We start from the raw sequence: 56729 nt of genomic DNA on the forward strand, positions 1-56729 counted from the left end.
TCCGGGTCGAGCAGGTTCCAGCGTTCGCGCGACGCGGCGCGGGTGCCGCTCTTCGGGCGCGCTTCCACCAGCCCCTTGGCCGTCAGGACCTTGACCGCCTCGCGGTAGGCGGTGCGCGAAACCGAGATGTCCGAGCGCAGATCGTCCTCGTTGGGCAGGACCTCGCCCGCCTTCACGCGGCCGGTGATGATCGCCACCGCGAGCTTCTGTGCGACCTGGCCGAAGAGGCGGTCCGGATTGAGAGTTGTCGGCCGCGAGAAGTCGCGCACGCGCATCGGTAGCCCCTCCCTCGATCGCCTCGCCGCGGCCCCGTATCGGGCGCGAGGTGCAGGCCATGGCGGCGCTTGACACGCCCGCTTCTATCGTATGACTTTATCGCAGACTGGAACGGACACAATCGCCAGAAGCAGGCGAGGTCCGCTTTCATCATTCGGTCACAAGAAACCGATTGTGGTCGCTAACTGCCTGCTCGACGGGCGGTGCGACAGGGAACGGAAAGCAGGGAAGACGGCATGGCTTCAGTCCAGATCGCCGATGTACGCAAGGCGTACGGGTCTACGCAGGTCATCCACGGCGTCGACATCGACATCAACGACGGCGAATTCGTCATCCTCGTCGGCCCCTCGGGCTGCGGAAAGTCGACGCTGCTGCGGATGATCGCCGGGCTCGAGAACATCTCGGGCGGCGAGATCCGGATCGGGCCGCGCGTGGTGAACGACGTGCCTCCGAAGGAGCGCGACATCGCCATGGTGTTCCAGAACTATGCGCTCTATCCGCATATGACGGTCGCCGACAACATGGCCTTCTCGATGAAGCTCCGGAAGGCGCCGAAGGCCGAGATCGACGAGCGCGTCAACAAGGCGGCGCAGATCCTCGGGCTGAACAATCTGCTCGAGCGCTTTCCGCGCCAGCTCTCGGGCGGCCAGCGGCAGCGCGTCGCCATGGGTCGCGCCATCGTCCGCGATCCGCAGGTCTTCCTGTTCGACGAGCCGCTCTCGAACCTCGATGCCAAGCTGCGCGTTCAGATGCGCACCGAGATCAAGGAATTGCACCAGCGGCTGAAGACCACGACGGTCTACGTCACGCACGACCAGATCGAGGCCATGACCATGGCCGACAAGATCGTCGTCATGCATGACGGCATCGTCGAGCAGATGGGCGCGCCGCTCGATCTCTACGACAATCCGGCGAACCTGTTCGTCGCGGCCTTCATCGGCTCGCCGTCGATGAACTTGCTCAAGGGCAAGATCACGGCCAACGGCTTCGAGACCGAAGGCGGCGTCGTCTGGCCGATCGGCCAGCATCCGGCGGATTCCGAAGGGCGCGCGGCCGTGCTCGGCATCCGCCCCGAGCACTTCCAGCTCGATCCGAATGGCCTGAAGGCCCAGGTCGCGGTCGTCGAGCCGATGGGCTCGGAGACGCAGGTCGTCGTCCGCTGCGGTGGGCAGGACCTGACCTGCATCTTCCGCGAGCGCATCACCGCCAAGCCGGGCGAGACCATCGGCATCACGCCCGACACCAGCGTGACGCATCTCTTCGACGCTGCGACCGGCAAGCGGCTCTAACGAATTCGCCGCCCGCGAGCCGGGCGGCGGATGACGGCTGTCCAACGCCCATAATCCATGCAGGACGGAGGTCCCATGCAGGCCTCCGCCGCGCCAACGGAGGAGACGGTTTCATGAGCATTTCCAGAAGAGACGTGCTGATCGGCGGCGCGGGGCTTGCAGCAGGGGCCACGTTGCCGCTGGCGCCTGCGATCGCACAGGCCAATATCGAGAAGGGCGCGACGCTGCGCGTCCTGCGCCCGACCAAATTCGTCGATCCCGACCAGGCGATCTTCAACGAGAACACCGAGGCCTTCACCAAGGCGACGGGCGTGCCGGTCCGGGTCGACTATGCCGGCTGGGAAGACCTGCGGCCGCAGACGGCGGTCACCGCCAATACCGGTGCCGGGCCCGATATCGTCGTCGGCTGGGCGGATGATCCGCACATCTTCTCCGACAAGTTGATCGACCTCACGCCGATCGCCGAGGATCTCGGCAAGAAATATGGCGGCTGGTACCCGATCGCCGAGAAATACGGCAAGAAGGACAAGACCAACCAGTGGATATCGATCCCGATGGGCGCTTCCGGAGCGCCGGCGGTCTATCGCGAATCCTGGGTCAAGGAAGCGGGCTTCGATACCTTCCCGAAGGATCTCGACGGCTTTCTCAACCTCTGCCGCAAGCTCAAGGCCAACGGCCATCCGGCCGGCTTCGCGCTGGGCAACGCGGTCGGCGACGGCAACGCCTTCTGCAACTGGCTCGTCTGGACCCATGGCGGCTACATGGTCGACGAGAACAACAAGGTCGCGATCAATTCGAAGGAGACGGTCGCGGCACTGAAATACGCCAAGGCGCTCTACGAGACCTTCATCCCGGGCACGCTCTCCTGGCTCGACATCAGCAACAACAAGGCGCTGACGGCGGGCGAAATCGGCGTCACCCAGAACGGCGTCTCGCTCTACTTCTCGATCAAGAACTCGAAGGACGAGAAGACCGCGGCGATCGCCAAGGACCTGAACCACGCGACCATGCCTGTCGGCCCGTTCGGACGCCCGTCCGAGCCGGCCCTGGTGATCAACGCCATGGCGTTCAAGCACACCAAGTTCCCGAACGCGGCGAAGGAATATCTCCGCTTCATGATGGAGAAGGAGCAGTACGACAAGTGGCTGACCGGCTGCTTCGGCTACTGGACCCAGCCGCTGAAGGGCTTCGCCGAGAGCAAGGTCTGGTCGGGCGACCCGAAGATCCTGGTCTATCGCGACACCTGGGAGCGCGCGCTCTGGAGCGGCTACAAGGGCTCGATCAACGAGGCGGCCGGCACGGTCAACGCCGAATACGTCGTCGTCCAGATGGTCGCCTCGGTCTGCGCCGGCCAGGCGACGCCGGAGGAAGCGGCCGCTGAAGCCGAGCGCCGCGCCAAGCGCTACTATCGGACCTGACCCGCTTTTCCCGGCCGCCGTCCATGGTCGGCGGCCGGGAATGCCGGTCCAAAATGCGAGCGCGCCATGGCGATAGCTGCCGTCGAATCGCGAACCGTTTACAGCCTGCAGCAAAACTGGCTGGTGCGTCTGTTCGACTATAAACCGTTCCTGATCTTCCTCTGCCTGCTGCCCGCGGCGGGCTTCCTGCTGGTCTTTCTCAGCTACCCGCTGGGCCTGGGCATCTGGCTCGCCTTCACCGATACGCGCATCGGCCGCGCCGGTAATTTCATCGGGTTCGAGAATTTCCAATCGCTCTGGTACGACCGGGTCTTCATCACCGCAGTCTGGAACACGCTGCTCTATACGGGGGTGGCGACGATCGGGAAATTCGCCCTCGGCCTGTGGCTGGCGTTGCTGCTCAACAACCATCTGCCGATGAAGTCGCTGCTGCGGGCGATCATCCTGATTCCCTGGATCGTGCCGACGGTGCTCTCGGCCATCGCCTTCTGGTGGATCTACGATCCGCAGTTCTCGATCATCTCCTACGTGCTGGTCGACGTGCTCGGCTGGCGCGACACCTATATCGACTTCCTCGGACAGCCCTGGCCGGCGCGCTTCTCGCTGATCGCGGCGAATATCTGGCGCGGCATCCCCTTCGTCGCGATCTCGCTTCTCGCCGGCCTGCAGACCATCTCGCCGGCGCTGTACGAAGCAGCGATGCTCGATGGCGCCAATGCCTGGCAGCGCTTTCGGCATGTGACCTTCCCGATGCTGATGCCGATCCTGGCGATCGTGCTGACCTTCTCGGTGCTGTTCACCTTCACCGATTTCCAGCTCGTCTATGCCATCACCCGCGGCGGACCGGTGAACGCGACGCATCTGATGGCGACGCTCGCCTTCCAGCGCGGCATTCCAGGCGGTCAGCTCGGCGAGGGCGCGGCGATCGCGGTGGCGATGATCCCGTTCCTCGTGATGGCGACGCTGTTCAGCTATTTCGGCCTTGCCCGGCGCAAGTGGCAGCAGGGGGAAGACAATGACTGATCAGGCCCTCAGCGCGCGTCCGCATCTCAAGGACAAGGAGCGTGAAGGCGTCATCGACTGGTCGTCCGGCCCGCGGCGCTTCATCATGCTTTACCTGCCGCTGTCGCTCTTCCTGCTCGTGCTGCTGTTCCCGTTCTACTGGATGGCGATCACCGCGATCAAACCGAACGCGGAACTGCTCGACTACAAGAACAACAACCCGTTCTGGGTGAAGTCGCCGACGCTCGAGAACATCAACAAGCTGCTGTTCCAGACCGATTATCCGCAATGGCTCTGGACCACGATGATGGTCGCGGCGGTGGCGACTGCGCTCTCGCTGTTTTCCAGCGTGCTCGCCGCCTATGCGATTCAGCGGCTGCGGTTCAAGGGCTCGCAATATGTCGGACTCGCGATCTATCTCGCTTATCTCGTGCCGCCCTCGATTCTGTTCATCCCGCTGGCGACGCTGATCTTCCAGTTCGGCCTGTTCGACTCGCCGCTGGCGTTGATCCTGACCTATCCGACCTTCCTCATCCCCTTCTGCACCTGGCTCCTGATCGGCTATTTCAAGTCGATCCCCTATGAGCTCGAGGAATGCGCGATGATCGACGGGGCGACGCGGCTGCAAACCCTGTGGCGCATCACCTTGCCGCTCGCCATGCCCGGCCTGATCTCGGCCGGCATCTTCGCCTTCACCCTGTCCTGGAACGAGTTCATTTATGCGCTCGCCTTCATCCAGTCGGCGGAGAAGAAGACTGTGCCGGTCGCGGTGCTGACCCAGCTCGTGGAGGGCGACGTCTATCACTGGGGCTCGCTGATGGCCGGCGCGCTCTTGGGCTCGATCCCGGTCGCGATCCTCTATTCCTTCTTCGTCGACTATTACGTTGCCTCGATGACGGGTGCGGTGAAGGAGTAACCGGCTTCGGCGCCGGCCTGGCGCGGGCCGGCTTCCCCCATCGCGGGCATGGCGTGAGCCGTGCCCGCTTTCGTTCAAAGAGTGTCCGTTCGCATGACCGATAAACCGATCTCCACCATCGCCTTCGTCGGGCTTGGCGCCATGGGCGCGCCGATGGCCGAGAACCTCGTCAGGAAGCAGTTCCGCGTCACCGGCTTCGACATGCGCGAGGCGGCGCGAGAGGCGCTGGTCGCCGCCGGCGGGCACGCCGCTATCAGCGCCAGGGACGCTGCGGACGGTGCCGAAGCGCTGGTGCTGATGGTGGTCAACGCCGCCCAGGCGCGCGCGGTGCTGTTCGAGGCTGGCGCGCTGGAAGCGCTTGCTCCTGGCGCGACCGTGATCCTGATGGCGACCTGCCCGCCGGGTGAGGCGGAGGCGATCGCGGCGGAGGTCGTGAAGACAGGCCGGCATTTCATCGATGCCCCGGTCTCGGGCGGCGTCAACGGCGCGCGCAACGCGACGCTGACGATCATGGTCGGGGCGCCGAGCGAGAGCTTCGCGCGGGCCAAGCCTGTGCTCGACGCGCTCGGCGACAAGGTCTTCCATGTCGGCGAGAAGGCGGGGCAGGGCGCGACGGTGAAGACCGTCAACCAGCTCCTCTGCGGCGTCCATATCGCCGTCGCCGCCGAGGCGCTGTCTCTGGCCGAGAAGGCCGGCATCGACGGCCGCCTGCTGTTCGAGATCATGGGCGGCTCGGCTGCCTCGTCCTGGATGCTCAGGGATCGCGGGCCGCGCATGCATGAGCCCGATCCGGCCGTGGCGAGCGCGGTCGACATCTTCGTCAAGGATCTCGGCATCGTGCTCGATGCCGGGCGCGCGGCGAAGACGGCGCTGCCGCTGGCGGCGGCGGCCCATCAGATGTTCCTCGCTTCGTCCGGCCTCGGCCATGGCGGGCGCGACGATTCGCAGGTGGTCAGGGCCTACCGGGCGCTCAACGCGAAGCCCGCCAACGATGCCTGAGCCCGGCTCAGCGCGGCGGGCAGGTCGTCCCACGGATGATCAGCGCGGGCGTCAGCAACAGGCGCTGCGTCGGTGCGGCCGGGTTGGCGATCCGGTTCAGCAGGAACTCGGCCGACTTCGCGCCCATCTCGTTCTGGAAGTTGTGGACGGTGGTGAGGGCGGGAAACCACTGGGCGGCCTCCTTCACGTCGTCGCAGCCGACGATCGAGAAATCGCGGCCGGCCTCGAGCCCGCGATGGCGCAGGCCGAGCACGGCGCCGAAGGCGGCGAGATCGTTCATGCAGACGGCCGCGGTCGGCGGGTTGGCAGCATCGAGCACCTTCTGGATGCCTTTCAGGCCGGTTTCGCGGGTGCCATAGTCGAAATGCACGAGAGCCGGGTCGAACGGCAGGCCGGAGCGGGCAAGCACCTCGCGATAGCCGGCGTAGCGGTTGCGCCCGGTCGAGATGCTCTCATTGGCGCAGAGGAAGGCGATCCGGCGATGGCCGATCCCGATCAGGTGTTCCATGGCCTGGGTCGTGCCGTGGCGATCGTCGGAGCCGACGAAATCGAGGTCGGCCCCGGCGATCTCGCGCGAGAGCTGGACGATCGGCACGCCGGCATCGATCAGCGGAGCCAGGCTCTCCACGGTGCTGCCGCCAGCCGAGCACAGGATCATGCCGTCCGGGCGATACTCGGAGAGGATGCCGAGCACGCGGGCCTGCTTGTCGCGATTCTCGGCATAGGTGCCGAGCAGGATCGAACGGCCATGACGGCCGGCGGTTTCCTCGATCGCGGCTAGCAGCTCGGCGAAATAGGGATTGGTGATGTCGTGAAAGCCGACACCGATGATGTTGGTCCGGTCGGTCCGCAGCGAGGCGGCGCTGCGGTTGTAGCTGTAGCCCATCGAGCGGGCGATCTCCCGCACGCGCTCGCGCGTCGCCTCGGCGACGAGCGGCGAGCCGCGCAAAGCGAGCGACACCGTCGCGGTCGAGACGGAAAGATGGTCGGCGATGATCTGCAGGGTCACACGGCTGCGGCCGGAAGGACCCACCGCGGTCGGGCTTCTGGTCCGGCTGGTCTCGGGCGGGCCGTCGGCAGTCATGTCTCGTCCACTGTGAGCGCTGACCTCGCGATAGCCGGCGAGTCGGGTCGTTTTCTCCACGTCACGTTTCATCTCAACCATATCAGCGGGAGAATTTGAAGATGACTGCAACCAAAGAGTCCGTGGGCTTCATCGGCGTCGGCCTGATGGGACAGGGCATGGCCCGCAATCTCGTCGACAAGGGCTTTCCGCTCACCGTGATGGGGCATCGCAATCGCAAGCCGGTCGAGGAGCTGGTCGCGGCCGGCGCGGTCGAGGCGAAGACGCCGAAGGAACTCGCCGCCCGCTCCAGCATCATCTTCCTGTGCGTCACCGGCTCGGCCCAGGTCGAGGCCGTGATGACGGGCGAGAACGGCATTATCGCCGGTGCAAAGCCGGGCACGGTAATCGTCGACTGCTCGACCTCCGATCCGACGGTGACGGTCAGGCTCGCCGCGGAGCTCGAGGCGAAGGGCCTGCATCTTGCCGATGCGCCGCTCGGCGGCACGCCGGCCCAGGCGGCGCAGGGGCAGCTCTCCGCGATGATCGGCGCCTCGCCCGAAATCTTCGCGCGCATCAAGCCGGCCTGCGAGGCCTGGGCGCAGAAGATCGTGCATCTCGGCCCGGTCGGCGACGGCCACAAGATGAAGCTGATCAACAACTTCCTGTCGCTGGGCTATGCCGCGATCTATGCGGAGGCGCTGACGCTCGGCCAGAAGATCGGGATCTCGCCCCAGACCTTCGACAGCGTGCTGCGCGGCAGCCGCATGGATTGCGGCTTCTACCAGACCTTCATGAAATACGTGCTGGAGCGCGACAGGGACGCCCACAAGTTCACGCTCAGCAACGCGCTGAAGGATGTGCGCTATCTGGAGAGCGTGGCCAACGAGGCCGGTGTCGCCAATCCGATCGGCAACGCGGTGAAGAACAGCTACGCCGCGGCGGTGGCGAGCGGCCATGGCGACGACTACGTGCCGATGTTGTCCGACTGGATCGCCGGGCTCAACGGCACATCGCTCGCCGGCAAATAGGCTGGCGCCGTCATGCTCGGGCTCGACGCGAGCATTTCCTGATCGGGATTCTCAGGTCTGCGTTTCGTGCCGCCCGAGAATGACGCCGGCTCTTTCAGGGCTGCGCCAGCAGGCGGGCCAGCCCCTCGGACAGCCCCGTGCTGGTGACGGGGGGCGGCAGGGCGAGATCGCCGCTCAGGGGCTTGCGCAAGGGCTGGTCGAGCGCGCCGAGCAGCATCCGGATGCCGGCTTCGGCCGAGCAGATCACGGGAATGTCGACATGGGGCTGGACCCGTGCGGCAAGCCCGGCCAGGCCGGCGCCACCGAGAATGACCGCGCCGGCGCCATCGCGCCGCGCCACACGGCGGCAGGCCTCGGCCAGCATCGCGATGGAGCCATCGGGATCGCGGGCGATGTCGGCGCCGGTGGGGGCGACCGTTTCGACGGCGGCGAGGCGGTCGCCGAGGCCGATCGAGCCGACGAATTCGTGCAGCATCGGCCCCCAGCGCTCGCCACCGGTGACGATGGCGAAGCGCTCCGCCTGTTCAGCGGCAAGACGGCTGCTCGCTTCCGCCATGCCGACGACCGGGATGCGCGCCATTTCCTTGAGCGCGAGCAGGCCGGGATCGCCGAAGCAGGCGAGATAGACGCCATCGCAGCCCTGCCCATGCTCGGCGAAGGCCTCCAGCGCGGCGTGGGCGGCCACGACGCTGGCGCTACGGCTGGCGATGTAATGCGCACCGAAACGCCCTGTCACCGGCACGAGCGTCGCCTGTGGCGGCAGATAGGGCTCGATCACGCGCCCGACCAGGGCCGTCATTTCCGGCATGGTGTTGGGATTGATGACGAGGATGCGCAAGGTTTGGTCCAGCCGCTACGATCGATCCGATCCTGAGCGCCGGCCCGATCCCGCAGGGCGCAAACGCTGCCGACCAGGCAGTATTTCAGCGCCGAGCCGACGGGACGCCGACGACGAGCCCTTTTCGCATTCCGGCTTTCACACAGCAAGGTCACTGCCCTTGGCCGGCTCGATGATGTGACCGGCCGAGCCGCCTCGTCCGGCCTTGAAAACGGCGCAGAACTTCCTCTTTCACACCCGCCGCGGAGGCGCTGTCACTGAGGGTGAGCACGTTGCGATCGGAACCCTGCGCTGCATCGACGCACACATTATCGAGGCCATGTTAACGCCTCGGTAAGGCTCTTCTTTCCACCCTGATCGGGCAAAGGAGATGAGACGATGATCAAAAATGCACTCTCGGCGATATTCCTCGTCGTTCTGGGAGCCTCGGCAGCTGAGGCTGCCACCCCAAAACTGCTTGGGCAGTTCAACGCCTGGAATGCGGCTGCCTATGAAAACGGTGATACGCAACGTTGCTTCATCATGAGCAAGCCACAGATAGAAGAACCATCGGAGCTGCGCCATGGCGAGGTTCTCTTCTTTGTGCAGACGGGTGCGCGCGGCAGCGACACGGAATCGAGTTTCCAGGCGGGCTACGATTTCGCCAAGGATTCCATCGTTACCGTCACCATCGGCGACAACAGCTTCCGCATGTTGACCGAAGGTAGCAATGCCTGGATCGAACGCCTCGAACGCGAGCCGGCGCTGCTCGCCGCGATGCGGGCCGGCAACGACATGGTGCTGGAAGCACGCTCCGCTCGCGGCAACGCGACGACCTATACGTTCTCGCTGACGGGTGTCACGGCTGCCTCGCGCATGCTGCAACGATGCAATTCGGACGCGACGCAGAGCTAGGCGCCTGAGGCCCAAGCACCTGCGGTGTCGGCAGGTGCCGGTGTGCTGCTGGTCGGCGCTGCACGAGGAGAGATGGCTGGATACGGTTCCGGAACGGCGCAATTCGTTAGAACGAGCGCCGAGCCTCAGAGCCTTTCGCCCAATACAGGCTGATTGGGCCGTCTTCGCCGCGAACCGGATCGGTCGGAGGGAACGAGAGACGTGCGATCGCAGCCCGGATCGCCGCAGGGCGCATCGCGCAGGATATCGGCGCTCTGGCCGGGCGGATAGGCCCCGATCACGAGGAAATCGTGCGATGCTTCGACGCGACAATGACCGGTGCCGGCCGGAAGCAGCAATATATCGCCGGCCCGGATCGTCAGGTCTCGGCCGCGCGGGCCTCCCAGTCTGACGTCGGCCGATCCTGCGGCGATGCCGAGCACTTCATGCCCCTGCGAGTGGTAGTGGTGGAAATCGTAGATGCCGTTTCGCCATTGCGGCGGCCAGCCGTTCTCGGCAAAGCACCTTTCCATGGCCGTAGCCAGGTCCGGCGTCTCGGGCGAAAAGGCTGTCTCATAGATCAGCACCGGGAGCCGGGGATTGTTCGGTACCCCATCCCGTTCTTCGAGATGAAGCGCGGTGACGGTTGCCTGGTTCACGGTGCACTCTCCTTCAGCCGTTCGACCTGGACGGTCTGATTGATCAACTGGCAGGGCTTGTCGGTGGTCAGGAAAGCGATGTCTGCCGCGTCTCGGCCATGAGCGATGCGCACGAGACCTTCGACGGGCGCCAGCCGGGTCGTGTCGATCAACCACCAGTCGTTTTCCAGATACACCTCCATGACGGCATGAAAGTCGGGTGGATCAAGCTCGAACGCATAGGCGCTCACAGCCCGTGCCGGGATGGAAAGTGCCCGGCAGAGCGTGATGCCGAGATGGGTGAAGTCTCGGCAGACCCCCGCGCGGACCGTGAATGTATGAGCTGCCGTCGACTCGGCCGTGCTGACGCCATGGACATAGTCGACGTGGCGATTGATCCAGTCGAGGATCGCCATGACGCGCGCGACGCCATCGCCGGCCGCTCCGAATTCCCGCTGCGAAAACCGCTGGAACTGATCGCTGGGACAGAATCTGCTCGGCAGCAGATAGGGGAGAACCTCGACGGGCAACTCGCCCCAGACATGTTGGCGTCCCGCGACGGGCAACAGCTGCCGGGCGTTGTTCTCGACTTCGGCCTGATAGGCAACCGAGACTTCGCCCGAAAAGCAGGCGCGGAAACGGCGATCTCCCGAAAGGCCTTCGTCCACGGAAACCGGTGTGTCCGGGCTGACTTCGAGCACCTCCGACAAAAGCAGTTGGTCGGGCGATTTCGCCGCGTGCAACAGCCCGATGATCTGGGTCGGCTCGGCAAAGGAATATGTCAGTTCAGCCTTGGCCCGCAGCCGCATCGATCACCCCTCTTTCAGCCTGCGGACAACGGGAACGGCTGGACGATGTTCCCAGCCGGCGGCAGGGAACCGAGCGACCGGAGCAGCAAGCATGCGCCGTCAGGCGGCCATCAGCTTGTCGACAGTGATCGGCAGGCTCCTGACCCGTTTTCCGGTCGCATGGAAGATCGCGTTGGCGATAGCGGCAGCGGTCCCGACGACGCCGATCTCGCCGAGCCCCTTCACGCCGATAGGGCTGACTTTCTCGTCGTGCTCCTCGACGAAGATCACCTCGATCCCGTCGATGTCGGCATTAACAGGCACATGATATTCGCCGAGGTTGCGGTTCATGAACCGGCCGAAGCGATGATCGGTCATGGTCTCCTCGTGGAGGGCCATGCCGATGCCCCAGACCACGCCGCCCATGATCTGGCTGCGTGCGGTCTTCGGATTGAGAATGCGCCCGGCGGCGACCGCGCTGACCACGCGGGTCACGCGCACGATGTCGAGTTCCTCATCGACATGAACCTCGGCGAAGACGGCGGAATGCGTATAGGAGGCGTGCCGCAGCGGGCCGAGCAGGCCGGGGCTTGCAGTCTCTTCCGCCTCGACATGGTCGACGCCGGCGGCCGTCAGCGCGTCCGCGATGGACACGGTTCGGTCGGGCGCTGTCCGCAAGCGGATGTAGCCGCCGCCGAAGGCGACGTCCTCTATCGCAGCGCCCGCAAGCGGCGATCCTTCAACGGCCCCAGCGTATTTGAACAGGGTTTCGCAGAGCTTCCTGCAGGTCAGCATGACCGCGCTGCCGGAGGAGGCGGCGGTCCAGGAACCGCCCTGGATGGGAGCCATCGCGAGCGACGAATCACCGAGTTTCACGCTCACCGCATCCAGATCCAGCCCGAGCGCGTCGGCCCCGATCTGCGCCAGGATGGTGTAGGTGCCCGTTCCGATATCCGACGTCGCACAGCCGATTTCGAGGCGGCCGTCGCGGCTCAATCTGGCCCGGGCCGATGATTTCATCATCATCGCTTCCCAGACGCCGCTGGCCATGCCCCAGCCGACGAGTTCCTTGCCGGCGCGCGTCGCACGTGGCGTCGGATTGCGCTTGCTCCAGCCGAAGCGGGCGGCCCCTTCCGCATAGCAGGCGCGCAGCTCCTTCGAGGTCAGCGGCTTGTCGTCGTTCTCGTCGCGATCGGTATAGTTCCGCAAGCGCAACTGGATCGGATCGATGCCGGTCGCGTAGGCCAGCTCGTCCATTGCGCTCTCGAGAGCGAAAAGCCCTGTCGGCGCACCTGGAGCGCGCATGTCGCCGGGAGTGGGGATGTCGAGCTTGGCGAGTTCGTAGCCCAGCTGCGTCGCGTCGCTGTGATAGAGCATGCCCGACCAGTTGACGACGTTCTCCTGGTAGTCCTCGTAGCGCGATGTCGCCGCGACTGCATTGTGCTGCAGCGAGCGGATATGTCCGTCGGCGTCCGCACCGATCGCCACCGTGTTGATCGCCTGCGGGCGATGGACATGGCTGAACATCTGGGCTCGCGTCATCTCGACGCGAACTGAGCGTTCGAGCGCCAGCGAAGCCATCACGGCGAGAAAGAGCTGATGGTGCGGCCTGAGCGCTGAGCCGAAGGCGCCGCCGACGAACGGCGAGACAACCCTGACATCGTCGCTCGCAAGGCCGAAGACCGAGGAGATATAGCCATGCGTGTTCAGGGCGCCCTGGGTCTTGTCATGGACGGTTATCTTGCCGTCACCCTCCCAGACCACCGTCGTGCCATGGAGCTCCATCGGATTGTGATGCTCGGTCGCGAGTGCGTATTCGGCGCTGACCTTGATCGGAGATTCTGAGAAGGCGCCGGCCGCATCGCCCTTTGGATCGGGCGGCGGGGCGATGCCGGAACGCTTCTTGGGCGGCACATAGCTGTCATGGCGGGCGCGTTCAAGATCGGTCTCGTGAGGCGCGCGCTCATAGGTTACGCCGATCAGCGAGGCCGCTTCGCGCGCCGCCTCCAGGGTCTCCGCGACCACCAGCGCGATCGGCTGATCGCTGTGGTGGATCCGATCATCATAGAGAGGCCGCAACGGCTTGCCGGGCGGTGCGACCTGGTCGCGGTAGCTCCTGTCGAACCATGCGGTCTTGGGACGGTCTTCATGGGTGAAGATCTTGATGACGCCAGGAATCGCAAGAGCCGCATTCAGATCGAGCGCCACGATGCGGCCGCGTGGAATGGCACTGTCGACGATATAGCCATGCACCAGGCCGGGCGCGTCGAATTCGGCGGCGTAGGTGGCATGGCCGGTGACCTTGGCGACGCCGTCGATGCGGCTGCGCGGCGAGCCGACATGGGGATCGTTCCTGAGCATGATGGCGGCTCCTTCAGGCGATGCGCTTGTCGGACTGGGATTGCGGCGTTCCGGCCGCAGCCTGGCCGAGAGCGCGAATGATGGCGCGACGGGCCAGCTCGATCTTGAAGGCGTTGTGCTTGCGGCCCTGGGCGCCTTCCAGCAGCACGTCGGCGGCCGCGGCAAAGCTGGTCTCGTCGGCAGCGCGCCCGATCAACACCTCCTCGGCTTGCGGGCGGCGCCAGGGCTTGTGAGCGACTCCGCCAAGCGCGATGCGCGCGTCGGCGATGGTATCTCCTTCCATCTGCAGGCCCGCGGCGACCGAGACCAGAGCGAAGGCATAGGACAGCCGGTCGCGAAGTTTCAGATAGGTATGGTTGCCCATGAAGCGTCGCGTCTCGGCGGGGATTTCGATGCCGATCACCAGCTCATCGGCGCCGAGCGTCGTGTCGCGTTCCGGCGAGCCGTCGGGCAGCCGATGATATTGCGCTATCGGAATCGTCCGCTGCCCTTGCGGGCCGGCGATATGAATGAGGGCATCGAGCGCGGCGAGCGCGACGCACATGTCGGATGGGTGCGTGGCGATGCAGTCGCCGCTCGCGCCGAGAATGGCGTGGTTGCGGTTGACGCCCTCCAAAGCCGGGCAGCCACTGCCTGGTTCGCGCTTGTTGCAGGGCAGCGCGGCGTCGTAAAAGTAATAGCAGCGGGTCCGCTGGTTGATGTTGCCGCCCGCTGTCGCGGCGTTTCGCAACTGCGGCGTGGCGCCCGCCAGGATGGCGCTCGACAGCAGCGGGAAATTCTCTGCAACCGCCGGATGATAGGCGATCGTCGTGTTGGAGACGAGCGCGCCGATCATGATGCCGCGCTCGTTCTCCGTGATCTCGTCGAGGCCTTCGATGCGGGTTATGTCGATCAGGCGGCTCGGCTGCTCGACATCGTATTTCATCAGGTCGAGGAGGTTTGTCCCGCCAGCCACGATCTTCGCGGCGGGATCGGCGGCGAGGGCGGCCAGGGCGCCTTCGACGCTTTCGGCCCTGAGGTAAGAGAAGCGGTTCATTCTGCCGCCTCCCGGATATAGCCTTGCCGTTGCCCCATCACATCCTCGATCGCATCGACGATGTTCGGATAGGCGCCGCAACGGCAGATGTTCCCGCTCATCAGTTCGCGAATCTCGTCGCGGTCGTGCGCGTGCCCCTCGGCCAGGAGCGCGACGGCGGAGCAGATCTGGCCCGGTGTGCAGTACCCGCACTGGAAGGCATCCCGGTCGATGAAGGCGCGCTGCAGGGGATGAAGGTTGTCGCCCTGCGCGAGCCCTTCGACCGTGGTGATCTCCCGCCCGTCCATCATCACCGCGAGCTTCAGGCAGGCGTTGATGCGCTGGCCCTCGATCAAAACCGTGCAGGCGCCGCACTGGCCGTGGTCGCAGCCCTTCTTCGTGCCGGTCACCCCGAGCTGGTTGCGCAGCAGGTCGAGCAGCGTCGTCGAAGGCCCAACCTCGGTTCGAACCGGACGGCCGTTCAGGTTGAGCGTGATCTCGATCTTGTCATCGGGAGCCAGCGTTCGGAGCGTCACGGTCGATCTCCTATGCGATAGGCGAGGGGCGGTGAAAGGCTGGAGGCTGCGGCCAGGCTTAGGAGCCGGCGGCCTGATAGCGATGACAACGGCGCCCGCAGGCGAACTGTTCCCTCAAATCGGAATAGTTCGAGACGGCAGGTGATGCGGCGTATTCGTGGGCCGGTTCCGATGCCGCTGCCGGCCGGGAGCCCGGTGGAACTCCCGGTGCCGGCCCAAGCTCGATGGAGGTTCCCCATAGACGCGCTGCGCTTGCCGGCGGGATCGCCCGCCTCGCGGTTCTTGCGAGAACCGGGCGCAATTCAGAGCTTAACGATCGAGGATTGAACCTGGCAGGCGAGATTATGGAATCCGGCGCACAGCTGGGACTGCGCCCGTGGATGCAGCGCTCAACTGCCCGATTATCGAGATGCCCGTCGCCATCGCTGCCCGGTGAAGGGTTGTTGCTAGCAGCCGATCACCTTGAACTCGACCCGGCGGTCGAGCGCGTCGCTGGCGTCGTCCTTGCCCGTTCCGACGAGGTTCTCCTTGAAGCCGCGGCCGGTCGCGATCATGCGGCCGCGATTGTCGGGCGCGCCGGTCAGCAGCAGGTCCATGACGAACTGCGCCCGCAAGACGGAAAGCCGCTCGTTCACCTGCGGCAGGCCGGTATGCGAGGTATGGCCGACGATCTCGAGACAGGCGCCCTTCTGGCGCGCCCGCGTCGCGATCTGGCTCAGCCACATCGGATAGGGCTCCGTGACCTGCGAGTTGTCGATGAACTGCGTGGTGCCCGGTTTGAACAGCAGCTTCACCATGAGCTGGTCAGCCCCCAGCCCGTAGTCGACGAGATCGCCGAAGGCATCGACCATGTCGTCCCGTCGCGCGAGCTTGGTGGCCGCGAGATAGGTGCCGATCCTGACGCGATGCTGCTCGCCGCCCGGCAGCTTGCGCGCCGTCCTGTAGAAGGCGAGCGCCTCGCGGAAATGCTGCGTCTCATAGGCGAGGATGCCGTCGTTGATCAGCGCATTCGCCGTGAGCTTCTCGACATAGGACGGGTCGATCGGGTCCCCGAGCTTCGTGCCCTGGCAGGTCTTGATGTAGGCCTCCGTGGCCTGATCCTTGGACCAGAGCGGCGCGTCGCGGTAATACGGCGTCGGGGTGGCGTCGACGCCGTCCACGCGCGCGCGCGACACCCCCTTGGAAACGACGCTGTTCGATTTCAGGTCGGCAAGCGTCAGGCAGATCCGATAGGCATCGCGCGGCCCGTCCGGTACGCCCTGGTTGTTGACGGCCGTGAAGGTGCCGACCAGCACCACCGGCTTGCGCGCCAGGGCCTCGCTGTCGAAAGGCAGGACGGTGAAGCGCGGATAGGCCGAGCGAACGATCTCCATCAAGCTCTGCTGCATCGAACGCGTCGCCGTCGACTGCGCGCCCGAGGCTGCGTCGATGAGCGGGTCGATGACCAGTTCGACCTGCTGGCCGGAAACCGCTGCCTTGCCGAACAGATCGTCGGCCGCTTTCCGGAGCGCATCCGGGAACGGAACGGGCGTGGGCGGGGTCGTCTGGGCCAAGGCCGACGTGCCACCGGCCAGCAGGGCCAAGCCGATCAGGAGACCCTTGAAGCGGAACAAGCCTGTCATGCCTAACCTTTCCGGTTCAGGACGGTGGCCGAGCCCCGCCCCGTTGTCTCAGCGGCAGTGCTGCAATTGCTCGCGCCCGGCCGGTGTCAGATCGCCGAGCTGGGCCCGCAGCAGGAGTTCGGCGCAGCCCGCCGACGCCCGTCCCCTCGGCATCGCTCCGGGTGCGGTCTCCGGGAGGCGCGAGGCGCTGCCGGGCAGCGCGACCGGCTGGGTCGATCGATCCTGCGACAGCGGTGCAGCGCCGAGCCGCGCCGCCATCGCCTGCTCGACGGCCTGACGCTCCTCCGACAGCCGCCGCTTCTCCACTTCGATCGCCGCGAGCTCGGTTTCGCGACGGGCAAGTTCGTCGGCGAGGCGTGCTCTCTCCGCCTTATCCTGGGCGCGGGGCGCGGGGGCGGCGGGAGCAGCAATAGCGGGTGGCGCGGAGTCCGTGGGTTTCGCAGGCGGCGCGGCGACGACCGCTTCACCGAGATCCTTGCGGGCGAGATCGTCGGCCGCTTGGCGCCGGCCCTGTTCCGCCCGTTCGAGACGTTGAAGCAGAGCGCGTTCGCGTTCGGCGAACTCGCGCGCAAGCTTGTCGCGCTCGCTCGACGCGGAGGACCGGCGCTCGATCAGGTCCAGCCGCGTGCGGGCGTCGATGGCGAAAAAGCTCGTGGGATAGCGCTGGATGAACGCCTGCAGCGCGGCGGGCTCGTCACTGGCGCGGATGCGGCGCCAGACATCGGCATCCGTCTCCTCGCGGTTGAGATAGAAATCACCGAGCAGGGAAAGCGACAGTTCCGGCGTCTGCTTGCCGGCCGTCGCGTCGTAGACGCTTTTCTGGACGCGGCGAAACAGCGTCGCCACCTCCAGCCCGGGGTGATCGATCTCGCGCACCAGAGCCGCCGTGAAGGGGCTGTTGCGGCCGATGCCGTCGGCGGCGACGTCGTTGGCCTGTGTCGCATAGGCGATGACCATTCCCTGCGCCCGCTGGACCGGGGCGAGGCCCGAGCCGACGGAGAAGCCGCGCGTTGCCTGCCGCTTGGCGAGGAGGCCAACGAAAGGATTGTTGCGGCAGGCATCGAGCACCATGATCTTGACGCCCTTGGCGTAGTTCAAGGCGGTGACGACGTCGTTGAGCCGGGTCGTCTCGTACTGGACGCCGACCTCGTCCTCGATCTTTGCCTCCACAGGCACCAGATAATTTTCGCCGTTGAACTGGAAGCCATGGCCGGCGAAGTAGAACATCGCGGTGTCGGCATCCTGCACGAGCCTTGCGAAACGCGTGAGCGCCGCATCCATGCCGCGCTTGTCCAGATCGATGCCGTCGACCACCTCGAAGCCGACCTTGCGCAACGCCACCACCATGTCGCGCGCGTCGTTCACCGTATTGGGCAGCACGGGCGCGTTTCGATAGCTGGAGTTGCCGATCACGAGCGCGACGCGGCGCTCCGGTAGCGGCTGGGCGATGGCCAAGCCGGACAAGATGAGCAGGATGAGCCCGCAGAGTCTGGCAACGAAGATCATGGGTGCCTTCCTTGCGTCATGCTAATGCATGATCTTGGCCGCCTCCAGAACAAAGCATAGTCCTCGGCGAAACGTGACGGCGTTTTGCTTGAAGGCTCCAGTCGCCGCTGATAGCCTTCGACACATCGTCCCGGGGAAGGAAGACGCTCATGCTTCGCCTTGCGCCGGCGGTTCTCTGGTTCAGTCTGGCAGCGGCGCTGGCGATCCCGATCGTCGCCGCGCCGGCCCAGGAGCGCGCCCGGCAGCGCAGCCCGGCCCCGGCTGCTGCCCGGCTCTCCTTCGTCGGCCTCGCCGACAAGGCGCAGGTGCCAGGCAAATTCACCGTGAGGTTCGCCATCTCCGGCATGGACGTCGCTCCGGCCGGCGAAGCGAAACGCAATGCCGGGCATCATCATTTGCTGATCGACACCGAGCTGCCGCCGCTCGATCAGCCGATCCCGAGCGATTTCAACCACATCCATTTCGGCGGCGGCCAGACCGAGGCCGAGATCGCCCTGACGCCGGGCAGGCACACGCTCCAGCTTCTCTTCGCCGACCACAACCATGTGCCGCACGATCCTCCGGTTGTGTCGGAGCGCATTACGGTGGAAGTCTCGGCAGCGGCGGAGAAGTCGCGCTCGGCGGCCGAGCCTGGCGCCCGCGTCTTCTTCATCGATCTCCAGGACGGAGCGACGATCTCCAGCCGGGCCAAAATACGCTTCGGAGCGGCGGGCATCACGGTGACGCCGGCCGGCACGACCAGCCACAATGGCGGCCATCACCATCTGCTGGTCGATACCGAGCTGCCGGCGCTCGACCGCGAGATCCCGAGCGACTTCAACCATCTGCATTTCGGGCGTGGCCAGACCGAGGTCGAGCTCTCCCTGCCGCCCGGCGAACACACGCTGCAACTGCTGATGGGCGATCACGAGCATGTGCCGCACGATCCTCCTGTGATGTCCGAGCGCATCCGCGTCCGCGTGGTCGCCGATCCGCAGGCGGCTGCCGCGCCCAATCCTGCGGGCGCAGCCGGCCGCGCGCGGACAGCATCGCCCAACGATGCCGCGGTCTACTTCATCTATCCGAAGGACGGCGACACGATCTTTCCGACCTCGACGATCCGCTTCGGCCTGCGCAACATGGGGGTTGCGCCCGCCGGCGTCGCCAAGCCGAATACCGGCCATCATCACCTGCTGGTCGATACGCAGCCGCCGTCGTTCGGCGATCCGATCCCGGCCGACCTCAACCATATCCATCTCGGCGGCGGCCAGACCGAATACCGCCTGACGCTGCCAACCGGCCGGCACACGTTCCAGCTTCTGCTCGCCGATGAAAACCATGTGCCGCATGATCCGCCGGTCATGTCGGAGCGCATCACGGTGACCGTGGCGCCGGGCGGCCCCAGAGCGACGAGGCGTCGATGATCCGCTCAGCCGCCACAGCCGCCCTTCTCATCGCGCTGGCCGCCTGGCAAGGATGGCCGTCCGGCGCTGCCGCACAGACGCCCGCACGCCAGCAGGCTCCGGCCGGCGCCCAGGTCTATTTCCACTATCCGCTCGACGGATTGAGCGTCCCCGAACGGTTCACAGTGCGGATCGGCCTGCGCGGCATGGGCGTTGCCCCGGCCGGTGTCGCCCATGCCAGGACCGGGCATCATCACCTGCTGATCGATACCGAGCCCGGCCCGCCGGACCAGCCCATCCCGTCCGACTACAACAACATCCACCTCGGCAACGGGCAGACCGAGGTCGTCGTCACGCTGCCCAAGGGGCGGCATACGCTGCAATTGCTGCTGGGCGACCATACGCATACGCCGCATGATCCGCCCGTGATGTCGCAGAAGATCACGGTTTATGTGCGCTAGCCGGAAAGGATACGATCTGCAGATGGGCTGGTTGCGCTTCCTCGCCATGGCTGTCGTGCTGCAGGCGCTGTCGTCCGTGCCCGGCCACGCCCAGCAGACGGGCGAGGCCGCGCGCGTGGCGCTCGTCGTCGCCAACGGCTCCTATCCGCAGGCGGCAATCGGCAACGCGGTCCCGCAAGGCCGCGCCGTCGCCGACACCCTTCGCGCGGGTGGCTTCGATGTCGTCGCCGTCGACAATGCCGGCCGCACCGAGCTGCGGCAGGCCATAGCCGCCTTTACGGGCAAGCTCACGCGAGGGGCGCAGGTCGTGGTCTTCTACAGCGGCCATGCGATCCAGCAGCGGAACCGCAATTTTCTGCTGCCACCGCAGAACGGTGCCCAGGACGCGGTCGATCTCGACGAGATCATCGACCCGCTGATCGTCGCCAGGCCGGCGAGCGCCCTGCTTTTCATCGATGCCAGCCGGGACAATCCCTGGCAGGGAAATGGGAGGGGCCTGTTGCCGCTGGAGCCGATGGAAAGCATCGCCGTGCTGTTCCCGGCGGCGCCGGGCAGGACCGTTGCCGATGCCGGCAATCGCGCTGTGGAAGCCTGGCTGAAGGCGATCCGAACCCCCGGGCTCGACATGACCGCGGCGCTGAAGCAAACGCGGGACGCCATCGCGCGCGAAAGCCGGCGCAGCCAGCAGGCCTGGCTGTCCTCCGAGCCGCCAAAAGGCCTCGTGGTCACGCCCATCGCCCGCCCGGTTGCGGTGGCGCAGACCAACCGCGCGGTGATTCCACCTCCTGAAACAGCGGGCGCACCCCAGGACGCCTATGAACTCGCCTTCTGGGAATCGATCCGCAACAGCGAGAACGCGACGGAGTACCGCGCTTATCTCGACGCCTATCCGAACGGGCGCTTCACCGCACTGGCCCGCACCCGCGAGCAGCTCTACCGCGGCAAGGCGGCTGCAGCTGCGCCGACCGCGGCCTCGAGTCCCTCGTCGTCGTCCCAGCCTGCGGGTGCACCGCTACGCGACTGTACGGGCTGCCCGGAACTGGTCGAGATCCCGGCCGGCACCTTCCAGATGGGCTCCAACGACCTCTACGAGTTCGAGAAGCCGGTCCATCCCGTGACCGTCCGGGGCTTCTATCTCGGGACACGGGAAGTGACGTTCGAGGATTGGGATCTCTGCGTCGATCAGGGCGGCTGCAGCTATCGGCCGGATGACCGCGGCCTCGGACGCGGCAGACGCCCGGTCACCGACATTCACTGGAACGATGCGGGCGCCTATGTCGCCTGGCTTTCGACGCGGACGGGCAAGCGATATCGCCTCCCGACCGAGAGCGAATGGGAATTTGCCGCGCGCGCGGGCACGACGACGGTCTATCCCTGGGGCCAGGCCATGACGAAAGACCGGGCGAACTGCCTCGGCTGCAACGATCAGACGCGCCGCAGCGCCGTGCCGGTCGGCCAGTTTCCGCCGAATGCCTTCGGCCTCTACGACATGGCCGGCAACGCCGCCGAATGGGTTGCCGACTGCTGGAGCGAAACCTATCGCAGCGCGCCTCGCGACGGCAGCGCCTATACCGCTCCGGGATGCCGCGAACGGGTGCTGCGCGGCGGCTCCTTCAACAATGATCCGCGCTACCTGCGCTCGGCGGCGCGCTTCAAATACGAAGCCGATGTGCGCTTCTATACGAACGGCTTCCGCGTCGCGCGCGACAGATAGCCGAGATCCCGCCGTGGAATTGACGCCCGGCATCCGGCTGGATGCGGACGAACGTGTCGCCACAGCATGAGGTGTCGCGCTATCGGCTATCCCTGACCGGGAAGTTCCGGTCGCCATTCGATGGACAGGTGCTCGCGAAACGCGAAGCGGACGAGGTGGCGCTCGACGACCTCTTGCAGTTGCTGGAGAGCATCGGAATCTGGCGCATCCAGGTGCAGCCGAAGCCAGCCATCCTGTGCCAGGAGCTCACAATGCCCGATCGAAAAGCGGACACTTCCCACCTGCTTGTCGAATTCGACGTCGAGTTTGTGGGCGAAGTGTTTGCAGAGCTGCTGGAGATAAAGGGAGGCATTGCCGGTCGCGATATCTGCCCGGCTCTGTCGCGGATTGGCGCCGTTGTTCATTTCGTCCATTTCAGCGAAGGCTCGTCCAATAGGTGCCGTCGAGCGATACGGGCTGGAAGCGCTGCTGCATCGTTGCCAGCAACGCTTTCGGGTCGAGATCGGCGAAGAGCTGCGGATGGAGCCACTGCGCGAAGGCCTGCACGGCGACGACGTTGAAAGGCGAGTTGTAGAAGTGGTGCCAAACGGCATGGGCACGGCCGTCGCGTACCGCATCGAGCCCGGCGATGCCTGTGCGCGCCATCGAGCGTGCGAGACGCTCGCGTGCCGCGCCCGCCTCCACACCGGGCCCCAGGGCCAGCCACGGAGCCTCGTCGCGCTGCAGGCCGCTGCCGATCGCCGTGCCGATATAGACCTCGGGCGGGTTGGAGATGAGCCATTCCAGGCTGACGACGCCGGCCTCGCCCGGCACGATGTCCTCCGCGATATTGACGCCGCCGGCCGCGGTGACGAAGCGCCCCATCATGCCCCGGGTCATGGTTTCGCAGCACCCCATCCCGAGCCCGACGCGGCTCTCGACGAAGACGCGCGTCGGTTTCGGCCGCGTCGACGCCAGCCTCTCCGTCACGGCCGCCAATGCCGCCCGCCATACCGAGATGAACTCCGCCGCTTCCTCTTCGCGGCCCAGGAGCGCTCCGAGAAGTTCGAGTGACCGCGGCGTGTTGACCAGCGGATCGTTGCGGAAATCGATGAAGACGATGGCGACACCCGCCGCTTCGAGCGCGCGGATGACCTCGCCGGAGCGCGTGTCCGGGCCGTGGCCGTAAAGGCTGAAGATCGCGACCTGGGGGGAGGCCGTGATGGCCTGCTCGATGCTGAAGCTGTCGCGCGTGTTGCGGCCGATCCGCTTGACCTTGTCGAGGGCCGGGAAGCGCTCGCGATATCGCGCATAGCTGACGGGATCGACGGCCTCGTAATCCCCCATCATTCCCACAAGCCGGGCCACGGGATCGGCCCGGTCGAGGATCGCGAGGGCAGGCAGGTAGCGGCCTTCGCCGATGATGATGCGCTCGACCTTGTCCGGCACGCTGACCTTGCGCCCTGCGAGATCGACGACCTCCCGGCTTGTCCCCGCGGACGGAAGGAGCAGGATCAGGAAGGTCAGGAGACCGAGCAGGCGCATCAGAAGCGCGCCGATGCGCTGAGGACGAACGCCCTGCCGGGCTGGTAGAGCGGTGTAACCGTGCCGAACTCCTGGCCGTAGGTAGCGCGATCGGCATAGGTCTGGTCGAGCAGGTTCTTGACCTCGGCACGCAATGTCAGGTTCTGCAGCTGCGGCGGCTTGTACTCGGCGAAGAGATTGACGACCTCGTAGCCCTTGAGCGGCAGGTTGCCGGGAGCGACCTTCTTGTAGTCGCGCACGATCTCTATATCGCCGCCGACGGTGACGCCCCATTGCCGGAAGGTATGGGCGGCCGTCAGCGTGAAGACGTCTCCGATCGGCGTGGCGAGATAGGTCCCGGTGTCTGAATCCGCGCGTTGCCCGTCGATCTTGACGTTCACGCTCGCATATTTGCCGCGGATGAAACCGTCCTCCCAGGCATAGCCGAGGCCGATCTCGTAGCCATGGGATTCGATGTCACGCAGCAAGGTGGCGCTGGCGACGGCGAAGCGCGCCGCGCGGGCATTCTCCACTTCGGTGCGGAAGACCGAACCCTCCAGGGTGAAGCCGTGCCAGCGCGCGACGAGGCCGGCCATCACATTGTCCGAGGTCGCTGGTCGCATGCCGTTGCCGTAGCGCCAGGCCGGATTCATGATGAAGTTCTCGGCGAGCTGGATGCCGCCCCAGACATGGGAATAGCCGGCCCTGACCGTCAGGTGCTCGGGGATGAGGTCGAACTCGCCCGAGATGTTGCGCGACAGGCCGGCATTGTCGAACTCTTGCCCGGTTGTTCCGGTGAACCACTGCTGGTCGCCGCGCAGGCCGAAGGAGAGGCGCGCGCGCTCGAACGGCTTCAGCCGCGCTTGCGCGTAGACGCCGAGATTGCTGGCCTTTTCGTTCACCCGCATGTTGCGGTCCTTGTAGAGTGCCTTGTCCTTGTAGAAGTCGACGCCGGCGGTGACGCTGCCGAAATCGCCAAAGCCGAAGCGGTTTTCGAACTTGCCGTTGAAGCTGTCGGTGACGCCGGTGCCCGGGTAGGTCACGGGGAGGGGGCTGGCGCCGACCGGCCGCTCGAAGATCGGCGTGTCGACATCCGTTCGGCTGTAGGCGAGGACCGCCTTGGGGTCCCACCAGCCGAGCGCGGAGGTGCGGCTATAGGTGAAGACCGTGTTCTGCCGGTCGATCTCGTAGCGGCGAACCCGCGGCTCCCAGACGGGGCGGCCCGTGATGAAGCCGATATTGCCGCGGAAAGGCCTGAGGGCATCGTCGCGGACGCGCTCATGGCTGATCTGGAAGCGGTCGCCTGAAGGAGCTTCCCAGCCCATCTTGAACAGGCCGCTCAACAGATCGGTCTTGGTGCCGAGGACTTCCTGGCCGTTGCCGGCCTTGTAGTTGTCGCCTTTGCCGAGCGTTCCGTAGGCGAGGATGTCGAAACCTTCATACCGGGCATAGCCTGCCAGGTTGTTGGTGAAGACGGGGCCGTTGCTGCTGAACTGCGTCTTCGCGAAAGCGCCGACGCCGTTGCCCGTCAGGAAGTCGCGGGCGTCCTTCGTCTCGTAGGCGATCGCGCCGGCGAGCGCTCCGGGGCCGGCATCGGCCGGCGCCACGCCGGCATCGACACGTGCCGCCCTCAGGAACGACGGATCGATCAGCGTCGTGCCGTTGTGGTGGAAGACCTTGTTGTTCTGCCGGCTGCCGTCGATGGTGACGGCCAGATTGGTCTCCTCGACGCCGTTGACATAGACCTTCTGCGACATCGGGGTGGAGCCGCCGACCTTCACGCGCGGTTCGCTGGCAAAGACATCGCGGATATCCGAGGGATTCTTGCGCTCCAGCTCGCGTGGTCCGATGAGGATCTCGCTGACGCCTCCGCGTGCGAGCGGGTTGCCGGCCACGTCGATCGTATCGAGCGCGATCACGCCTTCGGGAATGGCTGCGCCGGCAGCTGCAACAGGCACCGCTGCGCTGATGGTCACGCTTGTCGCGCCGGTGAAGCGGAAGTTGAGCCCGGTGCCGGCCAGAAGACGAGCAAGGGCCGCCTCGGACGATAGGGGGCCCGAGACCGCAGCGGACCGCTTTCCTGCGGTCGCCGAGGCCGGGGCGACCACGGCGACACCTGTCTGCCGGGAAAAGGCGATCAGCGCGGAGGAAACGGATTGAGCGGGGATATGGACCGTTCGGACGCTTTGCGCCATCGCCGGGACGGCGACAATTCCCGCCGCGAGAGCGGTCCCGCACAGCGCCGCAGCCAGTCCTGCCCGGCGGACAAGCCGCGCCCCAACCCGAATACCCATCGTCGATCCCCATCGATATGAGGGCCGTGACTATCGGGGCCCTCGCAGGGGTAAGACGCCGGCGGCGGGCGGAGTCATTATTGCGTTGCGAAAAATATCTTCAGAAGGGCAGCAGCAAGGTCAACCACTCGAAGGGGCGTACGACCCGCAATCCGAGGCCGCTGGCGAGCATGTCTATGCCGGCTGCAGGGCTGCGCGCGTCGAGCACGGCCGTCACGCGCCGCTGCGCCGCTTCGCCAGACAGGATCTGGATATGGCCGCCGCTATAGCGTTCAAGGTCGGCAATCGCTTCGGCCAACCGAACATCATGGAAAACCAGCCTGCCCCGGCGCCAGTCGCCGATCTCGCCCGGGTCGAGCGGGCCCGGCCGCGAGATCGCGGTGCCTTCGTAGCCGACGCCCTGACCAGTGCCGACGACGACGCCGGGAGCTCCCGGCACCCGGACCTCGACGCGGCTCTCATCGACTGCAACCGAAACCGCTGCCCCAAGACCCAGCTTGACATCGAAGGCCGTGCCGAGAGCGGTCAGGGTTCCCCCGCGCGCGGTCACGGAGAACGGCCGGTTCGGATCGCTCGCGACCGTGAAGAAAGCTTGGCCCGATAGCAGCCTGACCGTGCGCCGGGTCGTTGTCAGATCGACATCGATAGCGGAGGCAGGGGCCAGTTCGACCTGCGAGCCATCTGTGAGGGTGACGATCCGGCGCTCTCCAGCTGCGGTTCTGTAATCGGCAAGCCAATCGGATTGCGCGAGCAGGCTCGCCAGGCCCGCGGCCAGGACAAGCGATGCCGCAACCGCGAGAATGCCCTGCCGCCACCGCCGCGGTCTGGCCACGGGCGCGACCGGCGGCGCGGCGATGGCTGGCCGTTCAGCGGGTGCGACTTGATCGAGGTCCTGCCAGATGGTCTCGAGCTCTGCCCAGGCGCGCGCATGATCAGAGTTCGTCGCCAACCACGTGTCGAACGCCTTTTGCTCGGCGGGGCGCACCTGGCCGTCGCGCAGCCGGACGAACCATTGCAGCGCCTGCTCGTCGGGCGTTTCTTCAGCGTGATCTTCCATAGCAATGTCCTGGGCCGGACTTACCATTGCGGCCGACGGCCTGACCTTTGGCACCCGGAATAGCCCCTTCTCAATAGACGATCCGCAGGCGCGAAAGCATTAGTCAGAGGCGCGCATCGCAGCGCGCAAGCTGCGCATCGCATTGGCGAGATGCACCATGACGGTGTTGCGCGCGATGCCGAGCCGGAGAGCGATCTCGGCGTAGCTCAAGCCCTCGTATTTGTGGAGGAGCAGGACCTCGCGGCTACGCGGGGGGAGCTCCGCGACTGCGCGTCGCAAACGCTGGTCGCGTTCGCGTGCCACGAATTGTCCTTCGATGGATGCCGCCTCGTCGGAAACCGCGAGTTCCTCGGCCGGGAGGGGTTCGAACAAAGCGAAATGGCGGTGCTGGCGCCGCCAGTGGTCGATGGCCATGGTATCGGCCGAGCGACGCAGGTAGGCACCGGGGTCACGAAGATCGGTGGGAGGAGACCGTAGCAGGCGCAGGAAGATATCCTGCACGGCGTCGGAGGCCTGCTGCGCATCGAGCCCGCGTCGAATCAGCCGCAGCCGCAGGTTCTGCCGCTCGGCTGCATAAATCGCAGCAATCCCGGTCGTCTTGTCGTTCATGCCCACGCGGCTCTCGGCAATTGCCGCGCTTATGCTGGACGAACCGGCTCGGTAACAAGGGAAAACACTGCAAAATCAATACTTTATATTGATTTCAATTCCAGGCTGGAGCTTCTCCAACGAGTTTTATGCCGATCCCGAAACGTCTCTCGGGGCTTTGGCATTCCCGATGGCCATGCTCGGCGGCATGTTTTGGCCTGCCGCTGCGGGAGGCCAACGATTTTTGCGGCTCACACGACGGTCAACATACGCAAATAGAGCAAAACACCCCGGAAATTCGCGGTTTCGGGGGGCGGGCATCGGGTCGGTCAGTGAAGAAGGTAGTGGTGCCCCTGGCCGGGATCGAACCAGCACTCCTTGCGGAACTCGATTTTGAGTCGAGCGCGTCTACCAATTCCGCCACAGGGGCCCCTACGGGCGGGCGGACTATAGCGATCGGTCGATGCCGGTCAATCGGTGGAACGGTGTCGGTGACAGGTTTCGGCGACGGTGTGTTCTCGTTGCTGCGAAGCCGCTCCCGTCCGAGCGGATGCAATGAGAGCACAGGGCGCCGTCGACGGCGTTCCATATGCTCGCGGCCGTTGCGTCACCCATCGCCGCATGCTTAGAGCGCGCCATGCTCAAGCGCCTCTACGAATGGACCATGTCGCTCGCGGCTCGCCCGCGCGCCGAACTCTGGCTGGCGGTCGTCGCCTTCGTCGAGAGTTCGTTCTTCTTGATCCCGGCCGACGTGTTGTTCGTGCCGATGGCGCTGGCGCGGCCGCAGCGGGCCTATCGGCTGGCCTTCGTCGCGACGCTCTTCTCCGTGTTGGGCGGGATCGCCGGCTACGCGCTGGGCTATTACGCCTTCGAGGCGTTGGCGAAGCCGGTGCTGGCCTTCTACGGCAAGCTCGATGCCTTCGAGACGTTGCGTGCCTGTACCGGCCCGGACACGACGCTGATCCTGCTGACGACCTCGGGGCTGGCGCATCTGCCGCCGATCAAGGTGGTGACGATCCTCGCCGGCGCGGTGCATATCGGCCTGACCTTCTTCATCGTCTCCTGCGTGCTGGCGCGTGGGGCGCGCTTCTTCGCGCTCGCCTTCCTGCTGCGGCGTTATGGCGTCACCATCCGCCACTTCATCGAACGTCGCCTGAAAGTGATCGCCGTCGTGGGCGCGGCCGCGCTGATCCTGCTTTATTTCGGCCTCAAGCTCGTCGCAGGGTCCGGCCAGCTTCTCTCCTGCTGAGCCATGCCATGACCGCGTTTCCCGCCGATGCTCCGAGCAGCCCGACCCGCCTGTTGAAGACGCGGCGTCTGATCGGATTGATCGGCCTGGCGAGCTTCGCGCTGATCGCCGGTGCCTGGTATTTCGAGCTGGTCGTGCATCTGCAGCCCTGCAAGCTCTGCCTCGAGCAGCGCGTGCCGCATTATACCGCGATCGGGCTGGCGCTGGCCGGGCTGGTGCTGGCGCGCTCGCCGCTGCTGCAATGGCTCGTCCTGCTCGGGCTTGCGGGACTAATGGCTTGGAGCACGTGGCTCGGCGTCTACCACGCCGGCGTCGAGTGGGGCTGGTTCGTCGGGCCGAACGATTGCGGCGGGGCGGCCCCAGCGGCCGCCGGCATGCAGGATTTCATGAAGCAGCTGCAGACGACGCGCATCGTCGCCTGCTCGGAAGCGGCCTGGCGCTTTCTCGGATTGTCGCTTGCCGGGTGGAACGCTGTCGTTTCGGCCGGGCTTTTCCTGCTGGCCGCCTTCGGTTTGTTGAAAAGGCCGGCCTCTGCCTGAGCCTCACGGCTCCAGCTCGGAGTCCCAGTAGAGATAATCGAGCCAGCTCTCGTGCAGGTAGTTCGGCGGGAAGAGCTTGCCGTTGCGGTGGAGGTCGTTGACCGTGGGCGCGTAGGGCTTCTGGGCCGGGAACATCTCGACGGAGGCCGGCATCTTGTCGCCCTTGCGGAGATTGCAGGGCGAGCAGGCCGCGACGACGTTCTCCCAGGTGGTCAGGCCGCCCTTCGAGCGCGGGACGACATGGTCGAAGGTCAGCTCCTCGCGGTGGCCGCAATACTGGCAGGCGAAGCGGTCGCGCAGGAAGACGTTGAAGCGGGTGAAGGCCGGTGTCCGCGAGGGCTTGATGTAGCTCTTCAGCGAGACGACCGAGGGCAGCCTCATGTCGAAGCTGGGGCTGCGGACGATCGTGTCGTATTCGGAGACGATGTTCACTCGGTCCATGAAGACCGCCTTGATCGCGTCCTGCCAGCTCCAGAGAGACAAGGGATAGTAACTGAGCGGCCGGAAATCGGCGTTCAGGACGAGGGCCGGACAGCCGTCCGGCGACGCCATTGGATGCATCACATGCGCCGTCAAACCCGCCGCACCTCCGCTTCATCAAGCGGGACGAATCCCGCCCGGAGATCAATGTAAGCGCGAGACGACAGGAATGTGAAGGAACTTTGTTGCGCTTGCGACAGCGTTCTTCGCACGGGCGAGGTGTTTCCTCGCTCGTAGCGGCCGACAGCGCAATGGAGATCTATTCTCGGCCCGATTCACGGGCGCGACCCGCGTCGTGACCGACCAGCCGTCAGCGAGTCGGGACGGGCTTCTCGCCGCGATAGTCGTAGAAGCCGCGCTTGGTCTTGCGGCCGAGCCAGCCGGCCTCGACATATTTCACCAGCAGCGGGCAGGGGCGATACTTCGAATCAGCCAGCCCGTCATGGAGCACCTGCATCACAGAGAGGCAGGTATCGAGGCCGATGAAGTCGGCGAGCTGGAGCGGGCCCATCGGATGGTTGGCGCCGAGCCGCATGGCGGTGTCGATCGCGTCGACCGAGCCGACACCTTCATAGAGCGTGTAGACGGCCTCGTTGATCATCGGCAGCAGGATGCGGTTGACGATGAAGGCCGGGAAATCCTCGGAGACCGAGACGGTCTTGTGCAGCTGGCCGACGAGATTCTTGGCGCGCTCGAACGTGCCGTCGTCGGTGGCGATACCGCGAATCAGCTCGACGAGCTGCATCAGCGGCACCGGATTCATGAAGTGGATGCCGATGAAGTGCTCGGGGCGGTCGGTCGCGGCCGCAAGCCGGGTGATCGAGATCGAGGAGGTATTGGAAGCGAGGATCGCATCGGGCCTCAGATGCGGGCAGACGGCGGTGAAGATCTTGCGCTTGACCTCCTCGTTCTCGGTCGCGGCCTCGATGACGAGATCGCAGCTGCCGAGATCGGCGAGCCCGACGGCCGCCTCGATCCTGGACATGGCCGCGCGGCGGTCCTCATCCGGGAGCGCGCCCTTCGAAACCTGCCGGGCCATGTTGCCGTCGATGGTGGCGAGGGCCGCCTTGATCCGATCTTCGGCGACATCGTGCAGCTTGATGTCGAAACCAGCCACCGCCGCGACATGGGCGATGCCGTTGCCCATCTGGCCTGCACCGATGATGCCGATCGTCTTGATCGCATGGTCCGACATGGTTTGATCCCGGATAGTCTTCTTGTGCTCCCGTGGGAGCGGAACGGGCCGCGCTGAGGCGGCCCGGAATTGATAGCCTTGGTTACTTGCCGGCCTTGGCGAGTTCTGCGTCGAGTTCGGGCAGGATAGTGAAGAGGTCGCCGACGAGGCCGTAATCGGCGATCTGGAAGATCGGGGCCTCCTCGTCCTTGTTGATGGCGACGATGACCTTGCTATCCTTCATGCCGGCGAGATGCTGGATCGCGCCGGAAATGCCGACCGCGATGTAGAGTTCGGGGGCCACGACCTTGCCGGTCTGGCCGACCTGCCAGTCGTTCGGTGCGTAGCCGGCGTCGACCGCGGCGCGAGAGGCGCCCATCGCGGCGCCGAGCCGGTCGGCGACCGGCTCGATCACCTTGGTGAAGTTCTCCGAGGAGGCGAGTGCGCGCCCGCCCGAGATGATGATCTTGGCCGAAGCCAGCTCCGGACGGTCGGACTTGGCGACCTCCTCGCCCTTGAAGGACGAGTTGCCGGGGTTCTCGGCCGCGGAGACCGTCTCGACCGTGGCCGCGCCGCCTTCGCCGGCCGCCTGGAAGGAGGCGGTGCGGATGGTCAGCAGCTTCTTGGCGTCCGTGGACTGCACCGTCTGGATGGCGTTGCCGGCATAGACCGGGCGCTCGAAGGTGTCGGGGGAGACCACCTTGGTCACGTCCGAGACCTGCATCACGTCGAGCAGCGCGGCGACGCGCGGCAGCACGTTCTTGCCGGTGGTGGTCGAGGGCGCGACGATCGCGTCGTAGCCATCGGCGAGCTTGACGATCAGCGCAGCGAGCGGCTCGGCCAGCGCATGGCCATAGGCCGCGTCGTCGGCGAGCAGCACCTTCTCGACGCCGGCGAGCTTGGCAGCCGCGTCGGCGGCTGCCTTGGCGCCTTCACCGGCGACGAGGATATGGACGGGGCCGCCGAGCTGGGAAGCCGCGCTCAGCGCCTTGGCGGTGGCGTCCTTGATCGAGACGTTGTCGTGATCGGCGATCAGCAGCGTGGTCATCAGATCACCCCGGCGGTCTTGAGCTTGGAGACGAGTTCGGCGGCCGAGGCCACCTTGATGCCGGCGGAGCGGCCGGCCGGCTCGACCGTCTTCAGAACCTTCAGGCGGGGGCTCACATCGACGCCCAGCGTCTCGGCCGTGGTCTCGTCGAGCGGCTTCTTCTTCGCCTTCATGATGTTGGGCAGCGAGGCATAGCGCGGCTCGTTCAGGCGCAGATCGGTGGTGACGATCGCCGGCAGCTTCAAGCTGACCGTCTGCAGGCCGCCATCGACCTCGCGGGTGACGTCGACATTGTCCGCGCCGAGCTCGACCTTCGAGGCGAACGTGCCCTGCGGCCAGCCCAGCAGCGCGGCCAGCATCTGGCCGGTCTGGTTGGCGTCGTCGTCGATCGCCTGCTTGCCGAGGATGACGAGGCCGGGGCCTTCCTGCTCGACCAGCTTCTGCAGCAGCTTGGCCACGGCAAGCGGCTCGACGATGCCGTCGACCTTCACCAGGATGCCGCGATCGGCGCCCATCGCCAGACCGGTGCGGATCGTCTCGGCCGCTTGCGCCGGGCCGATCGAGACCACCACCACCTCGGTCGCCTTGCCGGCTTCCTTCAGGCGCAACGCCTCTTCCACCGCGATCTCGTCGAACGGGTTCATCGACATCTTCACATTCGCAAGCTCGACGCCCGAACCGTCCGCCTTCACGCGGATCTTCACGTTGTAATCAACCACCCGCTTCACGGGCACCAAGATCTTCATCGTCAGATCACCGTTCAGAAGAGATGCGCCGCGCGCCGCGCCGCCGGAGACGGCTTGATGGCGGCATCGCGGCCCTCGGCTGGAATGCGGACGGACCGTAACGACGCCCGTTTGCGCTTGTCAACGCCATCCAATGCCGGGGCCGAGGGGCAAAACCGCGCGGCTTCACCCACCGATGGGGCGCCGGCCGAACAGGGGCACGCTGCGGTGGATGAACAGCGGCGTCAGCACTGCTCCGGTGGCGAGACCGCCGAGATGCGCCCACCAGCCGACATTGCCCTGGGTTTCGAACCAGGCGGAACCTGCCTGAAGCAGAATCCAGCCGCCGAGCGCGTACATCGCCGGGACGTGGATCGGGATCCAGTTGAAGGCGACGCCCCAGATGCGGACCTGGGGATAGAGCATCAGATAGGAGGCGATGACGCCGGAAATCGCACCGGAGGCGCCGATCAGCGGCTGCTCCGAATCCGGATACATCCCGGCATGGATGACCGAGCCGCCGAGGCCGCAGAGGAAGAAGAACAGGAGGAAGCGGGCATGACCCATAGCGTCCTCGACATTGTCGCCGAAGACCCAGAGGAACAGCATGTTGCCGATCAGGTGCGCCAGATTGGCGTGAAGCAGCACATTGCTGAACAGCGTCAGCCAGGGCGGCAGATGGGCGAGGCCTTCCGGCAACTGCGCCGTGCCGAACAGGACCGAGGGGATCATCCCGAAGCCCGCCATGATCGCGAGATCGCCCGCCTCCCCGGGCCAGAAGCGCAGCGCGATCTGGGCGCCGATGCAGGCGCAGATCAGTCCGTAGGTGATGTAGGGCGTTCGCATGAAGCGCAGCGGCACGCCGTCATGCAGGGGGACGAACATGCGCGCCTCAGCGGTTCTGGCCGGGCACCCAGAGAACGTCCCCGCCGGCCTTCGCATTGAGAAAGCGGGAGGCGACGAACAGGAAGTCCGAGAGGCGATTGATGTATTTGAGCGCGGGCGCGCCGACTGCTTCGTCTTCCGTCGCGGCGAGTTCGGTCATCAGCCGCTCGGCCCTGCGGCTGACGGTGCGGGCGAGATGCAGATGCGTCGCCGCGGGCGTTCCCCCGGGCAGCACGAAGGAGCGCAGGGGGCTGAGGCTCTCGTTCATCCGGTCGATCTCGGTCTCGAGACGGTCGACCTGTGCCTGGACGATCCGCAGCGGCTCGAAGGCGAGGGGCTTATCGGTCTCCGGCGTGGAGAGGTCCGCGCCGAGGTCGAAGAGATCGTTGCTGACGCGGCCGAGCATGGCGTCGACCTCGGCGTCCTCCGCCGCAGCGTGAAGGCGCGCCAGGCCGATGCAGGCATTGGTCTCGTCGACCGTGCCGTAGGCCGCGACCCGCAGGTCGTATTTCGGGCGGCGCGGACCGGCCGTCAGCCCTGTCGTGCCGTCGTCGCCGGTGCGGGTGTAGATGCGGTTGAGCTTGACCATGCCACGCTTATAGCGCGGCCTCGACAAGACGGAAGCGCGGTTTCCGCGCGGTCCGTCCGCTAAAAAGTATAGCCGAGCCGGGCGCCGATATTGGCCGGCCCGCGCGTGGAGGAGCCTGTCCGGTCGGAACAGCCGGCCGTGCTGTAATGCTCGAGCGTGGTGACGAGGCTCCATCGGTCGGACAGCCTTACGCCGAGAGCCGCGGCCTCGCGCGTTCCGGTGTTGCAGCCGAGGTTGAGGCGATTCTCGGGGACGACCGCGCCGGTCTTGCCGTCGTTCAGGGCAGCGCCGAGGCTGGCCTCGACGAAGACATCCCGCGTGACGTCGAAGGTCCAGGTCGCGCCGGCATAGGCGTAGCGCGTGCCGTTCACGTTCAGGCTGGTGCCCAGGTTGAAGCGTGGGATGAAGGCTGCGGCGATGCGGTCCTGCAGCGGGATCAGACGGGGCGTGAGCAGTTCCGCCCCCATGTTCAGCAGTCCGCTCTCGCGCCCCTTGGGATTGGCGAGGCCGGCGCCGATGCGCGCTTCCCAGGCCGGGGCGGGCGCTTCGGTCGCCGGAGCGTAGCTGGAGACGCTGCCGGACAGGGAGCGGGTCTGCGCGGCAGCGGACAAGACGGGCAGGCAAACGGCAAGAAGCAGCAACGCGACGCGAACCATGGGCCTTCGGCGATGAGAGGGCAGGCAGGCGTTAGTGAAGCACACACACTCGTGTCCGGAATGTGGCGGAGCCGCTCGATCCGAGGTCTCGTCCACACCTTCATGTGCTTGAAATTCAAATAATATCAGTCTGTTAGGCGAAAGGTCGCAGTCGCGTCAGCCGTTGCGCCACCAGAGCACGATGACGATGAGGATGATGGCGACGAACTGCAGCACGACGCGCAGCCGCATCAGCCTCTGCGAGGTGTTGGCGCTGCCGCCCCGCAGCATGTTGACGAGGCCGAGCAGCAGCACGATGGCGACGGCGCCGACAGCCACGGAAACGAGAGTGTTCGAAAACGTCATGGGAGACAGCCTCTAGAACGGCGCTTGAGCATTGGCCAGCGGCGTGACGTCGCGAGGCTGGGTCAGCTCGTCGCAGCGCTTTGCGCGAGGGCGCGGCCGCGCACCGGCTGCGACAGGTCGTCGGCGAGTGCCCGGCTGAGCGCCGGCAGCCCTTCGAGCAGATCGGGAACGAAGGCCTGGGAGGGCGGCTGCCGCTTCGGCAGGGCATGCAGGGCGGCGGCCATAACGAGCGGATCGCGCTCGCCTTCGCCGGTCTGGGAGGGGTCGCAGAGCATTTCGATCAGGCTGAGCTCATCGGCGCGCTGCGCGCGGATCGCCTGTTCGAGGCGCGGCTTCACGCGCGGCACGATCAGGGCCGGTTTGTCGAAGGAGAGGATTTCGCAGAAGGTGTTGTAGCCGCCCATCGCCACGACGCAGTGCGCGCGATTCATCAGCAATTCGAGACGGGGCTCGAAGCCGAGCCCTTCCAGCTTCGGGTTCCGAGCGATCCGCTCGGCGAAATCCTTGCGCTTCTCGCGGGACATGAACGGCCCGAAGACGATCAGCGCCGGAAGCGCGATGGTCGGGTCGGCCTCATAGGCCGAGATCACCCAGTCGATCACGCCGGCACCGTCGCCGCCGCCACCGGGCGTGACGAGGATGAAGGGCTGCTTGGTGATCCGCGGGTAGCGGTTGGGCGGCATCGGACTTGGGACGGCGCGCTTCAGATAACCCAAATAGCGGGTCTTCTCGGCGAAGCGATCCTGATCGGGCAGGCCGGCGAGCGGCTGGTAGATATCCTCGAGCCCGTAGACGAAGATGTCGTCATAGATGGTGTCGAGCGCTTCGAGCGCCCCGCTGTGACGCCACTCTTCCAACAATGTGGCGGGATCGTCGAGGACATCGCGCAGACCCAGAACGATGCGCGCGCCGCGGCGGCGCAGGATGTCGAGCGACGGCTTCAGTTCGCCGCGCAGGCCGACGGGCTCCTTGTCGACGATGACCACATCGGGGTCGAAGGACAGCACGGTCTGCTTGATGATGTCGGAGCGGAGGCGGAGCGTGTCGCTCAGATCGAGATTGAGGTGGTGCGGCTCGTAGCGGCCATCGCTCTGCTTCTCGATGCCGGGAATGCGGACATAGTCGATGCCGTCGCCGAACTGGAAGCTCGAGACCACCGAGGAGCCGGAGACGATGATGACCGAGATGTGCGGGAAGCTCGCGATCAGCGCGTTGGCGATGGCCCGGCAGCGGCGGATATGGCCGAGCCCGAAGGTATCGTGGCTGTAGATCAGCACGCGCGGAGCATGCGAACTGCGCGGGGCCCTTTCGGCTCCGGCCAGATCGACGACGTTGGAAGACATCGGACGCCGCCCCCCACAAAGGCCAGACGACCTCTTGGCGAGGACGAACGCAGCTGCAGACAATTCTAAGGGGCTTATAGCGCGGCGATCTCTGTCTACCAAGCCCGGCCTGCCGCTTCGCGCAGTGATTACATCGGCTGATGCGAAGCGACTGCGACGGGGGAAAGGAGCGTGGCCGGATCGGCCAGGCGGATGGCGGGATGAGCGGCGGCAAGACGCAGGACATCGTCGAGGACGGCCCAGGCGTTTTCGTCGTGATCGCGGTGATGGAGAAGCAGGCCGAGCGTGGCCGTCCGCTCCGAGCCGCTTTCCCGCATCCCCGTGAGCAGCGCGGCGATTTCAGGCAGGAGCTCGTCCGGACGGCGCCCGATGCGGCCGCCATGCCAGTCCATCACATCGACATGCGTATTGAGCAGCCGGGGGCCGCCCGCCGGGCCGTGGCGATAGCCGCGAAAGCAGGACAATCCGGAAAAGCCCAGGCTGCCGAGGCGGGCGGCGTGGCTGGGGTCGATACGATTCCATGGCGGCACGAAGATCGGCAGGGTATCGCTGCGGATCAGGTCGTGGAGACGGTCGCGCCCCTGCGCGATCTCGCCGTCGACGATCTGCGCCTCGCGCTCGATGCCGAATTCCGACTTCTTGGCGCCTCCAGGGGCATGATTGCGATGCCAGACGCCGTGCTGGCAGGGGCGCAGCAGGGGCATTGCGCGCAAGGCCGAAGCGAGGGCCGGTTCGGCCAGCATCGGAATGACGGCCAGCAGCACGGGGGCGCCATGGCGCTCGGCCAAACCCGAGAGCCGCGTCAGCGCCCGGCTCGGGGCGATCGCGTCGTCGTCGCGGAGCCAGATTCGGAGCTGCCGGCCGGCAAACTGCCAGTTGTCGAGCTCCTGCGAGAGTGCCTGCCAGTGCGTTTCGCTCATGATGCCGCAGGCCTGACGGCTTTGAGCTTGTCGAGGCGGTGACGACAGGCAAGGTCTAGCCCCTCGGCCAGCGTCCTAGCGGCGCGCGCCGTCGTGCGCTCCTCCAGCACGAAGCGCCGCGCGGCCGTTCCCATCCGCTCGCGCCGGCCCTTGTCGCGCAGCAGCGCGGTGAGGGCGTCGGCGAAGGCCGCCTCATCGCCTTCCGGAGCCAGGAGGGCCGTCTGCCCCGCCATGACGGTCGCGGATACGCCGCCGCTGTCGAAGGCGACGACGGGCAGCCCCACCGCCTGCGCCTCGAGATAGACCAGGCCATAGGCCTCACGCATGCCCGGCCAGACGAAGATGTCGTGCCTTGCCAGCTCGTCGAGGGCCTGCTCGCGCGGAATCAGGCCGAGCCAGTCGATGCGACCCGGCGGCAGGTCGGCGAAGGCCTGCTCGATCTCGGTTCTCTGGCGGCCATCGCCAACGATGCTCAGCCGCCAATCCTCGCCGGGGATGCGGTGGAGAATGCGGGCCAGCGCCAGATAGCTGGCCTGCTTCGTACCCTCTCGCATCATGGCGATGGTGATCAGGCGCGGCGGGCCGGCATGGTCGCGCGGCCGAGGAGGCTCGTTCTCGAATGCGATGAAGGGCGGGAGCTCAAGCAGGGCGGTGCCGGGCTGGCGCCAGGGTTCGAGGCCCTGGCGATCGCGGTCGGTGAAGTAGAAATGGACATCCCCCGCCGAGAGGCCGCGACGGACGATCTCGGTCTGGGCGCTCCACTCGTCGAAGGCACGCCGTTCGGAGTCGCTCGCCTCCGCCGTGACATAGGGGATGTCGAGGGCGGCCGCGATCTCGGGGCCGAGCAGGTCCGGTGCGCGATAATAGTTGTGATAGGTGAACCAGAGATCGGGGCGCGGCGCGCCGGCGCGATAGCCTGCCAGCAGGCCTTCGCGCAGCCGGTGCGCCTCGTCGCAATGATGATCGAAGCAGGTCCGCTCCGCGCTGCGCATATAGCCTCGCCTCGTCCGGACGGGCTCGACGACGTGACCCAACATCTCCAACGCGGCGACGAGCTGGCGCGCCATGCGCCGGTCGCCGGAGACGCCGCCATCGTCGAACAGGTTGAGCGGGGTGTGGAATGCGATGCGCAAGATGGTTCTGCGAAAGGCGATCGGTCAGCGATAGGGGTCGGCAGCGTCGCGCAGGCCGTCGCCGAGGAAGTTGAAGGCGAGGATGATCACGATCACGGGCACGACCGGATAGAGCAGCCAGGGATAAAGCGCCACCACGTTGATGTTCTGCGCCTCGTTCAGCATCACGCCCCAGCTGGTGATCGGGGGCCTGAGTCCGAGGCCGAGGAAGGAGAGCGCGGTTTCGCCGAGAATGGTCTTCGGGATGGTGATCGTCGCCGAGGCGATGAGATGGCTCATGAAGCCCGGCACGAGATGCAGGCCGATGATGCGGGCGGGCTTCGCGCCCATCAACTGGGCGGCGACGACATAATCCTCCTCGCGCAGCGACAGCAGCTTGGAGCGGACCGAGCGCGCGAGCCCCGTCCAGTCCATCAGGCCGAGGATGATGGTGATGCCGAAATAGACCACCAGCGGGCTCCATGACGGCGGCATGATCGAGGCGAGCGCCAGCCAGAGCGGGATATGCGGCAGCGACTGCACGATCTCTATGATGCGCTGGACGACGAGATCGACCCGGCCGCCGTAATAGCCGGCGATGCCGCCGATGATGACGCCGAGGACGAATGAGACGGAGACGCCGAGCAGGCCGATGGAGAGCGAGATCCGCCCGCCATAGAGGATGCGCGAGAGCATGTCGCGGCCCAGCCGGTCGGAGCCGAGGAAGAAGAAGGTGCCGTCCTTCGGCGGGCAGACCAGGCGCAGATTGCCCGGGATCATGCCCCAGAACATGTAGCTGTCGTCGCCGCGGCAGAAGAAGCGCAGCTTCTGCGGGCGCGTGTCGTCGACTTCGTATTCGCGCTTCAGGTTCTCCATGTTGAGCTGCATCTTGTACGGGTAGACGAACGGCCCGATGAAGCTGCCTTCATGGAAGAGATGCACGCTCTGGCTGGGCGCGCGGATGAAGTCGGTATTGCGCGTCGTGTAGTGATAGGGCGCGAGGAATTCGGCGAAGGCCGCCATCGCGTAGATCACCAGGATGACAAAGGCGGAGATGACCGCGAGCTTGTGCTTGCGGAACTTCCACCACATCAGCTGCCATTGCGAGGCGAGGTAGACCCGCTCCTGCTCCGGCGTCATGTGCTCGGTGGCATAGGGCTCGAACGGCGCGGTCGAGGCCGCGTGCGGCAAGGGCGCGCCGTCCGGGGGGAGCGTACTGAGCGAGTTCGCCGTCACTTGGTCGCAGTCCCCTGCAGGCGGATTCGCGGATCGAGGATGGCGAGCGCGATATCTGAGATCAGCACGCCGATCACGGTCAGGAAGGACAGGAACATCAGGAAGGAGCCGGCGAGATACATGTCCTGGCTTTGCAGCGCCCTGATCAGCAGCGGGCCGGTGGTCTGCAGTGACAGCACGATGGCGACGACCTCGGCGCCAGAGACGATCGAGGGCAGGATGTCGCCGATGTCCGAGATGAAGAAGTTGAGCGACATGCGCAGCGGATATTTCCGCAGCGCCTTGCCGGGCGGCAGGCCCTTGGCGCGGGCGGTGACGTAGTACTGCTTCTGCAACTCGTCGAGCAGGTTGGCGCGCAGCGCCCGGATCATGCCGGCGGTGCCGCCGGCGCCGATGATGATGACCGGGATCCAGAGGTGCTCCAGCACGGATCTGAGCTTGGCCCAGCTCATCGGCTGGTTGAGGTAGTGGGGGTCGACGAGCCCGCCGATCGAGGTGCCGAACCAGACATTGGCGAAATACATGAAGACCAGCGCCAGCAGGAAATGCGGCACCGCGAGGCCGATGAGCCCGATGAAGGTCAGCCCGTAATCGCCCCAGCTATATTGATGCGTGGCCGAGTAGATGCCGATCGGGAATGCCACGACCCAGGTGAAGATGATCGTGGCGAAGGAGACCAGCATCGTCAGCAGCAGGCGATCGCCGACGATCTCCCTGACCGGCCGCTGATACTCGAAGGAATAACCCATATCGCCCTGGAGCAGGCCCGTGACCCAGCGGAAATAGCGTTCGACGGGGGGCCGGTCGAAGCCGTATTCCTGTTTCAGGAACTCGATGCGGCTCATATCGGCCTTTTCGCCCTGGGCCTGCATCTCGGCCGCGAGGGTCTCGAAATAGTCGCCCTCGGGCAGGTTGATCACAGTGAAGATCAGCGCGCTGGTGACCAGCAGCGTCGGGATCATGATCAGGATGCGCTTGAGGATGTAGCGAAACAGCACGGATCAGCCCTTGGTCGCTTGCCGATCGGTCTCTGGCCGGTCGAACCAGAAGGTGTCCGGCATGTAGCGGCCGATGAAGGCGCCGGGCTCGAAGCTGTAGAGACCTTTGTCCGGCACGTTGCGCAGGTCGCGGGAGACGACGATCGGCTGCAGCGTGCTGTTGATGACGCCGATGGTAAACACCTGCTCGGCGTTGATCACCAGCATCTTGCGCCAGATCGCGCGGCGCTGGTCGCGCGTCGAGCTCATGCGCCATTCCTCGTAGAGCCGCACCAGCTCGTTCGCTTCGGGCACGGCCGGCCGTTCGCCCTCGCGGCCGCTGCTCTCGATGAACTGCCCCCAGCGCGGCCACTGGAACTGCGCCGAGGATGTCGGAGCCAGCGCGTCGGGCTCCATGTCCGAGGTGACGAGGGCGTTGTCCATGCCGGCCCAGGCCGACATCACGGTCTGGCCGGCGACGATGCGGCGGCGGAAGACGTCGCGCTGGGTGGAGCGCGGATAGATCTTCATGCCGACATTGAAGAAGTCCTGCTTGAGCAGATCGAGGATGTCGGTCTCCTCGGTGTTCTCGCCTGCCGTCTCGATGGTGAATTCGAGCCTGCGGCCGTCCGAGAGCAGGCGCACGCCGTCGTCGTCGCGCTTCGTCAGGCCGATCTCGTCGAGAAGCCGGTTTGCCAGCGCCGGATCGTGCTGGGTCCAGAGCGAGGCGAGAGTGGCGTCGTAGAGCGGGCTCTCGGGCAGGGCCGTGTTGCCGCTCTCCCTCGCAAGCCCGAAGAAGATGACCTTGTTGACGTCCGCCCGGTTGATCGCGACCGAGATGGCGCGGCGATAGCGGACATCGCGGTTGAGGTCGCGCCAGACCGGGTCGATGGCGTTCAGGTTCGGCATCAGGGAGAAATAGGCGCCCTCTGCCCGCTTCCAGAGCTTGACCTCGAAGTTCATCCGTTTCGAGGCCTCCTTCAGGAAGGTGTAGTTGTCGAAGCGGAGATAGCGGGCCTGCAAATCGGCCTCTCCGGCGGCGGCCTTGGCCGGGATCAGCGAACTCGTCCCAATCGTCAGCGTGACCTGATCGGCATAGGGCAGTTGCCGTCCCTTCTCGTCGACGCGATGGAAGAAGGCGTTGCGCTCGAAGACGAACTGCTCGGCCGGCAGCGGCGTGGTGTTGCGCCAGGGCTCCAGCGTCGGCAGCTTTGGGTTCTCCGGCCGATACATGCGCGACAGGCGTTCGTGCAGCGCGCCCCAGTCGCGGACGCGGTTCTCCTTGATCCGCTGGGCCAGCTCGTGCTTGGCCGCATGGCGCTCATGGAACTGCTTGAGATAGGCCGAGGGCATGAAGATGTAGGTAGGCTGTGCCCCTGCCAGGGCCGGCAGAAAGATCGGGTTGGGCGCATCCCAGCTGTAGCGGACTTCGGTGGGGCTCAGCACCTCGAAGAGAGGCGCGTTGCCGCCCGCGAGCAATGCCTGCGGCGGGCCGCCGGGCGAGAGGCGCTGGTTGTTGGCGATATCTTCCCACCAATAGCGGAAATCCTCGGTGGTGAAGGGCGAGCCGTCGGACCAGCGGTGCCCGGCGCGCAGGCGCAGCGTGAAGATACGGCCGTCCTGGACTTCGCAGCTCTCGAGCACGTCCGGCACCAGCTCGAGATTGTCGTCGTAGACCATCAGGCGCGTATAGCCGTAGAGCGTCATCATCCGGACGTCGCGCTGGTCGCCCATCAGCATGCGGATGTTGCCGCCGTGGCGGCCCGGGGTGCGCCCGAGCTTTTCAAGCTCGATGATGCGGGGAGGGGCGGGCAGGCGCTGCGTCACCGGCGGCAGCGAGCCGGCCGCGACCTTGTCGGCGAAGAAGCGGCTGTCGATCGGCGCGGGCGGGTTCTGCTGGGCGAGCGGGCGGCGCGGCAGCGCGGTCGCGGCCAGGGCGGCCGTACCCAGGAGCAAGGCGCCGCGGCGCGTCGTCTTCGGATGGCGCGAGGTCATGGGACCATCTCCCGGACATCGGCATTGAGCCGCGCGAGGACGTAATGACCCTCGCCGAGCGGCAGATGTGTCAAGGCGGAGGCATCGGAGCCGACCCGGAAGGCGTCGCCCCAATGGCTGTCGTCGGAGGCACCGCCCGGGGCGGCGAGCTTGAAGTCGAGCTTGCGGTCGAGATCGGCGAAGGGCACCGAGCGCAGCAGCGCCTTGGTATAGGGATGGACGGGCCGGGTGAAGAGCGTATGGCGCGGCGCCAGCTCGACGATGTGGCCATTGGCCATCACCGCGATACGGTCCGCCATGTAGTTCACCACCGCGAGATTGTGGGAGATGAACAGGAAGGTCAGCCCCCGCTCGGCCTGAAGGTCCTTGAGCAGGTTGAGGATCTGGGCCTGGACGGAGACGTCGAGCGCCGAGACGGGCTCGTCGCAGATGATCAGTTCCGGATCGAGCGCGAGGGCGCGGGCGATGCCGATGCGCTGGCGCTGGCCGCCGGAGAAGGAATGCGGATAGCGGTTGAGGAAGCGGACATCGAGCCCGACATCCTGCATCAGCGACCTGACGCGTTCGTCCTGCGCCGCCGAGTCGCCCCGGTCGTGGATGGCCAGCGGTTCGCGCAGGATGTTCATCACCGTCATGCGCGGCGAGAGCGACGAGACCGGGTCCTGGAAGATCATCTGGATGCGCGGGCGGAAGTCGCGCAACGCCTCGCCCCGGAGCCCGAGCACGTCGACTCTTTCCTGGCCGTCGTCGAAGATCACCTCGCCGGAATCGGCGGTGACCGCGCGCATGATGATCTTGCTGACCGTCGTCTTGCCGCAGCCGCTCTCCCCGACGAGCCCGAGACACTCACCGCGACGGATGTCGAAGCCGACATTATCGACCGCCTTCACCGTGCTCAGCGTGCCCTTGCCGAAGAAGCTGCGCGAGCCGGTGACATAGGTCTTGTGGAGGTTGCGGACGCGCAGCAATGGGGCGCTGTCGGAAGCCGGCCGAGACTCCGGGCGAGGGGCTGCCACGGGCCGGGCCCTCGCCTCACGCAGCGCGACGAGGCGCTCGCCCTCCTGCATGTCGAAATGCGGCGAGGCGTTGAGGAGCGCCTTGAGATAGGGGTGGCGCGGGCGGCGGAAGATGTCCTCGACCGGGCCGCGCTCCATGATCTCGCCGTGGAAGATCACCACCACCTCGTCGGCCATGTTGGCGACGACTCCGAGATCATGGGTGATGAGCAGGATCGCCATGCCCATCTCGGCCTGGAGATCGCGCATCAGGTCGAGCACCTGGGCCTGGATGGTCACGTCGAGCGCCGTGGTCGGCTCGTCGGCGATCAGCAGCGCCGGCTGGCAGATCAGCGCCATGGCCAGCATGGCGCGCTGGCGCAGGCCGCCCGACAACTCGAAGGAATAAAGCCCGTAGGCGCGATGCGGATTCTTGAAGCCGACGCGCTTCAGCATGGCCTCGATCAGGCCGCGCGCCTCGGCCTTCGGCATCGGCCGATGCAGCTGCAGGGCCTCTTCGATCTGGTTGCCGATGGTGTGGACCGGCGAGAGCGAGGACATCGGCTCCTGGAAGATCATGCCGATGCGTCCACCGCGCAGCGCCCGGATCTCCGGCCCTTCGGAGGGCAGGGCGGCGATATCGATCACCGTCTCGGGCGCCAGCGGGTCTCGGAACAGGATCTCGCCACCGGTCACCGCGCCGGCGCGGGGCAGCAGGCCCATGATGGCCTGCGAAATCACCGATTTGCCGGAGCCGGACTCGCCCACCAGCGCGACCGTCTTGCCGGCCGGCACGCGCAGGCTCGCCCCCTTCACCACCTCGCGGTCGAGGCCATGAACGGTGAAGCCGATACGCAGATCACTGATGCGCAGAATATCCATGATCGAACTGACGACGCCCCGGAACCGTCCGCTTTTTACGTGACGTCACTAGACGTCGAAAGTTCCGCCTTGCCAACGAGTTTCGACAAATCCGGTCATTCGAGCGGGCATTGCCCGAGACGGATGACATCGCTGCAACGGGGTCCGCGACGGAAGTCGTCGTAGCTGACGCTCCAGGGCAAGTGGGCCGGCGCACGATAGGGACCGAACTTGAAGTACTGGTTCGTATCGAGGCCGGGGCCGCTATGGCCGATATGTCCGCGTATCGTCACGATCCGCACGCCGTCCGCCATGACGTCGACATGTCCGTTCCCTCGAGGGCCGGGCTGCGAGCGGATGACGAAATCGATCCAGCCCTTCTGCGCGGGAGGCAGATCGGCATGGTGCGTGACCTGGATGTCCGGCGCGCAGGCGTTGAAATAGCTGGGATAATTCTCCCGCACCGCGCCGGCTTCTATCGCCACCAGAGCGCGTGTCTGACGGGCCTGCGGGCGGTCCAGCACGAGCGCTTCGCCGGGGCGGCAGCCATCCCGTCTTTCCGGGCCTCCGATCGGATAAGAGGGCACGCGGTCCGTCTCGACGGTGATGCCGAGGCTCCCCCGGTAGAGCCGGATCGCAAGGAACGGCGAATAATCGCCCTCGGCCATCGGAATGATCTCGCGCTTCCACTGCGCGATCACATATCTGCGATCATCCTGCGGCAGCGGGTCGTCGAGGCGCAGCGCAAGTCCGTACCAGACCGTGCTGCGATAGGGGACCAGAACCTCGGGGCGTTCCCAGACCTCGGCCCGCTCGCTGCAGCCAATGGTCTGGGGCAGGCAAGCCCCCGTCGCCGTGAGACTCAAGGCGCCCGTGCCGCGAAGGGGCGCGGAATCTCCGAAAACGACCCGGCCCGCGCGCTGCTCGAAGTTCTGCTTGTAGAAAAGCCCGCCTTCGGGCGCGAAACCGGTTTGATCGAAGCTATCATGCAGCGGAATGGACGCGTTGTCGGGCGTGGTCTCCGGCTGTGCAGAGCCCGCGGGCGGGGCAAGGATCGCGGCGACGGCGCAGATGACGGCGGCGCAGCCACGGGCCGCGCGGAACGATAGACGGCTCACTTCTCCCCCCGGATGCCGCCCGGACCGGGCGGCCACCCAAGGTGGCCCGCATTGCACTCTGCCGCAACCTCACCACATATGGTCGCTTTCAGGGGTTCGGCCCCGGCATGACAACGCCACCGGCGTTCGCGACAGGATTGCCCTTTGGAATCCAACCTCTTCCGTTATATCTGGCAGAAGAGTCGCGGCGAGCAGATCATCGTCCTGCTGATCATCGTTGTCTCGATCCCCTTCAACTGGGCCTCCTTCGACGTCCCCAAGCGGATCGTCAACGACGCCATCCAGGGCGGGGCTTTCAGGAACGGCAAGATGACCGCCACCTTCATGGAGTTCACCCTCCATCTGCCAGCGTGGCTGGGCGGCGCGAGCTACAAGATATCCGAGGGCTTCCAGGTCGGTCAGGTCGGGCTTCTCATGGGGCTCTCCAGCTATTTCCTGCTGCTGGTCCTGATCAACGGCGCCTTCAAATATATCGTCAACGTCCGCAAGGGCATCCTCGGCGAACGCATGCTGCGGCGCATGCGCTACGACCTGTTCAGCCAGCTGATGCGCTTCCGCCCGGAGGAGATCCGGGCCGTCAAGCCGGCCGAGATCGCCAGCATGATCAAGGACGAGGTCGAGCCGATCGGCGGCTTCGTCGGCGACGCCTTCATCCAGCCGGTCTTCCTGCTCAGCCAGGCCTTGACCGCGCTTGCCTTCATCATGGCGCAGAGCTTCTGGCTGGGGTCGATCGCGCTGCTGATCGTGCTCGCTCAGGCGATCATCATCCCGATCTTGCGCCGGGAGCAGCTACGGCTCGGCCGCGAGCGCCAGATCGCCTCGCGCCAGCTCGCAGGCAGGATCGGCGAGATCGTCGATGCCGGGCCGATGATCCAGGGGCATGGCGCGACCGCCTATGTCCAGTCCGACATCGCGGGGCGGCTGGGGCGGCTCTTCGACATCCGCTACGCGCTCTACAAGCGCAAATTCGCGGTCAAGTTCCTGAACAATCTGCTGGCTCAGGTCACGCCGTTCTTCTTCTACGCGATCGGAGGCTATTTCGCGCTGCAGGGGCGCCTCGACATCGGCCAGCTCGTGGCGGTGATCGCGGCCTATCGGGACCTGCCGCCGCCGATCAAGGAGCTGATCGACTGGGACCAGCAGCGCAACGACGTGACGATCAAGTACGATCAGGTCATCTCCCAGTTCAACAGTGACGACACGCTCGTCCTCGACGAGGCAAATGGCTGCTCGCCCCTGCCGCCCAAGGGCGAGATCCGGCTGGAAGCCGTGCAGATGCTGGACAATCGCAGCCAGCCGCTGCTCACGCCGCTTTCGTTCAGCCTGCAGCGCCCCGGCATCGTCGCGGTCATCGGTCCGCATGGCGGCGGCCGGGATATGCTCGGCCGCATCCTCGGACGGCAGGCGACGAACTATACCGGCCGCGTCGTCATAGACGGCGAGCTGCTCGCCGACATGTCGGTCGAGCGGGCTAGCCATCTCATCGGCTATTCGGGCGACGAGGCCGAGGTCATCGCGGGGACGATGCGCGACAACATCCTGTTGCCGTTGAGGCGGCGCCGGCCGAACCTCAAATCCGAAGGGCCCGTCTCGACCGAGGAGCATCGCCGTTTCGTCGAGGCGGTTCGCTCGGGCAACTCGCCGTTTCCGTTCGAGGCGGACTGGACGGATTATGAGGGCGTCGGGGTCGCCGATGCAGCCGAGCTCGCGGCGCGGGTGCGCGAGCTGCTCGACGTGTTCGGCTGCACGCGGGACGTGTTCGAGCTCGGCCTGGGAGGCAAGGTGATGCCGCCGGTGAGCGAGCAGGCGACCGAGCGCATCATCACCGCCCGGCGCGTCGTCGCGGCGGAGCTGGAGCGCATCAAGCTCGGCGGGCTGATCGAGCCCTTCGTGCTCGATCGCTACAACCGGAACGCCTCGATCGCCGAGAACCTGATCTTCGGAACGCGGACCAGCGCCCGGTTCGACAATGCGACGCTGCTTTTCGAGCCCTATGCCCACTCGATCCTCAAGGCGGAGGCCCTCGTCGAGCCGTTGGCCGAAATGGGCGGGCGGATCGTCGCCACGGTCGTCGAGATCTTTGCCGGGCTGCCCCAGGGCCATGCGCTGTTTGAACGCTATTCCTTCGGAGAGAACTTCGATTTCGAGCGCCTGAACGAATTGGCGGATATCCTGGCCAAGCACGATATGCGGAGCCCGCTCGACCAGGAGACGGAGCGCGATCTGGTGGCGCTGGCGCTCGGCTATATCGAGCCGAAGCATCGGTTGAACCAGATCGACGAACGGCTCGAGCGCCGCATCCTCAGGGCACGCGAAAGCTTCCGCAAGCATCTGCCGGCGGATGCCGCTGCCGATGTGGATTTCTATGCTCCGGACAAGGTCATGCTCGGCGCGAGCGTCCGCGACAACCTGATGTTCGGCCGCATCGGCTACGGCATTCCCGATGCGGGCCGCAAGGTGGCGGAGATCGTGCTGCAGGCGCTGGAGCGCTCGGGGCTCGGGGAGGCACTCTATCGTCTCGGGCTGGATACCGAGAGCGGCATCCGCGGGCGTTATCTGCCGACGCGGCTGCTGCACGCCATTCCCCTGGTTCAGGCCCTGGTCAAGGCGCCGCAGATCGCCGTTCTCGACATCTCGGCCCTGCTGGCGATCTCCGACGAGCCGGAGAAGATCGTCGCCCGGCTGCGGAGCTATTGCGCTGGAATGACGCTGTTTCTTCTGTTGGGAGATGCTACTCTCGTCGAGGATGTTCCGATGCAGGTCGTGTTCCATGGCGCGACCGGCACGGTCGAAGCGGGTGGGGCGCCCGAGGCTGCCAACGATGCCGACGACCTGGCATCGCGCTTCGCGGATGCCCGGCGAATGGAGGCGCGATCATGAGTCTGGAAACCGATCTCAGCTGCCTGCGCGGCCTGCCGCTGTTTCGCGACATGCCCGCTTCGCGGCTCAAGCTCGTCGCGCTGATGGGCGAAAGACTGCATTTCGAGGCGGGCGCGACGCTGATCAGCCAGAAGGATCGGCTGGACGGCGTCTACGTCATTCTCGAGGGCGAGGTCGAATTCTCGCAGCCGCGCGAGGATGGCGAGGGGCGGCGGTTCCAGAAGGACGCCGGCAGCATCACCGGCGACGTGTCGCTGCTCAGCGGCCAGCCCTTCATCGGCACGGTCAGTGCGCGGACGCCGGTTCTGGCGCTGAGGATTCCGAAGGATCTGTTCTTCGAACTGCTCCACACCGTGCCGGAATTCAGCCTCGCGGTCTGTCGCGACCTGGCCGAGCGCGTCCATCGCCTCGCCAGCGTGCTGCTCCGCGAGCACGAAACCGTTTGATGAGGTCGGGCCTCGCATGAATCGGCCAGCAGCCGCCGGTACGCAGCGCACGGGCACGGCCCGCAGCGGCATGGGCGCAAGCATGGACCAGGTCTCGTCCTGGAGCCGGGACATCCGGCTGATTTCGGGCCTGATCCTGCTCGCCTTCGCGACGACGCATTTCCTGAACCATGCCGTGGGCATCCTCGGGATCGGGGCCATGGAGCGCGTGCAGGACTGGCGCTACGGCCTGTGGCACTCGTGGCTGGGCTCGGTCCTGCTCTACGGTGCGCTCGTGGTCCACCCGCTCTTCGCGCTGCTGCGCGTGGTCCAGCGCCGCACGTTCAAGATGCCGGTGCGCGAGATGCTGCAGATCGCGCTCGGCCTCGCCATCCCGCTCCTGCTCGTCGACCACATCATCAGCACGCGCGTGATGGGCATCTATTTCGGTGTCGACGAGACCTACCACGCCGTGCTGCGCCGGCTCTGGCCCGATCGTGCCGTGCTGCAGTCGCTGCTGCTGCTGCTGGTCTGGACGCACGGCATGATCGGCATCCACTTCATGCTGCGCTCGCGCGACGCCTACCATCACTGGCGCGATCCGTTTCTGCTGGTCTCGATCCTGATACCGATCCTCGCACTGATCGGATTCATGGTCGCGGCGCGCGAGGCCGAGCGGATGGCGCTGCCGCCGGAATTCGTCACCGACGCGCAGCGGATGATGTTCGATCGTGACGTCATGTGGGGCAAGGGAGGCTTCTACGGGCTGGTCTGCGCCTTCGTGCTGTTCGTCGGCATTCGTGAGATCCGGGTGCGGACGACGCGCCAGATCACCGTGCGCTTCGTCGGCCATGGCACGCGCCGGCTGGCGCCGGGGCCGACGGTGCTCGAGATGTTCCGCCGTTTCGGCATTCCGCATGCGGCGCTCTGTGGCGGTCGGGCGCGTTGCGCCACCTGCCGCGTGCTGGTGATGGACGGCAACGACAGGCTGCCGGCACCGGGGATGAACGAGGCCCGGCTGCTGCGACGCATCTCTGCGCCTGAGGGGGTCAGGCTCGCCTGCCAGATCAGGCCGCATGACGATCTGCAGGTGCAGATCCTGCTCGCATCTCGGCTGAACGCCACCGGCGCGCGGCCGCTGCAGCCCGACGACGCGATCAACAAGCGCGGCCTGACGGTCGTGGTCGCCGATCTCAGGGCCTTCTCGGCGCTCTCGGAGCGGCAATTGCCGCGCGAGCTCATCGGCCTGCTGAACCGGTTCTTCGACGAGATGAGCCAGGCCATCACGGCCCATGACGGGCGCATCGACGCCTTCTATGGCGACGGCTTCATGGCGGTGTTCGGGCTGGAAGGATCGCAGGCGCGCGGCGCGCAGGCGGCGATCAATGCGGCGGCGGACATCGTGCGGGCAGTCGAGGCGCTCAACCGCGAGTTCGGGGCGGCGCTGCCCCTGCCGCTCCGGATCGGCATCGGCATCCACACCGGCGATGCCATCACCGGCGCGGTCGAGAACGACAATCTCGGCCGGCGCGAGATCACGGTCGGCGAGACGGTGATGATCGCGAGCCAGCTCGAATCGGCGACGCGGCGGGTGCTGGCCGATGTCGTGGTCTCGGAAGACACGATCCGGACCACCGGGCGCAGCTATGCCGGCACGGTGCCGCTCAAGATCGCGATCAAGGGGCGCGAGAAATCGCTCACCGCCTATGGCTTCGCCAGCGCGCCTGAAGTCGCGCGCCGCAAGCGCGATGACGCTGCCAACGCCGCGATGCCAATGCCGGCCGCGGCGAAGCCCGCGGATGAGGCGACCGAGGCCGTGGAGGTGGCGGAAGTGGCGACCGAGCCGGGCGAGGCAACTCCGCGCGATTGATCGGGCATGCGAGGCTGGCCTTTGCCGAAGCTGCTGCCTATGGTCCCGCCGAGCTTTGCCGACAACGACGGAACCATGACGCCCGAACCGCCTTGCGAGGCCTTCCACGACCTGCTGCGCGGTATGGCTGCGCTGTCCGGCAACCGCATCGTCGCCGATATCGCGCGCCTCTACGGCAAGGGTGCGCCGCCCGATCTGTCGATCGCCTGCAATCACAAGCAGATCGCGTCGAAGCAATGGCTGGTCGAAGCATTGGCTGAGCACTGTCCGAAGCCTGCCGGCCCGGTCTGGGTTCTCGGCGCCTGGTACGGCGTGCTCGGCGCGATGCTGCTCGACGATTCCAGGCTCACCGTCGATCAGGTCGTGAGCCTCGATGTCGATCCGAGCTGTGCCGAGGTGGCGAAGACCCTGAACCATCGGCACGTCGGTTCCGGACGCTTCCGGGCCGTGACGGCCGACATGATGACGATGGATTTCGGGGCGCAATCCCTGGCGCCGGGGCTCGTCATCAATACGAGCTGCGAGCATCTCGGGGATGTGCCGGGCTGGGTCGCGACGCTGCCGGCCGGGTTGCCGCTCGTCCTGCAATCGAACAACTATTATCGCGAGCCCGATCACCGCAGCTGCGTGCCCTCGCTCGATGCCTTTCGCGAGCAGGCGGGGCTTGCGGAGATCTGGTTCGCCGGGGCGCGGCCGACGAAGAACTACACGCGTTTCATGTTGATCGGCCGGCGATGAGCACGGGCGCTGTGCCGCGTGTCGCGGTGGCGATGAAGGGCTATCCCCGGCTCTCCGAAACGTTCATCGCGCAGGAATTGCTCGGGCTGCAGCAGCGCGACCTCGCCTTCGAGATCTGGTCGCTGCGGCATCCGACAGACGCCGCCAAGCATCTGATGCACGGCCAGATCGCCGCTCCGGTGCGCTATCTGCCGGAATATCTGCATGACGAGCCGGGGCGCGTGGCGCGCGGCATTCTCAATGCCGTCTCGCGTCCTGGCCTCCTGCGGTTGTTGCCGGTCTTCCTGCGCGATCTCGCGCGCGACAGGACGCGCAATCGCCTGCGCCGCTTCGGCCAAGCCTGCGTGATGGCGCGCGAGCTGCCACCGGATATCCGGCATCTGCATGTGCATTATCTGCACACGCCGGCCTCGGTGATCCGCTATGCCGCGCTGCTGCGCGGTCTGGGCTGGTCCTTCTCCGCCCATGCCAAGGACATCTGGACGACGCCGGACTGGGAAAAACGCGAGAAGATCGCGGACGCCGCATGGGGCGTGACCTGCACGCAGGACGGCTTTCGCGAGCTGGCGAGGCTCTCCGAGCGGCCGGACAAGGTCGCTCTCGTCTATCACGGCCTCGACCTCGCGCGTTTTCCGGCGCCGGGACCGCGATCCGCGCGCGATGGTGCCGATCCGGCCGATCCGGTGCGCTTCGTCACGATCGGGCGTGCCGTGGCGAAGAAGGGCTTCGACGATCTGCTCGAGGCGCTGTCGCGGCTTCCCGGCCCGCTGCACTGGCGGCTGACCCATATCGGCGGCGGCGAGATGCTGAAGGCGCTGCAGGAAAAGGCGCGCGCGCTCGGCATCGCCGACAGGATCGTCTGGGCAGGTGCCAAGGCGCAGGACGAGGTCATCGCCGCGCTGCGCGACGCCGATCTCTTCGTCCTGCCCTCGAAGCAGGCGGGGGATGGCGATCGCGACGGCCTGCCCAATGTCGTGATGGAGGCGGCGAGCCAAGGCTTGCCGATAATCGCGACCGATTTCGCCGGCATCCCGGAGTTCGTCCGGCCGGGTATCGAGGGGCTTCTGGTGCCGCCCGGCGATATCGACGGGCTGGCCGGAGCGCTTATGGAGTTGGCCGGCTCGCCCCAGCGGCGCGCGGAGCTGGGGGACGGGGCCTTTGCGCGCCTGACCGGTTCCTTCTCTGCGGCGGCGGGCCTCGACAGGATCGCTGCCCGGCTGCGCGCTTCGGCTGGCGAATCGCGGTGAGCGCGACAATTTTCATCGCGGTGACGCATCTGCTCGGCTCGGGCCATCTGGTGCGTGCGGCCAATCTGGCGCGGGCGCTGGCCGGAGAGGGGTTCGCGGTCACGCTTGCCAGTGGCGGCATGCTGCTGCGGGCGATGGAGCAGGAGCCCTTCGCTTTCGTGCAGTTGCCTCCGGTGCGGACGGAGGGCGTCGACTTCCGCACGCTGCTCGACGAGGCGGGTCAGCCGGTCGCACCGGGGCGTGGGGCGGAACGTATCGCCGTTCTGGAGGCGCTGGCGGCCGAGCTGCGGCCCGATGTCGTGATCACCGAGCATTTCCCGTTCGGACGCCGACAATTGGCCGCCGAGTTCCTCGCCCTGATCGCCGCGGCGCGAGCGGCCAATCCGAAGGCGCTCGTGCTGTCCTCCGTCCGGGATGTGCTGGTGACGCCGCGCCCCGACCGTATCGCGGAGGCGCAGCAGCGGCTCGCCGCGCTGTTCGATGCCGTGCTGGTCCATGGCGATGCGGATTTCCTGCCGCTGGATCAGTCATGGCCGGTCGATGCAAGGCTGGCAGCCAAGCTGCTCTACACCGGCTACATGGCGGAGGCGCCGGCCATCGCCGCGCCGATCGAAAACCGCGAAGTGCTGGTCTCGGGCGGCGGCTCCGCCGCGGCCGTGCCCTTGTTCGAATTGGCCATCGCGGCGGCCAGGCTCGGTTCGCCGCAGCGGCGCTGGCGCATCCTCGTCGGGCGAGCAGTCGGCGAGGATGTCTTCGGCCGGCTTCGGGCGGAGGCGCCGGCCCATGTCACGGTTGAGCGGGTGCGGCCCGACTTTCCGGCTCTTCTCGCCGGCTGTGCTATTTCGATCAGTCAGGCCGGCTACAACACGGTGCTTGATCTCGTCGCCGCGTGCCGCCCTGCAATCGTGGTGCCGTTCGATGCCGGCGGGGAGACGGAGCAGGCCATCCGGGCCGCGGCAATGGAAGAGGCCGGGCTTGCACGCTGTCTGCGCCTTTCGGGGGAAGGGGCCCTGACGCCGGCTGATCTGGCGGTGGCGGTCGAAGCCGGCATCGGCGCCGTGCCGCCGGCAATCGGCCTTGCACTTGATGGAGCGCGCAATGCGGCCGCAATCGTGAAACAGCTTCTGGCGCAGCGCGTTTGAAGCAGCGGGGCAGTGAGCCGGCATGCCCTTTGCGAGGGCCGGGATGCAGCTTTGCGAATTGCCGCTTCCAGTCTTTCGCTCTAATGAGGGATGATCCGCCTCCCTCCTCGGTCGGCACTGGGTAACCGGCGATAAACCGGCCACGGCCCTGCGCCCGGAGACAAGATGATGACGACGACGACCGCGCCCGGATTGCCCGACATGAAGCTGTCGGTTCGGCAGACTTTCGGGATCGACACGGACCTCGAGGTGCCCGCCTATTCGGCAGCCGATCCGCATGTCCCGGATTTCGACCCGGATTACCGTTTCGACCGCGACACCACGATCGCGATCCTCGCCGGCTTCGCGCATAACCGACGCGTCATGATCTCGGGCTATCACGGCACCGGCAAGTCGACCCATATCGAGCAGGTCGCCGCTCGGCTGAACTGGCCCTGCGTGCGCGTCAACCTCGACAGCCACGTCTCGCGGCTCGACCTCGTCGGCAAGGACGCGATCGTGCTGAAGGAAGGCAAGCAGGTCACGGAATTCCAGGATGGCATCCTGCCCTGGGCCCTGCAGAACAACATCGCGCTCGTCTTCGACGAGTACGACGCCGGTCGCCCGGACGTGATGTTCGTGATCCAGCGCGTGCTGGAGCAGTCCGGCAAGCTGACGCTGCTCGACCAGAAGCGCGTCATCCGCCCGCACCCCGCCTTCCGCATGTTCGCCACCGCCAATACGGTCGGCCTCGGCGACACCTCGGGCCTCTATCACGGCACGCAGCAGATCAACCAGGGTCAGATGGACCGCTGGTCGATCGTGACGACGCTGAACTACCTGCCGCATGACAACGAGGTCGCGATCGTCCTGGCGAAGTCGAAGCACTACCAGAAGACGCCTGATGGCAAGGACATCGTCAACAAGATGGTCCGCGTCGCCGATCTCACCCGCAACGCCTTCATGAACGGCGATCTCTCCACCGTGATGAGCCCGCGTACGGTCATCACCTGGGCCGAGAATGCCGCGATCTTCGGCGATATCGGCTTCGCCTTCCGTGTGACGTTCCTCAACAAATGCGACGAGATGGAGCGCACGCTGGTGGCGGAGTTCTACCAGCGTTCCTTCGGCAAGGAACTGCCGGAGAGCGCGGCGAACGTGGTGCTGAGCTAACGGAGGAAACGAGCCATGGCGCAGTATCAGGGCAGCTGCCATTGCGGACGGGTTGCCTATGAGGTCGAGGCCGATCTCGGGCAGACGATCACCTGCAACTGTTCCTATTGCCAGCGCCGCGGCTCGATTCTCGCCTTCTCGCCGGCCAGCGTCTTCACCCTCACCAAGGGCGAGGACGCGCTGACCGAGTACCGCTTCAACACGCAGAAGATCCAGCACCTGTTCTGCGAGACCTGCGGCATCGAGTCCTTCGCCAAGGCGACCGGACCCGACGGCACGCCGATGGTCGCGGTCAATGTGCGTTGCCTCGTTGGCGTCGAGCCGGGCGATCTCTCGCCGACGCAATATGACGGGCGTTCGCGCTAGGGGGAGCGATGGTCGCGGTTACGGTCGAGCCCGAGCAAACCGAGACGCGCGCGGCCGTCGTGCGCGGGTTGAGCGCGCATAACCAGTCGAAGGTCGGTCCCCGGAACACCAGGCCGCTGGCCATCAGCCTGCGCGACGAGAACGGCGATATCGTCGGTGGCCTTGTCGGGGAGCTTAAATGGGAATGGCTCTATGTCGATCTGCTCTGGATCGACGAAGCCCATCGCGGCGCGGGATTGGGCGAGGCGCTGGTCGCGCGGGCTGAAGACGAGGCTCGCGAGCACGGCGCCAAAGGCGTCTTTCTCGGGACGATGAGTATCCAGGCCCCGGGATTCTATCCGAGGCTCGGCTATCGCGAATGCGGCCGGATGGAGAACTATCCGGTGGCGGGTCAAACGCTGCATCACTTCACGAAGGCGCTATGAGCATCTCGAACCGCAAGCCCGGAACGCCGAAGGAAGCCCCGGCCGAGCCGCTGAAGCGGGCGATCTCGGGCGCCATGAAGGCGATCGCACGCAAGCCGGAGATGGAAATCGTCTTCGCTGCCGACAAGCCGTCGCTGGTCGGCGAGCGGGCACGCCTGCCCGAGCCGCCGCGCAAGCTCACGCCAGCCGACGTCTCGATCCTGCGCGGCCATGCCGATTCGATGGCGCTCCGCCTCGCCTGCCATGACGTCGCGATCCACCGTCGCGCTGCGCCCGAGGGCGATGCGGCCCGCGCGGTCTTCGATGCCGTCGAGCAGGCGCGCGTCGAATCGATCGGTGCGCGGCGGATGTCCGGCATGGCCGGCAACATCACCGCGATGCTGGAGGACCGCTATCATCGCGGCGGGCGCTACGAGGAGATCACCGACCGGGCCGATGCGCCGCTCGAGGACGCGCTGGCGCTGATGGTGCGCGAGCGCCTGACCGGACTGAAGCCCCCGAAGGCGGCGGAGAAGATCGTCGAGCTCTGGCGCGAGCAGATCGAGGCCAAGGCCGGCAGCGATCTCGACCGGCTCGCGAAGACGGTCGAGGACCAGCGCGGCTTCGCCCGCACGGTGCGCGACATGCTGGCGGCGCTCGACATGGCCGATCAGACCGCGCAGGGCGACGAGTCCGAGGAGGACGAGGACAATCAGGACCAGTCCTCCGAGGACCAGCAGCAGCAGGAAGGCGAATCCGAGCAGGAGAGCGGCGCCGATCGCTCCGAGGTCGACGTCAGCGAGGACGCAACCGAGGAGTTGCAGGAGGGCGCTTCCGAGGCGAGCGATGCGCCGGCCGGCGACTGGGACGAGGAGGATGACAGCTCCGAATCCGAGGAGGCCGGGGAGGCACCGCGCCCGCGCGAGAGCCGCGGCAACGAGCGTCCGCAGACCGACTACAAGGCCTATACGGTCAAGTTCGACGAGATCGTCACGGCCGAGGAGCTCTGCGACGCCGAGGAACTGACCCGCTTACGTGCCTATCTCGACAAGCAGCTCGCGCATCTGCAGGGCGTCGTCGCGCGCCTC

Annotated in this window: 53 protein-coding genes and 1 tRNA gene (2 of these 54 running past the window's edge); 22 read left to right on the forward strand and 32 right to left on the reverse strand. The window is 66.2% G+C overall.

The window, feature by feature from the left end:
* Positions 1-275: the beginning of a FadR/GntR family transcriptional regulator gene (locus tag AC2FAN_RS21310; RefSeq protein ID WP_265050226.1), read on the reverse strand. Its footprint begins 502 nt before the window's first position; the window shows 275 of its 777 coding nt (coding positions 1-275); its start codon is at positions 273-275; its stop codon lies off the left edge, out of view.
* 237 nt (positions 276-512) lie between these two features.
* Between AC2FAN_RS21310 and AC2FAN_RS21315 the strand changes: the two genes are divergently transcribed.
* The 5 genes from AC2FAN_RS21315 (at position 513) to AC2FAN_RS21335 (ending at position 5900) form a co-directional block, all read left to right on the forward strand.
* On the forward strand, positions 513-1565 hold the full coding sequence (locus AC2FAN_RS21315; RefSeq protein WP_265050225.1) for an ABC transporter ATP-binding protein: 1053 nt from the start codon (positions 513-515) through the stop codon (positions 1563-1565).
* 113 nt (positions 1566-1678) lie between these two features.
* On the forward strand, positions 1679-2983 hold the full coding sequence (locus AC2FAN_RS21320; protein WP_485176205.1) for an ABC transporter substrate-binding protein: 1305 nt from the start codon (positions 1679-1681) through the stop codon (positions 2981-2983).
* Between the two features lie 66 nt (positions 2984-3049).
* On the forward strand, positions 3050-4006 hold the full coding sequence (locus AC2FAN_RS21325; RefSeq protein WP_265050223.1) for a carbohydrate ABC transporter permease: 957 nt from the start codon (positions 3050-3052) through the stop codon (positions 4004-4006).
* On the forward strand, positions 3999-4901 hold the full coding sequence (locus AC2FAN_RS21330; protein ID WP_265050222.1) for a carbohydrate ABC transporter permease: 903 nt from the start codon (positions 3999-4001) through the stop codon (positions 4899-4901). Before AC2FAN_RS21325 ends, AC2FAN_RS21330 begins: the two co-directional genes overlap by 8 nt.
* 93 nt (positions 4902-4994) lie before the next feature.
* The gene (locus tag AC2FAN_RS21335; RefSeq protein ID WP_485176206.1) at positions 4995-5900 is read left to right on the forward strand and encodes an NAD(P)-dependent oxidoreductase; all 906 of its coding nucleotides are present in this window, start codon (positions 4995-4997) and stop codon (positions 5898-5900) included.
* Between the two features lie 7 nt (positions 5901-5907).
* On the opposite strand, the gene AC2FAN_RS21340 is transcribed toward AC2FAN_RS21335, so the two are convergent.
* Positions 5908-6984, reverse strand: coding sequence for a LacI family DNA-binding transcriptional regulator (locus tag AC2FAN_RS21340; protein WP_485176207.1), 1077 nt, complete (start codon positions 6982-6984; stop codon positions 5908-5910).
* A gap of 95 nt (positions 6985-7079) precedes the next feature.
* Between AC2FAN_RS21340 and AC2FAN_RS21345 the strand changes: the two genes are divergently transcribed.
* Positions 7080-7994: an NAD(P)-dependent oxidoreductase gene (locus AC2FAN_RS21345; protein WP_485176208.1), complete on the forward strand. Its 915-nt coding sequence runs from the start codon at positions 7080-7082 to the stop codon at positions 7992-7994.
* Positions 7995-8088: 94 nt separating this feature from the next.
* On the opposite strand, the gene AC2FAN_RS21350 is transcribed toward AC2FAN_RS21345, so the two are convergent.
* Positions 8089-8832, reverse strand: a complete 744-nt coding sequence (locus AC2FAN_RS21350) for an aspartate/glutamate racemase family protein (protein ID WP_485176209.1) — start codon at positions 8830-8832, stop codon at positions 8089-8091.
* Between the two features lie 378 nt (positions 8833-9210).
* On the opposite strand from AC2FAN_RS21350, the gene AC2FAN_RS21355 reads away from it, so the two are divergent.
* Positions 9211-9726, forward strand: a complete 516-nt coding sequence (locus AC2FAN_RS21355; RefSeq protein WP_485176210.1) for an invasion associated locus B family protein — start codon at positions 9211-9213, stop codon at positions 9724-9726.
* A gap of 125 nt (positions 9727-9851) precedes the next feature.
* Here AC2FAN_RS21355 and AC2FAN_RS21360 read toward each other — a convergent pair whose 3' ends face one another.
* From AC2FAN_RS21360 to AC2FAN_RS21390, 7 genes are all read right to left on the reverse strand, one after another.
* The gene (locus AC2FAN_RS21360) at positions 9852-10364 is read right to left on the reverse strand and encodes a cupin (RefSeq protein WP_485176211.1); all 513 of its coding nucleotides are present in this window, start codon (positions 10362-10364) and stop codon (positions 9852-9854) included.
* On the reverse strand, positions 10361-11152 hold the full coding sequence (locus tag AC2FAN_RS21365; RefSeq protein ID WP_485176212.1) for a transglutaminase-like domain-containing protein: 792 nt from the start codon (positions 11150-11152) through the stop codon (positions 10361-10363). Before AC2FAN_RS21365 ends, AC2FAN_RS21360 begins: the two co-directional genes overlap by 4 nt.
* Before the next feature lie 99 nt (positions 11153-11251).
* Entirely contained in the window at positions 11252-13492 is a 2241-nt protein-coding gene (locus AC2FAN_RS21370; protein WP_485176213.1) for a xanthine dehydrogenase family protein molybdopterin-binding subunit, read from the reverse strand.
* A gap of 13 nt (positions 13493-13505) precedes the next feature.
* Complete coding sequence (locus tag AC2FAN_RS21375) at positions 13506-14528, reverse strand: FAD binding domain-containing protein (protein ID WP_485176214.1); 1023 nt, start codon at positions 14526-14528, stop codon at positions 13506-13508.
* On the reverse strand, positions 14525-15043 hold the full coding sequence (locus AC2FAN_RS21380; protein WP_485176215.1) for a (2Fe-2S)-binding protein: 519 nt from the start codon (positions 15041-15043) through the stop codon (positions 14525-14527). Before AC2FAN_RS21380 ends, AC2FAN_RS21375 begins: the two co-directional genes overlap by 4 nt.
* 446 nt (positions 15044-15489) lie before the next feature.
* Positions 15490-16665 carry an OmpA family protein gene (locus AC2FAN_RS21385; RefSeq protein WP_485176216.1) on the reverse strand — a complete coding sequence of 392 codons (1176 nt, stop codon included), beginning with the start codon at positions 16663-16665 and terminating at the stop codon, positions 15490-15492.
* A 48-nt stretch (positions 16666-16713) separates the two neighbouring features.
* On the reverse strand, positions 16714-18171 hold the full coding sequence (locus tag AC2FAN_RS21390; RefSeq protein WP_485176217.1) for a caspase family protein: 1458 nt from the start codon (positions 18169-18171) through the stop codon (positions 16714-16716).
* 149 nt (positions 18172-18320) lie between these two features.
* Between AC2FAN_RS21390 and AC2FAN_RS21395 the strand changes: the two genes are divergently transcribed.
* Genes AC2FAN_RS21395 through AC2FAN_RS21405 form a run of 3 tightly spaced genes read left to right on the forward strand, consistent with a single transcriptional unit; the run spans position 18321 to position 21728 of the window.
* Entirely contained in the window at positions 18321-19574 is a 1254-nt protein-coding gene (locus tag AC2FAN_RS21395) for a DUF4399 domain-containing protein (protein ID WP_485176219.1), read from the forward strand.
* A complete protein-coding gene (locus tag AC2FAN_RS21400; RefSeq protein WP_485176220.1) occupies positions 19571-20014 on the forward strand; it encodes a DUF4399 domain-containing protein in 444 nt (147 codons plus the stop codon). The genes AC2FAN_RS21395 and AC2FAN_RS21400 overlap by 4 nt, the downstream gene beginning before the upstream one ends.
* Positions 20015-20036: 22 nt before the next feature.
* On the forward strand, positions 20037-21728 hold the full coding sequence (locus AC2FAN_RS21405; RefSeq protein WP_485176221.1) for an SUMF1/EgtB/PvdO family nonheme iron enzyme: 1692 nt from the start codon (positions 20037-20039) through the stop codon (positions 21726-21728).
* An 86-nt stretch (positions 21729-21814) separates the two neighbouring features.
* Here AC2FAN_RS21405 and AC2FAN_RS21410 read toward each other — a convergent pair whose 3' ends face one another.
* The 6 genes from AC2FAN_RS21410 to AC2FAN_RS21435 form a co-directional block, all read right to left on the reverse strand.
* A complete protein-coding gene (locus AC2FAN_RS21410; RefSeq protein WP_485176222.1) occupies positions 21815-22141 on the reverse strand; it encodes a DUF2218 domain-containing protein in 327 nt (108 codons plus the stop codon).
* A 1-nt stretch (position 22142) separates the two neighbouring features.
* Positions 22143-23252, reverse strand: a complete 1110-nt coding sequence (locus AC2FAN_RS21415; RefSeq protein WP_485176223.1) for an ABC transporter substrate-binding protein — start codon at positions 23250-23252, stop codon at positions 22143-22145.
* Positions 23252-25525 (reverse strand): TonB-dependent receptor, encoded by a 2274-nt coding sequence (locus tag AC2FAN_RS21420; protein WP_485176225.1) that lies wholly within the window; start codon positions 25523-25525, stop codon positions 23252-23254. The genes AC2FAN_RS21415 and AC2FAN_RS21420 overlap by 1 nt, the downstream gene beginning before the upstream one ends.
* A 100-nt stretch (positions 25526-25625) precedes the next feature.
* Positions 25626-26582, reverse strand: a complete 957-nt coding sequence (locus AC2FAN_RS21425) for a FecR family protein (protein WP_485176226.1) — start codon at positions 26580-26582, stop codon at positions 25626-25628.
* Positions 26583-26681: 99 nt separating this feature from the next.
* Positions 26682-27191: an RNA polymerase sigma factor gene (locus AC2FAN_RS21430; RefSeq protein WP_485176227.1), complete on the reverse strand. Its 510-nt coding sequence runs from the start codon at positions 27189-27191 to the stop codon at positions 26682-26684.
* A gap of 324 nt (positions 27192-27515) precedes the next feature.
* Positions 27516-27600 (reverse strand) — tRNA-Leu (locus AC2FAN_RS21435).
* Positions 27601-27807: 207 nt separating this feature from the next.
* Between AC2FAN_RS21435 and AC2FAN_RS21440 the strand changes: the two genes are divergently transcribed.
* Together AC2FAN_RS21440 and AC2FAN_RS21445 are read left to right on the forward strand one after the other, a co-directional pair.
* A complete protein-coding gene (locus tag AC2FAN_RS21440) occupies positions 27808-28419 on the forward strand; it encodes a YqaA family protein (protein ID WP_265050203.1) in 612 nt (203 codons plus the stop codon).
* An 8-nt stretch (positions 28420-28427) separates the two neighbouring features.
* Complete coding sequence (locus AC2FAN_RS21445) at positions 28428-28958, forward strand: disulfide bond formation protein B (RefSeq protein ID WP_485176228.1); 531 nt, start codon at positions 28428-28430, stop codon at positions 28956-28958.
* A 3-nt stretch (positions 28959-28961) separates the two neighbouring features.
* Here the strand turns inward: AC2FAN_RS21445 and AC2FAN_RS21450 are convergent, their stop codons facing one another.
* The 16 genes from AC2FAN_RS21450 to AC2FAN_RS21525 form a co-directional block, all read right to left on the reverse strand.
* Positions 28962-29519, reverse strand: a complete 558-nt coding sequence (locus AC2FAN_RS21450) for an HNH endonuclease (protein ID WP_485176230.1) — start codon at positions 29517-29519, stop codon at positions 28962-28964.
* Positions 29520-29748: 229 nt separating this feature from the next.
* Positions 29749-30633: a 3-hydroxybutyryl-CoA dehydrogenase gene (locus AC2FAN_RS21455; protein ID WP_485176231.1), complete on the reverse strand. Its 885-nt coding sequence runs from the start codon at positions 30631-30633 to the stop codon at positions 29749-29751.
* 82 nt (positions 30634-30715) lie between these two features.
* Positions 30716-31660, reverse strand: coding sequence for an electron transfer flavoprotein subunit alpha/FixB family protein (locus tag AC2FAN_RS21460; protein ID WP_485176232.1), 945 nt, complete (start codon positions 31658-31660; stop codon positions 30716-30718).
* Positions 31660-32406: an electron transfer flavoprotein subunit beta/FixA family protein gene (locus tag AC2FAN_RS21465; RefSeq protein ID WP_485176233.1), complete on the reverse strand. Its 747-nt coding sequence runs from the start codon at positions 32404-32406 to the stop codon at positions 31660-31662. Before AC2FAN_RS21465 ends, AC2FAN_RS21460 begins: the two co-directional genes overlap by 1 nt.
* Before the next feature lie 165 nt (positions 32407-32571).
* Positions 32572-33270, reverse strand: a complete 699-nt coding sequence (locus AC2FAN_RS21470; RefSeq protein ID WP_485176234.1) for a rhomboid family intramembrane serine protease — start codon at positions 33268-33270, stop codon at positions 32572-32574.
* 7 nt (positions 33271-33277) lie between these two features.
* On the reverse strand, positions 33278-33859 hold the full coding sequence (locus AC2FAN_RS21475) for a cob(I)yrinic acid a,c-diamide adenosyltransferase (RefSeq protein WP_485176235.1): 582 nt from the start codon (positions 33857-33859) through the stop codon (positions 33278-33280).
* Between the two features lie 59 nt (positions 33860-33918).
* Positions 33919-34515 (reverse strand): acyloxyacyl hydrolase, encoded by a 597-nt coding sequence (locus AC2FAN_RS21480; RefSeq protein ID WP_265050195.1) that lies wholly within the window; start codon positions 34513-34515, stop codon positions 33919-33921.
* Between the two features lie 156 nt (positions 34516-34671).
* Positions 34672-34860 carry a twin transmembrane helix small protein gene (locus AC2FAN_RS21485; protein ID WP_265050194.1) on the reverse strand — a complete coding sequence of 63 codons (189 nt, stop codon included), beginning with the start codon at positions 34858-34860 and terminating at the stop codon, positions 34672-34674.
* 62 nt (positions 34861-34922) lie between these two features.
* Positions 34923-36203, reverse strand: coding sequence for a glycosyltransferase family protein (locus AC2FAN_RS21490; protein WP_485176236.1), 1281 nt, complete (start codon positions 36201-36203; stop codon positions 34923-34925).
* A 128-nt stretch (positions 36204-36331) separates the two neighbouring features.
* Positions 36332-37123, reverse strand: coding sequence for a polysaccharide deacetylase family protein (locus AC2FAN_RS21495; protein WP_485176237.1), 792 nt, complete (start codon positions 37121-37123; stop codon positions 36332-36334).
* A complete protein-coding gene (locus AC2FAN_RS21500; RefSeq protein WP_485176238.1) occupies positions 37120-38256 on the reverse strand; it encodes a glycosyltransferase family 4 protein in 1137 nt (378 codons plus the stop codon). The genes AC2FAN_RS21495 and AC2FAN_RS21500 overlap by 4 nt, the downstream gene beginning before the upstream one ends.
* Positions 38257-38280: 24 nt before the next feature.
* Entirely contained in the window at positions 38281-39426 is a 1146-nt protein-coding gene (locus AC2FAN_RS21505; protein ID WP_265050190.1) for an ABC transporter permease, read from the reverse strand.
* Positions 39427-39467: 41 nt separating this feature from the next.
* Positions 39468-40466: an ABC transporter permease gene (locus tag AC2FAN_RS21510; protein ID WP_265054918.1), complete on the reverse strand. Its 999-nt coding sequence runs from the start codon at positions 40464-40466 to the stop codon at positions 39468-39470.
* A gap of 6 nt (positions 40467-40472) precedes the next feature.
* Positions 40473-42443 carry an ABC transporter substrate-binding protein gene (locus AC2FAN_RS21515; RefSeq protein ID WP_485176239.1) on the reverse strand — a complete coding sequence of 657 codons (1971 nt, stop codon included), beginning with the start codon at positions 42441-42443 and terminating at the stop codon, positions 40473-40475.
* Complete coding sequence (locus AC2FAN_RS21520) at positions 42440-44320, reverse strand: ABC transporter ATP-binding protein (RefSeq protein ID WP_485176240.1); 1881 nt, start codon at positions 44318-44320, stop codon at positions 42440-42442. The genes AC2FAN_RS21515 and AC2FAN_RS21520 overlap by 4 nt, the downstream gene beginning before the upstream one ends.
* Positions 44321-44415: 95 nt before the next feature.
* Positions 44416-45417 (reverse strand): polysaccharide lyase family 20 protein, encoded by a 1002-nt coding sequence (locus AC2FAN_RS21525; RefSeq protein ID WP_485176241.1) that lies wholly within the window; start codon positions 45415-45417, stop codon positions 44416-44418.
* 144 nt (positions 45418-45561) lie between these two features.
* Here AC2FAN_RS21525 and AC2FAN_RS21530 point away from each other — a divergent pair, with 144 nt between their 5' ends.
* The 10 genes from AC2FAN_RS21530 to cobT form a co-directional block, all read left to right on the forward strand.
* On the forward strand, positions 45562-48297 hold the full coding sequence (locus tag AC2FAN_RS21530; protein ID WP_485176242.1) for an ABC transporter transmembrane domain-containing protein: 2736 nt from the start codon (positions 45562-45564) through the stop codon (positions 48295-48297).
* Positions 48294-48743: a Crp/Fnr family transcriptional regulator gene (locus AC2FAN_RS21535; RefSeq protein WP_265050185.1), complete on the forward strand. Its 450-nt coding sequence runs from the start codon at positions 48294-48296 to the stop codon at positions 48741-48743. Before AC2FAN_RS21530 ends, AC2FAN_RS21535 begins: the two co-directional genes overlap by 4 nt.
* A gap of 16 nt (positions 48744-48759) precedes the next feature.
* Positions 48760-50592 carry an adenylate/guanylate cyclase domain-containing protein gene (locus AC2FAN_RS21540; RefSeq protein ID WP_485176243.1) on the forward strand — a complete coding sequence of 611 codons (1833 nt, stop codon included), beginning with the start codon at positions 48760-48762 and terminating at the stop codon, positions 50590-50592.
* Positions 50593-50667: 75 nt separating this feature from the next.
* Entirely contained in the window at positions 50668-51330 is a 663-nt protein-coding gene (locus AC2FAN_RS21545) for a class I SAM-dependent methyltransferase (RefSeq protein ID WP_485176245.1), read from the forward strand.
* Positions 51327-52577 carry a glycosyltransferase gene (locus AC2FAN_RS21550; RefSeq protein ID WP_485176246.1) on the forward strand — a complete coding sequence of 417 codons (1251 nt, stop codon included), beginning with the start codon at positions 51327-51329 and terminating at the stop codon, positions 52575-52577. The genes AC2FAN_RS21545 and AC2FAN_RS21550 overlap by 4 nt, the downstream gene beginning before the upstream one ends.
* The gene (locus AC2FAN_RS21555; protein ID WP_485176247.1) at positions 52574-53719 is read left to right on the forward strand and encodes a glycosyltransferase family protein; all 1146 of its coding nucleotides are present in this window, start codon (positions 52574-52576) and stop codon (positions 53717-53719) included. The genes AC2FAN_RS21550 and AC2FAN_RS21555 overlap by 4 nt, the downstream gene beginning before the upstream one ends.
* Positions 53720-53884: 165 nt before the next feature.
* Positions 53885-54871 carry a cobaltochelatase subunit CobS gene (gene cobS, locus AC2FAN_RS21560; RefSeq protein ID WP_485176248.1) on the forward strand — a complete coding sequence of 329 codons (987 nt, stop codon included), beginning with the start codon at positions 53885-53887 and terminating at the stop codon, positions 54869-54871.
* Between the two features lie 15 nt (positions 54872-54886).
* Positions 54887-55237 (forward strand): GFA family protein, encoded by a 351-nt coding sequence (locus AC2FAN_RS21565; protein ID WP_265050179.1) that lies wholly within the window; start codon positions 54887-54889, stop codon positions 55235-55237.
* An 8-nt stretch (positions 55238-55245) separates the two neighbouring features.
* Positions 55246-55662 carry a GNAT family N-acetyltransferase gene (locus AC2FAN_RS21570; protein ID WP_485176249.1) on the forward strand — a complete coding sequence of 139 codons (417 nt, stop codon included), beginning with the start codon at positions 55246-55248 and terminating at the stop codon, positions 55660-55662.
* Positions 55659-56729: the 5' portion of a cobaltochelatase subunit CobT gene (gene cobT / locus AC2FAN_RS21575; protein ID WP_485176250.1), read on the forward strand. The gene runs 825 nt beyond the window's last position; the window shows 1071 of its 1896 coding nt (coding positions 1-1071); its start codon is at positions 55659-55661; its stop codon lies beyond the right edge, outside the window. Before AC2FAN_RS21570 ends, cobT begins: the two co-directional genes overlap by 4 nt.

It is taken from the genome of Allobosea sp. RIT-PG3_2 (assembly GCF_057321085.1).

Coding starts and splice junctions, on each gene's coding strand:
- AC2FAN_RS21480 (WP_265050195.1), bottom strand. CDS start 34,515: ATGGTTCGCGTCGCGTTGCTGCTTCTTGCCGTTTGCCTGCCCGTCTTG.
- AC2FAN_RS21490 (WP_485176236.1), bottom strand. CDS start 36,203: ATGTCTTCCAACGTCGTCGATCTGGCCGGAGCCGAAAGGGCCCCGCGC.
- AC2FAN_RS21390 (WP_485176217.1), bottom strand. CDS start 18,171: ATGATCTTCGTTGCCAGACTCTGCGGGCTCATCCTGCTCATCTTGTCC.
- AC2FAN_RS21540 (WP_485176243.1), top strand. CDS start 48,760: ATGAATCGGCCAGCAGCCGCCGGTACGCAGCGCACGGGCACGGCCCGC.
- AC2FAN_RS21460 (WP_485176232.1), bottom strand. CDS start 31,660: ATGACCACGCTGCTGATCGCCGATCACGACAACGTCTCGATCAAGGAC.
- AC2FAN_RS21425 (WP_485176226.1), bottom strand. CDS start 26,582: ATGGAAGATCACGCTGAAGAAACGCCCGACGAGCAGGCGCTGCAATGG.
- AC2FAN_RS21465 (WP_485176233.1), bottom strand. CDS start 32,406: ATGAAGATCTTGGTGCCCGTGAAGCGGGTGGTTGATTACAACGTGAAG.
- AC2FAN_RS21545 (WP_485176245.1), top strand. CDS start 50,668: ATGACGCCCGAACCGCCTTGCGAGGCCTTCCACGACCTGCTGCGCGGT.
- AC2FAN_RS21450 (WP_485176230.1), bottom strand. CDS start 29,519: ATGCATCCAATGGCGTCGCCGGACGGCTGTCCGGCCCTCGTCCTGAAC.
- AC2FAN_RS21570 (WP_485176249.1), top strand. CDS start 55,246: ATGGTCGCGGTTACGGTCGAGCCCGAGCAAACCGAGACGCGCGCGGCC.
- AC2FAN_RS21420 (WP_485176225.1), bottom strand. CDS start 25,525: ATGGGTATTCGGGTTGGGGCGCGGCTTGTCCGCCGGGCAGGACTGGCT.
- AC2FAN_RS21415 (WP_485176223.1), bottom strand. CDS start 23,252: ATGCGCCTGCTCGGTCTCCTGACCTTCCTGATCCTGCTCCTTCCGTCC.
- AC2FAN_RS21535 (WP_265050185.1), top strand. CDS start 48,294: ATGAGTCTGGAAACCGATCTCAGCTGCCTGCGCGGCCTGCCGCTGTTT.
- AC2FAN_RS21565 (WP_265050179.1), top strand. CDS start 54,887: ATGGCGCAGTATCAGGGCAGCTGCCATTGCGGACGGGTTGCCTATGAG.
- AC2FAN_RS21335 (WP_485176206.1), top strand. CDS start 4,995: ATGACCGATAAACCGATCTCCACCATCGCCTTCGTCGGGCTTGGCGCC.
- AC2FAN_RS21520 (WP_485176240.1), bottom strand. CDS start 44,320: ATGGATATTCTGCGCATCAGTGATCTGCGTATCGGCTTCACCGTTCAT.
- AC2FAN_RS21515 (WP_485176239.1), bottom strand. CDS start 42,443: ATGACCTCGCGCCATCCGAAGACGACGCGCCGCGGCGCCTTGCTCCTG.
- cobS (WP_485176248.1), top strand. CDS start 53,885: ATGATGACGACGACGACCGCGCCCGGATTGCCCGACATGAAGCTGTCG.
- AC2FAN_RS21340 (WP_485176207.1), bottom strand. CDS start 6,984: ATGACTGCCGACGGCCCGCCCGAGACCAGCCGGACCAGAAGCCCGACC.
- AC2FAN_RS21430 (WP_485176227.1), bottom strand. CDS start 27,191: ATGAACGACAAGACGACCGGGATTGCTGCGATTTATGCAGCCGAGCGG.
- AC2FAN_RS21550 (WP_485176246.1), top strand. CDS start 51,327: ATGAGCACGGGCGCTGTGCCGCGTGTCGCGGTGGCGATGAAGGGCTAT.
- AC2FAN_RS21440 (WP_265050203.1), top strand. CDS start 27,808: ATGCTCAAGCGCCTCTACGAATGGACCATGTCGCTCGCGGCTCGCCCG.
- AC2FAN_RS21410 (WP_485176222.1), bottom strand. CDS start 22,141: ATGGACGAAATGAACAACGGCGCCAATCCGCGACAGAGCCGGGCAGAT.
- AC2FAN_RS21325 (WP_265050223.1), top strand. CDS start 3,050: ATGGCGATAGCTGCCGTCGAATCGCGAACCGTTTACAGCCTGCAGCAA.
- AC2FAN_RS21330 (WP_265050222.1), top strand. CDS start 3,999: ATGACTGATCAGGCCCTCAGCGCGCGTCCGCATCTCAAGGACAAGGAG.
- AC2FAN_RS21455 (WP_485176231.1), bottom strand. CDS start 30,633: ATGTCGGACCATGCGATCAAGACGATCGGCATCATCGGTGCAGGCCAG.
- AC2FAN_RS21385 (WP_485176216.1), bottom strand. CDS start 16,665: ATGACAGGCTTGTTCCGCTTCAAGGGTCTCCTGATCGGCTTGGCCCTG.
- AC2FAN_RS21395 (WP_485176219.1), top strand. CDS start 18,321: ATGCTTCGCCTTGCGCCGGCGGTTCTCTGGTTCAGTCTGGCAGCGGCG.
- AC2FAN_RS21355 (WP_485176210.1), top strand. CDS start 9,211: ATGATCAAAAATGCACTCTCGGCGATATTCCTCGTCGTTCTGGGAGCC.
- AC2FAN_RS21445 (WP_485176228.1), top strand. CDS start 28,428: ATGACCGCGTTTCCCGCCGATGCTCCGAGCAGCCCGACCCGCCTGTTG.
- AC2FAN_RS21495 (WP_485176237.1), bottom strand. CDS start 37,123: ATGAGCGAAACGCACTGGCAGGCACTCTCGCAGGAGCTCGACAACTGG.
- AC2FAN_RS21400 (WP_485176220.1), top strand. CDS start 19,571: ATGATCCGCTCAGCCGCCACAGCCGCCCTTCTCATCGCGCTGGCCGCC.
- AC2FAN_RS21375 (WP_485176214.1), bottom strand. CDS start 14,528: ATGAACCGCTTCTCTTACCTCAGGGCCGAAAGCGTCGAAGGCGCCCTG.
- AC2FAN_RS21365 (WP_485176212.1), bottom strand. CDS start 11,152: ATGCGGCTGCGGGCCAAGGCTGAACTGACATATTCCTTTGCCGAGCCG.
- AC2FAN_RS21405 (WP_485176221.1), top strand. CDS start 20,037: ATGGGCTGGTTGCGCTTCCTCGCCATGGCTGTCGTGCTGCAGGCGCTG.
- AC2FAN_RS21470 (WP_485176234.1), bottom strand. CDS start 33,270: ATGTTCGTCCCCCTGCATGACGGCGTGCCGCTGCGCTTCATGCGAACG.
- AC2FAN_RS21370 (WP_485176213.1), bottom strand. CDS start 13,492: ATGCTCAGGAACGATCCCCATGTCGGCTCGCCGCGCAGCCGCATCGAC.
- AC2FAN_RS21320 (WP_485176205.1), top strand. CDS start 1,679: ATGAGCATTTCCAGAAGAGACGTGCTGATCGGCGGCGCGGGGCTTGCA.
- AC2FAN_RS21315 (WP_265050225.1), top strand. CDS start 513: ATGGCTTCAGTCCAGATCGCCGATGTACGCAAGGCGTACGGGTCTACG.
- AC2FAN_RS21485 (WP_265050194.1), bottom strand. CDS start 34,860: ATGACGTTTTCGAACACTCTCGTTTCCGTGGCTGTCGGCGCCGTCGCC.
- AC2FAN_RS21475 (WP_485176235.1), bottom strand. CDS start 33,859: ATGGTCAAGCTCAACCGCATCTACACCCGCACCGGCGACGACGGCACG.